Origin of the sequence: Nocardia farcinica (assembly GCF_001182745.1) — a bacterium.
GTDB classification, from domain to species: domain Bacteria; phylum Actinomycetota; class Actinomycetes; order Mycobacteriales; family Mycobacteriaceae; genus Nocardia; species Nocardia farcinica.
In genome coordinates, this window is record NZ_LN868939.1 from 2,510,274 (window position 1) to 2,566,596 (window position 56,323).

The following is a 56,323-nucleotide window of genomic DNA, read 5'->3' on the forward strand; positions in this document are numbered from 1 at the left end:
GTCGTGGCGCTGGATCTTCCTGATCAACGTGCCGATCGGCGCCCTGATCATCCTCGGCGCGATCTACTGCCTGGCCGACACCGGCCACCACCGGGTCGCTCTCGACGCGCGCGGCGCGGTGCTCGGCACGCTGGCCTGCGCGGCGATCGTCTTCGGCGCCACCGAGGGCCCGGAGCTGGGCTGGTCGCATCCGGCCGTGATCGGCGCGCTGATCGGCGGCGCGATCCTGCTCGTGGTCTTCGTGATCGCCGAACGCAACGTCGACGATCCGCTGCTGCCCTGGTCGCTGTTCGACAGCCGCGACAGGGTCACCACCTTCGTGCTGATCCTGCTCGCCGGCGGTGTGCTCGGCGCGATGACCTACTTCGTCGCCCAGTTCCTGCAGAACGTGCTCGGCTACGGTCCGCTGCAAGCGGGCGTGGCCTCCATCCCGTTCACCGTCGGCATCGGCATCGGCGGCGCGCTGGCCTCCAAACTGGCCATGACGGTCGCGCCGCGCTGGCTGCTGTTCGGCGCCGCGCTGGTGCTGGCCGTCGGCCTGCTGTTCGGTTCCACCCTCGACGGCGAGGTGTCCTACCTGCCGACGCTGCTGCCGCTGCTGATCGTGATCGGCTTCGGCGTCGGTGTCGCGATGGTCGTCACCCCGCTGTGCGTGCTCGTCGGCGTACCGCCCTCCGACATCGGCCCGCTCTCGGCGGTCGGCCAGATGTTCATGAACCTCGGCACCCCGATGGCGATCGGCATCCTCACCCCGGTCGCGGTCTCGCGCACGCTGTCGCTGGGCGGCACCACCGGCAAGGTCTCGGCGATGACCGACGCCCAGATCGTCGCGCTCGGCGAGGGCTACACACTGGTGCTTGCGGTGTGCGCGGGCGTGGCCGCCGTCATCGGCCTGATCGCGCTCACCCTGCGCTTCACCCCCGAACAGATCGCCAGGGCCCAGCACGCCCAGGAGGAAGCGCAGCGGAGCTGACCCGGCTCAGAGGGCCGCGGAGTGGGGGCGGTCGCTGACCACCCGCAGCGGGCGGTCGCTGCGCCCGGATGTGCTGTCGCAGCAGGACGCGGTCGGTCAGCTGTCGCGGTGGTCGCAGTACATGCGCGCGATTCCGGTCGAGGACCGCGACGCGTGGACGCAGGCGGCGTCGCAGACAGTGGGATTGTTCGCCGCGCCAGTGTGCGCACCGAGACCGCGCCGGGCCCGCTGGACCAGCTGTCGCGGCAGCTCGCGCGGGCCGGGCAGTTGCCCGCGCACCGGCGCCGCCCGCACGGAGTGCACGGGCCGGGAATGCGGGCGGCGGCGCGGATGCTCTGGTCGACCACCTCACCGGTCACCGCGAATCTGGCGTTGATGGAGGCGCTGGTCGAGTGTCTGCTCACGGTGCGCGACATGCTTGCCGCGGTCGACCGCGCGCACGCCGCGCGGGTGATGGCCGGGCACGCCCGCGCCGCGCTGACCGAGGTCCACATGCGGTATCAGGGCCTCGACCCGGCGAAGCGGTACGTGCGCGACTACGGGTCGCCGGTGTGAGCGGCCCAGCAGCGGGCGCGGGTGATCGTCGACCGTGTCGATGCGCCGGCCGCGCGGAGGTGGAGAACGAGATCGCCCACGCCCGGGACGGATGGAATGCCCGCCGGATTGCCCGCAGCGGGTTCGAGGGCCGCCGCATCGACGAGCACGGCCAGATCCTCGAGCTCCCACTCCACTAGGAAGTCGACTGCGCAGCGTGCCGCCGGACCGCTGACGCCGCCCTCGACCGGCACCGCCAACCGGCGCGGTGCCGGGGCGGGGGAAAATGCCGCGCATGACCCGCGATCGGTTGGCGTGGATGGAGGAAGATCCCGACTTCGCCCTGAGCACGGCCCGGCCGGGGAGCCGCCGGCGAAGAAGCAGCAGAAGAAGCCGTCACGGCCGGCTACGGATCCGTTCGGCGGGCACGTGACGCCGCAGATCCGCCCTCGCACGATCCCGGAAGGGAGCGCGGCCGCGGTCTGGAACACTGAACGCCGAGCTGCCGCGCCCTCCCTCAGCGGGAGGGCTTGCCTTCTGCCCCCCGGGCCGTCGGGCGGGACACGATCCGGCCACCACGTCGCCGATGAGCGGTTACAGCGCGGCTCCCCACGGAGGTTCTCAACCAGGCCCGCAAGCTGGCCGCCGAACGGGGAATGACCACGGGTGCTTTGGGGGCGGAGTTGTTTGATTTCGTCGACCGCGCTGTGGTTCTCGTAGTTCCGACAAAACACCTTCCGGAGGGGGACACACCTTCTGCATCTCCACCCCCTCAAGGCGCGTATTTCGTCCGCCGAAACTCGGTAGTGAGAATGACCCGTCCGGAGGCTCCCGAACTGGGCCCGCGCTGCACCGAGCCCATCGTGCAGCTTCCGTTGGGCCGCCGCCGCAAGTGGTGCTCGTACTACTGCCGGCGCTGCGTCGACGAAAAGGGTCAGAAGTATTGGCGGTTTGCTGCGCTTCGCTTGCCTCCGCACTCAGTGCGGAGGCCTGTCACTGACACCTCTGCCGTCCCCGGGCTCACGCCAGAACCCGGGGTTTGGGATATCTTGCTCACCCGTTGACGGACTGAATCCGGGCGTCATCGGCGTGGGAAGCGCCAGCGCGTGGCCAGATAGGCGATGGCGTTGAGAATGGCTTCATCGCGCCCGCTTCGTGGTTCTCCTGCGTCGAGCCGGTCGGTGACGCGGTTGATGACGCTGGTGGTCGAGTGAGGTGAGGACAGAATGCTCACTGTCAGCGCCGCGCTAAGGCGGGGTGAAGCTCAGCGTGCAAGGAACAGCCAGCCTTTCTGGCGGGTGACCGATGCAGCAGTGTGGAGATTGAGCCGACCAAGATGCTGAGTTCCTCGGTGATCTGTCGGAGGCGGCGCGGGCCCGGAGCTGCTGCGCTCGTGTCTGCTTGGCGTGTCGGCCACGATCTTCCGGATCGTTCGCTCGCTGACACCGAGTTGCTCGGCCATCTCGCGCCGCCGAGTCCGGCGCCTGTGCCCACGCGAAGCGCTACGCTCACACCCCGACCCCGGGGAGAGAGGGTGAGCACGCGATGACGTACTACCCGCCGCCGAGGTACCGGTGTCTGAACCTGCGCTGCCCGGAGACCTACCACCCGCTGCCGACCTGCCCGTACACGCCGCTGACCACCGTGGTACCGCCGCGAACACGGCCGCTGACCCCACGCGAACGCGACGTCGTCGACCACATCTACCGGCTCGGCCAGGCCGGCGAGCTACGCATCCTGCCCACGCACCGGAAGTGGTGGGTCACCGCGGCCGTGGCCTTCGTCCTGCTGCTCATCATCTTCTGACCTGCATCACCGGTTCGCGGCTGGGAGTCTGTGTGGTTCGCGCGCCGGTTCCCGCGCTGCGCGAGTGGATCTGATCGGGGTTGGTCTGTCGGTGGTCGGCGTCATCATGGGTGTGCGCCGGGAACAGGATGTGGCGCAGGGGATTCGGTCAGGGAGGGATCTGTCGATGCCGGAAACACCGAGACGACGCCGCCGCAGCGGTGAACTGTGGACCGACGAGTGCAATGCCGAGCTGGTGGAGTTGCTGCGTGCCGGGCTGCCGGTCGAGGCGATCGCGGAGCAGGCCGGTCGGAGCGTGAGCGCGCTCGCCACGCAGTGCCGCAAGATGCTCCCGCCGGACTTCGACACCAGACCCACCGCTGTCGAGGCCCTGCGCGGGGTGCTGGCCGACCCGGACTACGACTGGCGGTCGCCGCTGCGCGAGCTGGCTCGCCGTGCCCGCACCGTCTACTGGGACGCGGGAATGGTGGATCGACTGCGGCAGGGCTGGGAGCAGGCGACACCGCTGGATGATCTGTGCGAGGAGTTCGAGGCCTCCGAGATCGACGTCGCGCGCCAGCTGCTGCGGCTGGGAGCGGCCGAGAGCATGTTCGACGTCGCCGAGCGGCTCGGCTGCGACCCGCACGGCACCCTGGCCGGGCGGCTGCGGATCGCGGCGGACCGTTGCGCGGCCGCGGTCTGGATCCTGATCGTCGATGGCGCGCTCACCGGCGCCAAGACCCAGTTCGGTTCCGCCGGTCCGGGTCTGCGGCACGTCTCGGTCCACCACGACTACGACACCGCCGATCTGCGCCTGGCCGAAGTCCTGCTCGACCACGTCGTCGCCGGCGGCCGCATCCAGGACGTGACCACGACCATCGTTGAACGCACCATCGGCGACGGCGCCATCGGCTTCAACCGGTTCCTCACCGGCTCCGAATCCCTCCCCACACCCGCGGTAGCGGTTGTCGACCTCGACGACTCCACCCCCACCATGTAATCCGCGAACGCGGTCCCGCTCGGACGCCCCTGCGTCGAGCCACGATGCCAGGTGTGACGGCCCTTCGTGTGGCGCCTGGGCGGGTCCGGTGAAACACATCGGCCGCGGATGCGCTGCCTCTATCCTGGGCGGTGACGGCGGGCAGAGCTCGCCCTGATCTTCCCGGGGGACAGTATGGGAGCACCCGTTCCGCCGCCGAGCGCAGGCTCGCCGGGCCCGGCGGGCCTGCCGCCGGTCGACGCGGTCGAGGTGACCGCTTTGGCTGCGCTCTACCAGGCCGATCGGGCCGATCAGTCCCAGCACAACACCTCGGCGCTGACCCTCATCGCCGGTGCAGTCGCATACCTGGGCTTGGTCGTGACCGCGTGGAAAGACGTCAAAGCCGCTGCGATGTGGCCGGTCCTGTTGCCGGTGCCGCTGTGGATGGTCGCTGCCTTCCACGTGCTGATCATGGGCGCGGTCCTGACCCGCAACCAGTCCATCCGCATCCTGGAAGTTCGCCTGCATTCGGCCACGAAACTCCCGATGCTCGGCGTCGCCTCCCACGAACTCGGCGGCGCCCGTGCCCGGCAGGTGATGGACCTCGACCGGCAACCGATCCTGCTCAAGGTGCAGACCCTGGTGACCTACATGGGCATCGGCTGCGTGCTGTTCGGCTTCACCGCCTACGCGGTCTGGAACACCTGGCACCACCACGGCTGGGACGCGCAGGTCCGCATCGCCGCCGGCGCCTACAGCATCGCCGCAGCCCTGGTACTGGCCGCCTGGATCCGCATCCTGCTCTACCTGGAAGAACCCCTGCCCGCATGGGCGCAGCTGCCCTAACGGGCCGAAGGCCGTCCCGCCGAACCATTCGCCTTGTAAGCGAAAGGTCGACGGTTCGGCGACACCGGACTCACCTGCCAGGCCGAGTTCGGCGGCTGGCGTCACCGCGGGCTACCCCCGAATGTCTTTGGGCCCCTTGCCATCGCGGATGCGGGCGATGTACTCGCGGGTGAAGTCGCTGTATCGGGCGATCGCGGACGGGCCGACCTGCGCACCAGCACCGCCGCGTCCGCGGTCCGGCGCGAGCTCACCGGCGCGGTCGAGCAGGTCCTCACCGACCACCAGGCCGCGGTGCCCGCCCAGGCCGCCGCCGCGGCCCGCGACGCCGCACGCGAGCTCGGCCACACCGTCTACACCGTGGCCAGCGGCATGACCCAGGGCGTCAAGCTCGCCCGCGAGCAGTTCCTCGTCCAGCGCGCGGCGCTGGGCCGCAGTCTGGCCGGCACCGGCATCGACGCCGAGACCAAACAGCAGCTCCGCGGTGCGGTCAACGCCAGCGCGGCCCGCTCGGCCGAGCTGGGGCAGGTCGCCGACCAGCGCCGCCGCGGCTGGGAGTCGCGCACCGCCGCTGTGGTCGCTCAGCGCGATGACCGCCTGGCCCAGCGCCAGGCCGTCGCCGCCACCCGGGGCGGACGCAGCCCGCGCATCGGCCACCAGGCCGCCGCCCGCGAGGGCGCCGAGAAGACCGCCTCACCCGCGCAACCCCGACGGACCCCGGCCCAGCGGCCGGTGAGCTCGGCGGAGGTCGGGCGATGACCGAGCTGGTCGACCTGTATGTGATCGCGCGCCTCGACGACGGGGACGCCGCCGCCGACCTCTACTCCTGCGAGGTCTACTACGACGCCGAGACCGGCACCTTCCACGGGCGCACCGTCGCGTCCTGGTGGGAGTCGGTGCGCCTCGACGGCGAGGTCGTGGCCAGCCTGGACGCCCTCGACCGGGCGCTGAGCGTGGCCGGGTACGCGCGGGTGGGGGACTGGCGCAAGCGGGTCACCAGCTCCGGCGCGGTCCGCTACTTCGCCGACGCGACCACCGGCATCGAGGAGCTGTAGCCGCACCTTGACCGGTCGAAAGACTGGGCCCTCACCCGGAGCGGAATTCGGGTGAGGGCTCAGCTATGGTCTCAGGTGCTGTAGGCCACTGAGGGGCTGCTTGCACGGAAATTCGCGCTGCCCCTTCTGTATTGGCGAGCTGTCTGCTGGGGATCACAGCGGCCCTGTCTGCAGGCAGTTCTAGGATTGCTCGGTGGATCAGAACGCGGCGAAACGCGCCATCGTGGATGACGCCTACCGACGTAGCCGCGGGCCGGTAGCCTTCCTCGACGAGTCGTACCAGGTCCCGGATCCGGTAGTCGCGCCAGCAGAGACGTTCTACATCTTCACCGCCGTGGTTGTGGAGTTCGACCAGATGGACGAGCTGCGCGAAGGCCTGGTCGAGATCGCCGATAGCACCTGGTGGCACACCACCAAGGCACTGATGGACGACGACGGCCGCGCCAGGACCCGCGACATGCTCGAATTCCTCGGCGAAGGACCCGAGACCTGCATCATCGCGTTCCAGGTCCCTGTCGACGGTGGCGATCATGACGGAGAGATAGCACGCCGCGCGTGCTACCGGGGCCTGGCGATCGAGCTGGCCGCCGGCCGCGCCAACGCATGGGATCCGGTGGATCTGTTCGTGCTGGAGGAACGCAACCAGCAAAACTTCCGCTCCAAGGACAAGCTCAACCACAAGGAGCTGATCGCGGAGAAGCAGATCCCGCAGCCGACCCGGCTGCTGCAGACCTCACCAGCGGTGGAGCGGCTGCTGTGGCTTCCGGACCTGGTCTCTTCGGCCTATCGCCGCTCGCTCACCCATTCCGACGAGACGAAGACACTGTTCGAGGTGGTCAGGGATCACGTGCACTTCGTGAACCCCGTCGACTGAAGCGGCCTCAGATACGGAGCAGCCCCCGGCTGCCGTAGCTACACCGAGGGCCAGACCAGCTATCGCGACCTAGGTCGGGAACACCAGTTCCTTGCTCACGTACACCATAACACTGTTTCCGTGCGTTTTATTGCCGAGTTCTGCTGATCGCATCACAATCTATTTCCCCAGGTAGATGCCCTGGGCAGGTGTTCACGCAGCAAAGTCGAACAGTGTCAGCTCGACTGCGGCCGCAGCGCGATGCTCGGCGCGCTCGCGGATCGCACAGGTTGGGCCAATGCCGTCTGCAATCGACTTCGCGGACAGAAGCCAACCCCGGCAGCGGCGGCAGTGTGCCACGAGTCTGACCTCTGGACGATCCTCAGATCTGGGCATGCATACCCCTCACCTCCGAGCGCGATGCAGAGAAAGCGTGACATGGGGCACCGACAGATCCGTGCTAGAGCACCTACTTGCGCGAGGGTCCGACCGAGGGGAGATAGGTGCACCACTGTTCCAGGACCTCGTTGTCAAGCAGCTTCCTGGCGACCGGCATGTCCACGTCGTGAGGAACCGCGGTCACGACAGTCTCGCGATGATCCGGATCGTTCGCGGGTGCGTAGAACCAGTGCGCGACGTCGACGACCTTCACTGACAGCGGCAACTGCGGGACCTCGAAGTACAAACGCTCACCGATTCGAGGAGCTGTCAACCCGTTCACCGTGATGGTGACGACCTCGTCGGTCTCGTGAGAGATGACGATCGTGAGCGAGTAGCGGACAGGTCCGCTCGGCGTCGGATCGGTGCTGGCGGTATCAGTTGCGTCAGAGGTCATCTGGCTATCCTCGCGTGCCAGTGCGCACTTACACAGCGATTTTCACGAGCACTCGGCAGGCCACCCGGCCAATCGTGGTTGCCCGGCAAGTTCGTCACCGCCCGGCTCGGTCCGGGCAGTGACTCGCCAGGCGCGCCGACGGCCTTAGGTCTGACCGGTTTCGATCTGCGGCGCTTCGACTCGATCACAGGTGTCGACCCATCTGGCGAGCAGGCTCAGGGCTCCGAGCCGTTCGAGTGCGTCCTGCTCGGACATCTTCTCCGTCGAGTGGGCTGCGCTGTTCCGAATTGTCATCTGGGCGCCGGGCGCGAATTGCCTCAGCCCGTCGTTCATCGACTTAACATCGCGGTCATCAGGTTCACCCGGCCAGCGCAGACGGATCTCTCCTGGTTTGGCAGGTGCGTTGGAGAACGCCTGCTGCCACAGCGGGGTTTCTGCGATGTCCCGACGTTTGACGAGGGTCTTCACCTTGTCGACCAGCGCCTCTGCAGCCGCAGCTACTGCCTCGCGATAGTGCCCGTCATTCCACAGAGGTCGAGCCGCACCCCAAACCGTGGGGTGCATGCCGGCGGGACCGGCCGGGCGCGGCTGCTCTACCTTTGCTGCCTCGATCATCTCGTCGAGCGCACCGATGATCTGTCCGCAGGCGATCAGCACATTCTCCGGTTCCAGCACGGGTTTGGGCTGAGAGACAGAGGACCACGCGGCGATCGGGTCGATAGTGTGGGAACTGCCCTCGACGGCGAACACGACACCGGTGAGGCGTGCAGCCCGCCGAGCACGGCCTGCGGCCTCGGCGACTCGCTCCGCGACTTCGGTCACCCGCTCGGGAGCGACATCATTACGCCGCGTGACAGCGGGAACTAGCCCGCGACCGAATGCGGACTCGTTCGGAACATGTAACGCGAGGAACTCTCGAAACTCGCTCCGGAACTCGCGCACCGCGTCTTGGGTGGTGCGCAGGTAGTCAGGATCTTGTGCTGCGTCCATGGTGCCCACGATCATGCCTCTTCCGGTGAGCGAAACCATCATAGTTTTGGCTGGACGAAGCGGCTGTTGCAGAACGGATCCTCCTGGGCGACTAGGCCGAGAGCAGATCAGAACCCCGGCCCGCAGCCCAACTGGATTCGGGGCCGACATCCGCGTCGGTCCCGATATGGTTGGCGCGCAGCGACCTCTGCTGATGACTGGAGTGATCGGATGCTGTGTGCGCATCGCCAGGGCTGGATCCTGTGTGCGGTGAGTGGCGCCACCCAGCAGGAAGTCCCGACCTGCTGGGACTGCGCCAACGCGGTCCGCGACGCCCTGGCGAGCGTGACCGGTGAGCACGTCGTCCTCGAGTCCACGGCCGGCGACGACCACGAACCGCCGGGGCCGGGACCGAAACCGCTCGCACGGTCCCGCCCCGGCGGCACCCCGCCCCCGCCACGCGCCGCAGGGCGCCGAGGGGATCGCCGGTTCGACGGTGGCCTGCCCGCACCGGCCCCGCCGGAGGTCGGCCTGCCGTCCTGATGTGGCCGGCGATGTTCGGCTGCGCGAGCAGCTTCCGGGTCCCGTGCGGACGGCGGTGTACCGCCGTCCGCGAGCCTCGGTTCGATGTCAGCGGGCGTTCGCGCGCTTGCGCCAGGCCCGGAAGGCGACCGCGATCGCGGCGCCGAGGGCGGAGATGACCGCGGCGCTGGGGCTGGCGCACAGCACGATCGCCACGAACGTGGTCAGGATCAGCGCGAGGGCGACCAGGTCCGCGACCATCACCGCCACCGGTGCGCCACCAGCGGGGTCCGTCTCGTGCGCGGACCCGGCCGGGTCCCCGCTGGCGGCGGTGGCGACCTCGAGCAGGCGCAGCGGTGCGGTATCGGTGCGCGCGAGTGCCGGGTAGCCGGGTGCGTGGCATTTTTCGCATCCGGCCGCGGGCTGCAGCCGCGGCCCCGCCGCCTGGTCGGGGCGCGGATTTTTGCCGTCTCTGCGACGGTTCTTCGAACTAGGCATGCAACCACCATGCGCACTCTGACCTGCGAAAATGCTCGTCGGAGGCGCGCGGGAGGCACGCTGGAGGCGGGCGCGTGCCTCAATGGCTGCTCACGGGATCCGCGGCTCGGGCAACATGTTGAGCCGCAGCGGCAGCCGTGCGGCAGCGTCGCGAAAGGTGGGTATCTGGATGGAGCACTCCAACGGGCGGGAGACCCTGTCGCGGGAGCTGCGGACGCTGCGAGATCTGCTTGGTCGCCGGGTCACCGAAACCGATTTGGTCGACATGGCCAACGAGGTGTTGAACGCCGACCACCGCGAGGAGTTCCGTCGGATCCAGGCGGCCAGGACCGCCGGGGGCTTGCCGCCGGCCAGGCCCAAACCCTTGCCCGTGCCGATCAGGACCCGCCGTGCCATCAACAACTGGATCAACAAGGGCACGGTGCCGAAGTGGCCGCATCTGTGGGCCGTGGTCCGGGTGATACACCGGGAGCTGCTGCCGCCGCGCAACCCTGACGAAGGGTTCTGGAAGACCCTGCACGCCGACGCCATCGCCACACCCCGGCAGCCGCGCAACGACCCACCATCGCCACCGCCACCGCTGTCACCGGGTCGGCAGGACCAGACCGAGGACGAATCTCTGCCGCCGTTGCCTCAGCCGGTCGAGCCAGCACCGGAACCCATCGCGCCGACGACGCACGATGCTGCCGGTGCGAGCAAACGTGACCGGCGGGCTGCGGCGGCACGGCAACGGCGCCTGCTGCCCCCGCGTGTGGTCGACGCGCGGGCGCGGCTGCGTCAACTGCGGTTCGGGGATGTTGTCGACGGCATCGTCACCAGCGTTCAAGCCGAAGGCATCCACCTCGTCACCAGCGGCGGGATCCAGGGGTTCGTGCCGTGCTTCGAGATCAACGCCGCACGCGATGCCGACCTGCGCGGCCACCTGGTGCCGGGTGCGGGAATCACCGCGTCCTTTCTGAGGGAGACCGACGGCTACGTCGCCGAACTGTCGGTGCGCCGATACCGGTGTGAGCAGATCTGGGAGCAGATCGAGCGGCTCCACCAGATTCGCGGCATCGTCCAGGGTGAGGTGATCCATGTCGCCGCCAACGGTCTGCACCTGGCCGTACACGGGGATGTGCGGGGAGTCCTTCCCTGGGCACACGTGCTGCTCAACGACCGCGATGAAGTACCGGCCCTCGGTGAGACCGTTTCGGCCCGGGTCCGCGGCGCGAATCGGCAGCGCCACACGGTGCTGCTCACCCGGCGGCGCATCCTCGACTACGGCGGGGTCCGAAAGGCCGCCGACACCTACGACCCCGAAGTCGAGCGGGCCGCGCAACAACTCCAGGCCGAGCTCGGCGACACCGTCGAGCTCCCACACATGTTCGGGGACCTGTACGTCATCTCCCCCGACCAGGTCGCAGACTTACTGCCGCTGATCACCCCCGCCGAGGTGCGGCTCCTCTGCGCGGCCATGCCCCAGGAGTGGAGCGGAGATGTAGACCTCGAGGAAGTGGTCGTCCGGCTCGAACGCGCCAGACAGAGGCTCCTGCCACGATCCGCTGATCACAGGCCCTGATCACGCGGTGAATCAGATGGTCGGATGCGGACCGGTATGTCCGTCGATCCGTATCCGACGTCTGACTTTCTGCCATTACGGCGTGCCCGCTAAGGCACCCTGAGTATATCGCCTGCGTCCGTTGGAGGGCTGAGAGACCGACCTGCGCCGGGCGTGCCTCGCGGCCCGGCACGGCCGGGTTCGGCTGACCGAATGGCTCAGTGGACTTCACCCTGCGCGTGCCGCCCAGCAGGGGGTCGGGGAACATCGGCGACAAAAGTCACGGTAAGACGTTGCCGCAAATAGCCGCACACTATGTGCGGCATCGCGGCGGCCGAGCTGGAGAAGCGGCCGAGCAGCCAGTGGTCGACTCGCGAAACTATGTGCGGTAGGACTCGGGGTCCCGGTAGTAATGGCGCAAAAAACAACGAGGTTCGCGTAGCGCCTGGTCGGCGGTGATTTCTCGGTTCGGGCTGCTGGGGCCGGGGTGGTTGGTGCTTGGCTTGGCTGCCGATGAGGTTGGTCGGCGTTTTGGAGGCTGGGGTTCGTGGCGACGCGGGTATTCGCGGACGAGGAGTTGCAGCGCCTGCGGGAGTTCCCGGAGATCAGTCGTGAGGAGTTGTTCCGGTACTTCACGCTGACCCCGGCGGATCTGGCGTTCGTTGCTCCGCAGGGCAGGGGCCCTGCGGTCCGTCTGGGCCTGGCGGTGGCGTTGTGCACCTTGCCGTGGCTGGGGTTCGTGCCGGACAAGGTGTCGTCGGCGCCGCCGGTGGCGGTGGCCCGGTTGGCGGATCAGCTGAATGTCGATGCGGTGCAGCTTCGTTCGTATGGCAAGCGGGCGCAGACGCGGACCGAGCATGTGCGGCTGGTGGCCCAGTATCTGGGGTGGCGGCCTGCCGGGTCGATGGAGTTGAAGGAGCTGGATGAGTTCCTTCTGGCGCGGGCGATGGAGCACGATTCGCCGACGCTGTTGTTCCGGCTGGCGTGTGAGTACCTGATCTCGGCGCGGGTGATCCGGCCGGGCCCGGACACGGTGGTCCGCCGGGTCGCGCATGCTCGCACGCAGGCGCAGCGGGAGACCTATGACCGGTTGGCGCGCGAGTTCACGCCGCAGCGGTGTAAGGAACTGGATGCGTTGCTGGTCGCCGACCCGTCTATCGGGATGTCGCGGTTGCGGTGGTTGTCGACCGGCCCGGTGGAGGCGTCGGCGACCGCGGTGAAGGCCGAGGTCGAGAAGCTGGTGTTCCTGCGCAACCTGGGCGCGGATGAGCTGGATATGTCGGTGCTGCCGGCGGAGCGGCGGCGGTTCCTGGCGACTGTGGGCCGACGCTTGACGGGCCAAGCCTTGGAACGCCGGGATCCGCAACGCCGCTACCCGATCCTGCTCACGGTGTTGGCTCAGTCGGCCACCGATGTGCTCGACGAGGTGGTGCAGCTGTTCGATCAGGCGATCTCGGCCAGGTTGAGCAAAGCCGAACGCCGGATGCGCGACGAGCTCGCCGAGCGCGGTAAGGCCGGAGAGGATCGGCAGGGGTTGCTCGACGACTTGCTGGCCATCATCACCGACACGCAGATCCCTGACGAGGAGATCGGCGGCCTGATCCGGGGCGATCGGATCGGATGGGAGCGGTTGCGGGCCGCGGTCGCGCAGGCCAAACCTCGGCTGCCGCGCGATCACGGGCACCTGGCCGCTCTGGACAGCTCGTACTCCTATCTGCGGCAGTTCACCCCGCAGGTGCTGTCGACAGTCCGGTTCGCCGGCGGCACCGCGGCGATCGAGCTGCTGATCGGGGTGCACATGCTGCGGGAGCTGAATGCGACCGGTACCCGCAAGGTGCCCGACGACGCGCCGACGGGGTTCGTGCCGACGAAGTGGCGCGGCTACCTCGACGAGGCCCGCAAAGCCGGCAACACCACCGCCTATCGGCACTACTGGGAGCTGTGCGTGCTGCTGGGGCTGCGGGACGGGTTGCGCAGCGGCGACGTGTTCGTGCCGGGGTCGCGCCGCTACGCCGACCCGGCCGCTTACCTGCTGACCCCGCAGGCGTGGGAGCCGCAGCGTGACGAGTTCTGCCGCCTGGTCGGCAAGTCCGCTGATCCGGCCCGCGCCCTGGCGACCGCCACCGACGAGCTGCACGACGCTATGAGCGAGTTGGAGAAGGTGCTCGCCGACGGCGACGGCCCGGTCCGTCTCGATGAGGCCGGTGACCTGGTGGTCTCGCCGCTGTCGGCAGAAGACGTTCCGGCCGAAGCGGTGGCGTTGAAGCAGGAGTTGACGGAGATGCTGCCGTTCGCGCCGATCGTGTCGCTGTTGATCGAGCTGGACAAACGCACCGGCTACCTGGACTGCTTCACCCACGCCGGCGGTAAGCAGTCCCGCACCCCGGAGTTGAAGCGCAACCTCATCGCGGTGCTGCTGGCCTACTCCACCAACCTGGGTCTCACCCGTATGGCGGAGGCCTCCGGCATCTCCTACGACATCCTGGCCTGGACTTCGGAGTGGTATGTGCGGGAGGAGACGCTGCGGGCGGCGAACCTGACGATCATCGACTACCACCAACGCCTGCCGCTGACCCCGATCTTCGGGGCCCCGGCACCCTGTCCTCCAGTGATGGGCAGCGGTTCCCGACCCGTGGCAAATCGGTCACCGCCAGAGCGTTGAGCCGCTATTTCGCGAACGAAGGACTGAGCACGTATACCCATGTCACCGATCAGCACGCCACCTACGGCACGAAGGTCATCGTCGCGACGAGACGTGAAGCTCACTACGTGCTGGACGAAATCCTCGGCAATGCAACGGATCTGCCGATCACCGAGCATGCGACCGACACGCACGGCGTCACCCTGGTGAACTTCGGGCTGTTCGACCTGCTCGGGTTGCAGCTCTCGCCCCGCATCCGGGACCTGGGCCGGATCACCCTGTACCGGGCGGCGCCGCGAGCCCAGGTCGAGTCCGCGTTCCCGCACGCGGGCCCGCTTTTGACCCGGCGGTGCAATCTCGATCTGATCGCCGAGCACTACGACGACCTGCTCCGGCTGGCCGGGTCGCTGAAGTTCGGGCACGCCACCGCGTCGCTGCTGGTCGGCAAGCTGTCGGCGTCGGGCCGGCAGAACGCCCTCGCGGCGGCGCTCAAGGAGTACGGGGCGCTGCGGCGCACGATCTACGCCGCCCGGTATCTGTCCGACCCGGGCTATCGACGCAAGATCTCCCGCCAGCTCAACAAGGGCGAATCCCTGCACGCGCTCCGCCGCGACCTGCTCTACGCGCATGAAGGAACCGTGCGCGCGAGGCACCTGGAGGGACAGACCGAACAGGCATGGTGCCTCACGTTGGCGACCAACGCCGTCATCGCCTGGACCACAGAGTATTACGGTCTGGCGACCGAACAGATGCGGCGGGCCGGGCGGCGCATCGACGACGAGGTGCTGACGCACATCTCCCCGGCCCACAGCGAGAACATCAACTTCTTCGGCGCCATCGAGGTCGACATCGACGCCGAACTCGCCCAGCTCGGCCCCACCGGGTACCGGCCGCTGCGCGTGCGCGACACCCTGTTCTGACCCGGGGGAAACCGAGAGACACCCAGCCGAGAGGATCCGGCGGCTGCGCGGCCTTGACCCTGTACTCGGGTACAGGGTTGAGAATGTGTGCATGCGGACCGGTGAGCTGGCAGCCAGGGCGGGGATCAACGCGCAGACCCTGCGCTATTACGAGCGCCGTGGTCTGCTCGCGCGACCGGCGCGGTCCCCGGCAGGCTACCGCAGCTACCCCGACGAGGCGGTCGCGGTGGTCAGGTTCGTCAAACGATCCCAGGAGCTGGGGTTCACCCTCGACGAGGTCGCCGAACTGCTGCGGCTGGCCGACGGCGGCCCCGACGACTGCGACACCGCCCGCGCACTGGCCGAGTCGAGGGTTGCCGAGCTGGAACGGCGTATCGCGGACCTGCAGCGCATGCGCGGCTCGCTGGCAGAGTTGATCGCGACGTGCGAGCTGCCCCGCAACCGCCGGTCCTGTCCGATCCTGACCTCGCTGCACGAAGGAGACCACCCGTGAAACTGGAAATCCTCCAGGTCCCCGACTGCCCCAACGTGGCGGTACTCGAACAGCGCATCCGGCAGGCGACCGCCGGCCAGCCGGTGCAGCTCGAGATCACCCGCCGTGTGATTGACGATCCCGGCCGGGCCGCCACCGCGGGTATGACCGGATCACCCACCCTGCTGGTCGACGGCTGCGACCCGTTCGCAACGCCGGGCCAGGTCCCGAGCCTGTCGTGCCGCCTCTACCCCTCCGACACCGGGCGGCTCGACGGCGCACCCTCGGTCGCCGCGTTGCGCGCCGCGTTGCGGCTCGTCCCGGACGGCACCGCGGCACTCGGGGACGACACCGCATCCTCATGCTGCACCCCACCCGCCGCCGAATCTCCGGCAACAGTGCTCCGCGCCTGGCGCGCCGCCGCGCAACCGGCAGACCCCACCGAAAAGGCTGTGCACCAGGCGATCCTGCGTGCCTTCGCCACCGATGGGCAGGCGCCGACCGGTGACGATCTGACCGAGATGGCCGCCGGGCCCGACGTGCCGGTCGAGCAGCTACTGCGCCGCCTGCACGACGCCGACATCGTCCGCCTCGACGCGACCGGGAGCATCGCGGCGGCGTATCCATTCTCGGCCACACCGACGCCGCATCGAGTCCGGATCGCTGGTGGAGCCACGGTTTCGGCCATGTGCGCGGTCGACGCGCTCGGTATGGCCGCGATGCTCGACACGCCGGTGACGATCACCTCCGCCGACCCGGTGACCGCCGACCCGATCACGGTCACCGTTGACGGCGGGCACGTCACCGCCGACCCGGCCACCACGGTCGTCTTCGTCGGCGCACAGGCCGGCCCAGGCCCGTCCGCCGACACCTGCTGCCACTACCTCAACTTCTTCACCGACCGCGCCAGCGCCCAGGGCTGGGCAGACACCCACCCCGGCATCGGCGGCGTTATCGTCGAACTCCCCGACGCCCACCACCTCGGCACCACCATTTTCGGGCACCTGCTGCACAGCTGACCGCACCCGGGCGTGCCACGGATAACACCCTGTTATCTGTGGCACCATGAAACCCGGCCTGCGACGACTCCGCTCCGGCGGTGCGCGAAGCGGCCCTGTTATCTGTGGCAAGCAGGCCAGGGAGGTCACAATGTTGTCGTCCGGGATCACCGTCCGCGCCGCCGGCGACGGCTTCCTCGACTCGATCCGCTCCCCGAACACCCGCCGCTCCTACGCCATCGCCGTCGATAAGACCACCGCCAGGCTCGGCGAGGCCCGGCCGCTGGCCAATGTCGCCGACGACGAGATCGGCGAAACCCTGGAAACTTTGTGGGGCGAGGCGGCGGTCAACACCTGGAACGCCCGCCGCGCCGCGGTCGCGTCTTGGCTGGCGTGGTGCCGCGAGCACGGACACCTCGCCCCGGCGGTCCCCGCGTGGGTGAAACGCTCCACCCCGCCGGACTCGGCCACCCCGGTGCGCTCGCGCACCGCGATCGACCGGCTCATCACCCGCCGCGACATCGACCTGCGGGATAAGACGCTGTGGCGGATGCTCTACGAAACATGCGCCCGCACCGAGGAACTGCTCCAGGTCAACATCGAAGACCTCGACCTGGCCGGGCGGTGCTGCCCGGTGAAGTCCAAGGGCGCCAAGCCCCGCACCCGCCGCCGCGGCGCCGCCCATCACGAGTACGCGCACGAGCTCGTGTACTGGGACGCGGGTACCGCCCGGCTCCTGCCACGCCTCACCAAGGGCCGCACCCGCGGACCGCTGTTCGTCACCCACCGCCGACCCGGACCCCGCAAAGCCGTCGCCGACCGCGACATCTGCCCCCACACCGGCCTGGCCAGGTTGTCCTACGGCCAGGCCCGCGCCCTGCTCGATGCCGCCACCGCCACCAACGGACCCGGCACCGGCTGGGACCTGCACGAACTCCGGCATTCTGGCCTGACGCATCTCGGCGAGGCCGGAGCCAGCCTGCTCGAGCTAATGGCCAAGTCCCGCCACCGCAAACCCGACAACCTGCGCCGCTACTTCAAACCCTCACCGGCGGCCATGCGCGGCATCACCAGCCTCCTCGGTCCCGACCGCGGCCACCGATAGCGGCCACCAACAACGACTCGTCCGTCTACCCGGACCAGGCGCTACGCGAACCTCGTTGTTTTTTGCGCCATTACTGCCGGGACCCCTACTACCGTGAGCACGGGCGTGCCTTCCCGCCAGCGCGCCAACGCTGGTCTTGATCAGAATCCTGTGACTTCGTCGATCATCTTCCGGGAAGGCGCGCCCTCCCGGGATCCACAGGTTCTGATCATTGCTCGACGAGGGCTTCGCCGGTTCCAAGCCGACAGCGACCCGTCAGCGCGCCGCCGTTCCGGTCGTTGATGCTCGGGTGGTGAGCGCGACGGCGACGAGCAGCAGCGCCAGCATGACAGTGGCCAGGAGTAGCTGCGGGTGTAGGCCGAGGAGCAGGGGGTTGTCCGGTCGGGGTTTGTGCAAGGAGGTGCCGGGAAACAGTGGTGCAGCCAGCAGGCCCAGCCATGGCGTGGCCAGGATCGAGCAGGCCGTGATCACGGGTGTTCGTGCCCCGCTTCCGCGCTGCCACAGCAGGACCATCGCGATCACACTGAGCCCGACCGTGACGAGGATGTATTGGGCGGCATGGAGTTTCGCGTGTGGGGGCCATGCGTCGTCGCGCAGCTCGGACAGTGCTGCGGTGAGCGCTGTGGCTACGGCGACGTAGGTGACGAGAATGCGTGCAGTGCTGTGGTGACGGTTGCGCTGAGTGGTCATCTCACGAGTTCCTACAGCCCTGTAGTGGATCGGACTCCCGCCCGGAGGCCGGCAGCCGTGTGTGGCCGCGGCCTCCGGGCGGGGCGGGCCTCAGGCGCGCGCGGGCAGGAGTTCGGCGACGAGGGCTTCCACGCGAGCCTTGATTTCGTCGCGGATCGGCCGGACGGATTCGACTCCCTTGCCTGCGGGGTCTTCGAGCACCCAGTCGCGGTAGCTGACGCCGGGGAAGGTCGGGCAGGTGTCCCCGCAGCCCATGGTGATCACGACGTCGGAGGTTTCCACGGCGTCGTAGGTGAGGATCTTCGGGGTCTGGTCGGAGATGTCGATGCCGAGTTCGGCCATTGCCGCGACCGCGGCCGGGTTGATCTGATCGGCGGGTGCGCTGCCGGCGGAGCGGACCTCGATGGCGTCGCCGGCGAGGTGGGACAGGAATCCGGCGGCCATCTGGGAGCGTCCGGCGTTGTGGACGCAGACGAACAGGACGCTGGGCTTGGTGGTCATGTGCGGGTGGGCCTTTCAGTGGGCGGGGAGGTCGAGTTCGGCGAGCAGGTATCGGACGCGGGTTTCGATCTCGTCGCGAATGGGGCGGATCGCGGCGAGGTCGAGGTCGGCGGGGTCGTCGATGTCCCATTCCTCATACCGGCGCCCCGGGTAGAGCGGGCAGGCATCACCGCAGCCCATCGTGATGACGACGTCGGCGGCCTGGATGATCTCCTCGGTCCAGGGCTTGGGGAACTCGGTGGTGATGTCGATGCCGACCTCGGCCATCGCGGCGATCGCGGCGGGATTGATTTCGTCGCCGGGTTCGCTGCCGCCGGACCACGCGACCGCGCGGTCCCCGGCAAGGTGGGTGAAGAACCCGAGGGCCATTTGGGAGCGTCCGGCGTTGTGGGTGCACAGGAACAGCACCGTGGGGGTGCCGGTGTGGGCTTTGCCTTCGACGCGGGCCAGGGCGTGCAGGCGTTGGCGGGCGAAGCGTTCGGCCAGCAGCGGCAGGTAGTTGACCACGGTCGCGCGTCCGGCGAACTGGTCGTAGGAGGAGTGCAGGAACCGCTCGATGGTCTCGACGCCGAAGGTTCCGTTGAACTCACGTTGCAAGTGGGTGGCCGCGGTTTTCAGCGCGAGTTGCTGGTCGATGGTCAGGTCGTGGCGGGTGTGGGAGGGGCTGTCGGTCATGGGTGTGTCCGTTGCTCGATGGGGGTGGTGAGTTCGGTGAGCAGGTTGTTGACGCGGGTGGTGATGTCGTCGCGGACCAGGCGCATGCGTTCGATGCCGTCGATGCCGCGTTCGGAGGGTTCGTCGGTGTCCCAGTTGAGGATCCGCACCCCGTCGACCGGGCCGATGTGGGCTTCGCGGCCGAGGGTGACGACCAGGTCGACCGAGGCCAGCAGGGCCGGGTCGATCGGTTTCGGGGTCTCGCCGCTGATGTCGATACCGACTTCGAGCAGCGATTCGGCCGACAGGGCGTTGATCGCGGTGCCGGGTTTCGTTCCGGCGGAATGGACCTGCACGAGGTCACCGGCGGCGGCGCGCATCAGCCCGGCCGCCATCTGGGATTTGCCGCTGTTCTTCACGCATACGAACAGCACCGACGGGGTCGTGCTCATCGCGGCGCCATCTCCCCGGTGCCCGACGCCGCCGCCGGGGAGATGGTGGCGGGGAAGCGTTTGCGCAGCGCGAGCGAGACGTAGACCAGTCCGACCAGGACGGGGACCTCGATGAGCGGGCCGACGACCCCGGCGAGGGCCTGGCCGGAGGTGGCGCCGTAGGTGGCGATGGCGACGGCGATGGCGAGTTCGAAGTTGTTGCCCGCGGCGGTGAACGCCAGGGTGGTGGTGCGCTCGTAGCCCAGACCCAGGACCGCGCCGAGGGCGTAGCCGCCGCCCCACATGATGGCGAAGTAGGCCAGCAGCGGGATCGCGATCCGCACGACATCGAGAGGATGGGAGGTGATCTGGTCGCCTTGCAGGGCGAACAGGATCACGATGGTGAACAGCAGCCCGTACAGGGCCCAGGGCCCGATCTTGGGCAGGAAGCTGGATTCGTACCAGGTACGGCCCTTGGCGCGTTCACCGAAGCGGCGGGTGAGGTACCCGGCCAGCAGCGGGATGCCGAGGAAGATCAGCACCGATTTCGCGATCTGCCACGGCGAGGTGTCGATCGTGGTTTGTTCCAGGCCGAGCCAGCCGGGCAGGACCGAGAGGTAGAACCAGCCGAGTCCGGCGAACATGATCACCTGGAAAACCGAGTTCAGCGCGACCAGCACGGCGGCGGCTTCGCGGTCGCCGCAGGCGAGGTCGTTCCAGATGATGACCATGGCGATGCAGCGGGCAAGGCCGACGATGATCAGCCCGGTGCGGTACTCGGGCAGGTCCGGCAGCAGCAGCCAGGCCAGGGCGAACATCAGAGCCGGGCCGAGGATCCAGTTCAACAGCAGGGAGCTGAGCAGGAGTTTGCGGTCGCCGGTGACGGTGTCGAGGCGGTCGTAGCGGACCTTGGCCAGCACCGGGTACATCATGATCAGCAGCCCGATCGCGATCGGCAGGCTGATGCCGTCGATCTCCACCGCCGACAGGGCATCGCCCAGGCCGGGGATCATGCGTCCGAGCAGCAGGCCGGCGGCCATGGCCACGCCGATCCAGACGGGCAGGAACCGGTCGAGGGTGGACAGTTTGGCGACCACGGCGGGTTGGTCGGTGGTGTTCACGCTCATGCGGGGGCTCCGATCGCGGTGCCGCTCTCCACGAACAGGACTTCCGAAAGCCGTTGCAGCGCTTCGGGGACGACGCGGTAGTACACCCAAGAGGCGCGGCGTTCGCTGTCGAGCAGCCCGGCTTCGCGCAGCACCTTGAGGTGATGGGAGATGGTCGGCTGGGTCAACTCGATGCCCGCGGACAGGTCGCACACGCAGGCTTCCTGGCTCTCGCGCGAGGCGATGGCGCTGAGCAGTCGCAGCCGAACCGGGTCCGAGAGTGCTTTGAACACGCTGGCCAGCTCGACGGCGTGGGGTTCGGACAGCGGCTCGCGCACCAGGGGCGCGGCCGAGCACGCCTGCACAGGCGTCACCACCAACTTCGACTTCGGCATACGCCAATATTGACCGATATCGATACCGGGAGGCAAACGAACAGCCGGTGAACACCGGCCCGTCCGCCAGGGCTGCGGTTACCGGACCGGGGAGCGGCGTTCGAGCAGGATGGTGTCGTGCCAGACGCCGTCGCGCTGGGCGGTGCCGTTGCTGGCGGAGGACCTGCTGACGTCGGGCCACCCACCACTTGCGGCTTCGGACCCGAGGTTGCGCGGTACTGTGCCGTATACCGTCCTGACCGCCTATGCCGCTCTGGCTGTGGGCGCGGGCCTGGGCAGGATGGTCGGGCTGGGTTTGTTGGCGTGGGGAAGGTGTGAGTGGGTTATGGGTTCTGTTCACGAGGTCATCGAGGCGTTCCGGCAGGCGCCGTCGAACTCGGAGCGGGGCACCAAGTTCGAGCAGTTGATGGTCCGCTACTTCGAGTTGGACCCGATGCTGGCCCAGCAGTACGACAAGGTGTGGCGGTGGACCGACTGGCCCGACCGGGCAGGAAAACCGGATACCGGGATCGATCTGGTCGCCCGGGAGCGTGATACCGGGGCGTTGACGGCGATCCAGTGCAAGTTTTACGAACCCACTCATGTGCTGGCCAAGGGCGATATCGACTCGTTCTTCACCGCTTCGGGGAAGAAGCCGTTCACCAACCGGGTGATCATCTCCACCACCGACCGGTGGGGCCGCAACGCCGAGGACGCCCTGCAGGATCAGACGATCCCGGTGCAGCGGATCGGGCTGGCCGAGATCGCGGAGTCCCCGATCGACTGGGACATCGCCTGGCCGGCTGGTGAGCTGCAGGTCAGCCTGTCGGAGGCCAAGCGCCACGAGCCCCGCCTGCATCAGGCCCAGGCCATCGACGCCGTCTTCAACGGTTTCGCCGCCGGCCACGACCGGGGCAAGCTGATCATGGCGTGCGGGACCGGCAAGACGTTCACGGCGTTGAAGATCGCCGAACGCACCGCCGTCGAGAACGGCGGCAACGCGCGGATTCTGTTCGCGGTGCCGTCGATCTCGCTGCTGTCGCAAACGTTGCGGGAGTGGACGGCCCAGACCCAGCTGGATCTGCGGGCGTTCGCTGTGTGCTCGGACAATAAGGTCTCCCGCTCGGCCGAGGACGTCTCGGTCCACGACGTCGCGATCCCGGTGACCACGAGCTCGGCGGTCCTGGCTGCGGAGATGGAGCGCCGCCGCCATGCGGCGGGGTTGACGGTGGTGTTCACCACCTACCAGTCCCTGCCCGCCGTGGCCGGCGCGCAGGCTGAGCATGGGGTGGAGCCGTTCGATCTGGTGATCTGCGACGAGGCGCACCGCACCACCGGTGTCACCCTGGTCGGCGATGACGAGTCGAACTTCGTGCGCGTGCACGACGGCGACTATCTGAAGGCGCAGCGGCGGCTGTATATGACGGCCACGCCGCGGATCTTCGACGAGACCGTCAAGGACAAGGCCGCCGAACATTCCGCGGAGCTGTCGTCGATGGACGACGAAACCCGCTACGGGCCCGAGTTCCACCGCCTGTCGTTCGGGGAAGCGGTCGAGCGGGGTTTGCTCACCGATTACAAGGTGATCGTGCTGACCGTCGACGAAGACCTCGTCGCCGCGCCCTTGCAGCAGCAGCTGGCCGGGCAGTTCAGCGAGCTGCGCCTCGATGACGCCTCCAAGATCGTCGGCTGCTGGAACGGGCTGGCCAAACGCGCCGGGAAAACCCCCGACGGGGTGGGGTTCCCGCCGGGGCAGCCGCCGATGAAGCGGGCCGTGGTGTTCGCCAAGGACATCGCCGCCTCCAAACAGGTCGCCGAAGTCTTCCCCGCGGTGGTGGATGCCTACCGGGAGCTGCTCGCCGACCGCGAGGACGACGGCCATGAGGTCGCATCAACCAACCTGGACCTGTCCTGCTCGGTTCACCATGTCGACGGCACGTTCAATGCGCTGCAGCGCAACGCCGAACTCGCCTGGTTGAAGGCGCCGGTGCCGGAGGGTGAGTGCCGGATCCTGACCAACGCTCGCTGCCTGTCCGAGGGCGTGGATGTGCCGGCGCTGGATGCGGTGATGTTCCTCAACCCCCGCAACTCCGTCGTCGACGTCGTGCAGTCCGTCGGGCGGGTGATGCGTAAGGCCGACGGCAAGGACTACGGCTACATCATCCTGCCCGTCGCCGTGCCCGCCGGTGTCTCACCCGCGAAGGCCTTGTCGGACAACACCCGCTTCAAGGTGGTCTGGCAGGTCCTCAACGCCCTGCGCGCCCACGACGACCGGTTCAACGCGATGGTCAACTCCATCGCCCTCAACACCAGCAGCGACGTCCAGAAAACCGGCAAAGGCAGCGACATGCTGATGGGCGGGCACATCGGGCCCGTCACCGACGACCACGAAACTCTCTCCGACAGCACCACCAACCACGGCGACAACGCAGCGGAGGGGAGTCCGGCGCCGGACGAGGGTGCCCAGATGGCGCAGCAGATGGCGTTGTTCTCCCTGTCGGAATGGCAGGAAGCGATCGTGGCGCGCATCGTCGACAAGGTCGGCACCCGCGCCTACTGGGAAGACTGGGCCGCCGACGTCGCCGACATCGCCAACACCCTCATCACCCGCATCCGCGCCCTGCTCGCCGGCGCCTCCCCCGAGGTCGCCGCGGAGTTCGAGAAGTTCGTCCAAGGCCTGCGCGACAACCTCAACGACTCCATCAGCCGTGAGGACGCGATCAGCATGCTGGCCCAGCATCTGATCACCAAACCCGTCTTCGACGCCTTGTTCGCCGAGCACGACTTCGCCTCCCACAACCCGGTCTCCCGGGTGATGCAGGCCATGGTCGGCACCCTCGACGGCTCCGGCCTGGAAGCCGAAACCATCAAGCTCGAAGGGTTCTACGCCTCGGTGCGGGTCCGCGCCGCCGAGGTCACCACCGCCGACGGCAAGCAGAAGGTCATCGCCGAGCTCTACGAGAAGTTCTTCCGGCTGGGCTTCCGCAAACAATCCGAAGCCCTCGGCATCGTCTACACCCCCGTCGAGGTCGTCGACTTCATCCTCCACGCCGCCGACCAAGCCTCCCGCGACGCGTTCGGGCGCGGCCTCACCGATCAAGACGTCCACATCCTCGACCCCTTCACCGGCACCGGCACCTTCCTGACCCGGCTACTGCAATCCGGACTCATCACCCCGAAGGATCTGGCCCGCAAATACGCTGGTGAGCTGCACGCCAACGAGATCATGCTCCTGGCCTACTACATCGCCGCGGTCAACATCGAAACCACCTACCACGCCCTCACCGGCAAAGAAGCAGCCGCCGAGTACAGCCCGTTCGAAGGCATCGTCCTCGCCGACACCTTCCAGATCACCGAGAACGGCGACAGCCTGGATTCGATGATCTTCCCCCAGAACAACGAACGCATCACCCGCCAGAACGCCACCCCGATCAACGTCGTCATCGGCAACCCGCCCTACTCGGTCGGGCAGAACTCCGCCAACGACCTCAACGCCAACATCTCCTACCCCACCCTCGACGCCCGGATCGCCGACACCTACGCCAAACACTCCACAGCGACAAACAAGAACAGCCTCTACGACTCCTACCTGCGCGCCTTCCGATGGGCCACCGACCGCATCGGCAACAAAGGCATCGTCGCCTTCGTCTCCAACGGCGGCTGGATCGACGGCAACACCGCGGCGGGACTTCGCCTGTCGCTGGCCGACGAATACTCCCGCATCTACGTCTACAACCTGCGCGGCAACCAACGCACCGCGGGCGAACTGTCCCGTAAAGAGGGCGGCAAGATCTTCGGCTCCGGCAGCCGCAACACCGTTGCCATCTTCATCGGCATCAAGAACCCCGACCACACCGGGCCCTGCGAGATCTACTACCGCGACATCGGCGACTACCTCACCCGCGAAGACAAACTTCGCATCATCGCCGAGGGCACCCTCACCAGCATCGACTGGCAGACCATCACCCCCAACACCCACGGCGACTGGGCCAACCAACGCAACGACGAGTACCAGGCCTGGCCAGCCATCGGGGAGAAAAACGCCTCCCGGGAACAGGTCACCGTCTTCTCCAACTTCTCCCGCGGGCTTGAGACGACCAGGGATGCGTGGGTGTACAACTACTCGCGTACCAATCTGGCCGCGAACGTGCAGCGGCTCATCGGCAACTACAACGACCAGCACATCCCGTTCGCTGACTACTGCCGTACCGCAGGGGTCACCCGGCCGAACGAAGCCGCCGTCACGGACTACCTGACCGCCAACCCAACTGCAGCGCAGGCTGACTACATCAAGTGGTCGCGCAGTCTCCGCACCCACCTTGCCCGTCGCACGCAGGTCACATACCGGACCGAAGGCCATACCGTCAGCCTCTACCGGCCTTTCGCTAAACAGCACACCTACTTCGACAAGCACCTCAACCATGAGCGGTCGCAGCTCCCGTCGATGTTCCCGACCCCGCATCACAAAAATCTTGGCTTTTACCAGGTGGGGAATGGCTCCGCTGTGCCGTTCTCGGTGCTCATGCTCAACATGCTTCCTGATCTCCATGTCACAGGAGCGGGAAGCGGTGGTCAGTTCTTCCCCCGTTGGACCTACGAGAAGGTCGTCACCCCCGAGGGGGAGCTCGACTTCGGTGCCGCGACGAGCAGCGATATCGATGACTACGGCTTCCGCAGAATCGACAACATCACCGACGGGATCCTCAAGCTGTATCGCGATGCGCTCGACGACAAGGTCAGCAAGGATGACATCTTCTACTACGTCTACGGCCAGCTCCACGATCCGACCTACCGGCAGACCTACGCCGCAGACCTGAAGAAGATGCTGCCGCACATCCCCACCCCGACCTCACGGGAGCGGTTCGAGCAACTCGCCGATGCCGGCCGCCAGCTGGCGGACCTGCACACCGGCTACGAGACCGTGGAGCCGTACAACCTCGACATACAGGTCAGAGCCGCTGATCCGGAAGATCGGCAGACGTGGCGGGTGTCGAAGATGAAGTGGGGCAAGAAGAAACATCCCGAGACCGGCAAGAACGTCGAGGACCGCACCACCATCGTGTACAACCCCAAGGTCACCATCACCGGCATCCCGGATGACGCCGACCGCTACGTGCTCGGATCCCGGTCGGCGTTGGCGTGGATCATCGAGCGCTACCAGGTCAAGACCGACCCGGCGTCGGGAATTGTCAACGATCCCAACGACTGGTGTGACGAACACGACGATCCAACTTACATCGTCGACCTGATCAAACGGGTGACGACGGTCGCGGTCGAGACGATGAGGATCGTGGATTCGCTTGGGTGAGCGACACCGGAAACTACCGCCGCGGCGCCGGATCTCAGCCCGACAAGCCCCCGCCGTCAGTGTCCCGGCGGCGGGGCCCGCTCAGGACCGGAGGTATTCGCCAGTCAGACGCTGCAGTTCCTCTTCCGATACGGAGCTATCGTTGTCGAGCGCCTCGGTCACCAAGTCCAGGTCAGCGGTCAGTCTTTTGATTTCAGCTGGGGAGTGGATTCGGTTCGTCGAGCTGCCCGGAGCCACGGCGTAGGCCAGATCCTCCCGTGGGTCGCCACGACGTAGCACGCCGTCGATCGCTGTCTGGAGCTCGGCCAGGAGCTGTCGCCGTTCAGAGTTCATCCGGCGATGCTCCCATGGCCAGGCCGCGCCCGCACTTATCGGCGGCTGGCATCGCGCCGGCGCCGGGCAGCGCGGATTTCGGTGTCGGCGACTTGGTCGGCGAGCAGGGCGTAGATCTGGGTGGTTTCGGTGGAGGCGTGGCCGAGGCGTTTGCGGACGACTTCGATGGAGACGCCGGCGTTGATGAGTTCGGTGGCGTGGGAGTGCCGGAGCTGGTGGATGTCGATGTCCACCCCGGCCGCGGCGCAGTAGCGGCTCCACCGGTGATGCGCCGCGGAGTAGGAGAGCGGGCCGCCGCGGCCGTTGATGCTGGCGCGGAACATGGGTCCGGCGGTGTAGCCGGTGCGGTCGAGGTAGAGCCGGAGCATGGCGACGTAGCCGCGGTCGTCGAGCAGGACGGTGCGTACGGTGCCGCCCTTGCCGTGTAGCCGGACGTGTTCGTCGTCCAGCCGGAGGTCGAAGTCCTCGACATACAGCTCGCAGACCTCGCTGGCGCGGGCGCCGCAGACGTAGGCGGTTTCGAACAGCACCCGGTCCCGCAGCACGTCGAGGGCGACATCTTTGCGGGGCCGGCGAGCGCAGATCGCGGCGAAGACCTTGGCGATGTCGGCCGCCGGGGCCGGGCGGGGCAGGGTCTTGGGGACGGTGATGGTGTCGACCTTGTCCATCGGATTCGCGGCCAGCAGGTCGTGGCGAACGGCCCACCGGCAGAACGCGGCGACCGCGGCCCGCTTGCGCTTGCGGGTTGCCGGCGCGAGATCCGCGATCCCCGACAGGAACCCGCGCACCGCCGCCACCGTCACGCCGTCGAGGCCGCCGTCGACGTGTTCGGCGAAGCCGGTGAGGTCGCCGCGGTAGGCGCGCAGGGTGTTGGTGGGCCGGTTGGCGTTGGCGAGGTCGGTGAGGAACTGCTCGATGTGCACCGCCAAGGGCAGTGTCGTCTCGTCGTCGATGTCGGCCGTCTTCGCGCCCATTCCGCTCCCCTTCGCCGAGGTTGCCCGATAACCAGGAATCGAACGTCTCGCGGCGGGCGGTGTTGTGCCAGCTCGCCGGAACCGTTCAGGTCCTATCTTGCCCGATAACCGTAGTTATCAGGCAAAGTTGGAGACACGGTTGCGTCGACGAGCTGCTAGCCTCCAGCTACCGCCAGCTCGGGCGCGGTTGCCGCCATCGTCGGGCAGCCTCACCGCCACGGCCACCACTCTGGGCCAGAGCGCAACCACTAACCTGCCGATTAGCAGTTCCCTACGGGCGAGCTGAGGCGGCCGCCCGCCCGGTGGCCTCGACCGCGGGCAGCTCGCACGCTGCGGCGACCGAGGCCAGCAGCCCGGTTGCGCCCCTGGTCTCTACCGTGCGCTCCGCGCGCCCGAGCAGGCTCTGATTCACGGTCCGGCAGATCCACCGTGCGTCGGGCGCGGCCCCAACCGCTGGACCGCACAAGGAGAACAACGTGTTCACATTCGACAAACTGGTGCTGGAATCGGTGAAGGAGTCGCTGCACAAGGTCCTCGCCGACAGCGGGATCCTCGAGGAGGTCGCCAGGGAGATCCAGCCGGAGATCGACCGGAGGACTGCCCAGTTCCGGAAGGGCATACAGTGCCGTGAGATCGAGCTGAGGTTCTTGCGGGGCCACCACGGCGAGTAGTGGGCTGTACAGGTGGTGCGTGTCTGCCTAACTCGGAGCATGCACCACCGGGTAGCTCGGTCCTCGAAGGCAGGCCCGGCGCTAGAGCAGGCCGATTCGCTCGGCGCCGAACGCGACGGCGAAGAGTATCGCGAGAGCGGCCCCCATCCAGAACAGCCCGTGGACGGCCAGGGCGAAGATAGCCGACACGATTACGGTGGTGAGGAACATCGCGATCCCACACCCCGCCGGAAGCCTCTCCGCTTCAGCCGCCCGACCCACCGGTTGAACCGGTGGCGGCTCGGCCGCACGCTCGGAGCCTTCGCCGTCTCGGCCGACATCGGTGGACCCAGTAGCAGTGGATGCTCCCGAGGCCGAAGGCTCAGGCACATCATGGAGTAGCTGCGTCGATACTGCTGGCTGCTGAGGAAGCGGCTGGGAGGTGAAGGCATTGTCTGGACCCGGGGCAAGTGGGCGGCGGATCACCATGTGCTTCACCTGCAAAGGACCCGACGCGACCAGGGTGGTGGCGCCAACGAGTTTCCAATCAGCACGCGGGTCACCAAATCCGCCGTGGTACTTGCCGAAACATGAGCAGACGCACTCGCTGACATCGGTCTCGGTGGCTTCTTGGCAGCGCCGGTCGCACTTCTCGGTCTCGGAGAACTCCATGAACAGGTCGACCTCACCGAACCGTTGAGCCATCGCCTCGGCGAGCACCCACAGGTGACGACGGGCGATTTCCCACCGCCGAGCCTGCTTGTTCCACTCTGGCCGCACCCGCCGACCGAGTTCCCCCAGGATCCACTCCCGGTTCGAGCCGCCCTCGTACGGCATCCAAACCCACAACCTCGCTTGGCCGACTTTGCGCTTGATCCACGGCCTGCGCTGTGCCACTTCGCCCCCTACCCCTTTTGCGAACCGACCGACGGAACACCGAGTGTCGCAGTGGATACCGACAACCTGCCCGATTACGGCGGACGAGGAGCCACAGCGGTCGAGTCGGAAATCGACGCCGGGGTGGCGGCATCTCGAACAGATTTTCGAGGTTTCGGCGTGGCGGTGCGTTCCCGCACACATGCAGGGCCGACAATCCTCGAATGGAGTGTTTCGTGAAGAACTGTCACAGCCCGGCGGCGGGAACCAAGGACCTCGATCCGCAAAGGATCGGTGGCTGGTCGAGCTACCCCTATGAAGTTGCCCTCTGCGAGCCTCACTCAGCCGCGATCGACGCAGGCGTCGACTGGGTCTGCCGTGACCAGGAGGACGGCAGCTCGGGGTGGCTCGTGTTGGTGGGCGACCAGATCAAGAGCCTGGAAAAGTACACGGTGAAGTCGGTGGGCGCCATCACCAGCGGTTCGGTGAACTGGCGCTCCAACGGAGTCCTGCCCTCGGGCATGCACATCCCTATCGAGGTGCAGCAGGTCGGAAACCGCGAGCCGTCCACGATCGGGCTCTACATCGATCCGGATCAAGCGAGGAGGCTCATTGACATCCTGAAGTTGCACATCAGGACTCAGGAGAGGTAGCGACGTCGTGTGATCGAGGTTCAGGGACGGCTGCCGAGCACTGCCGGGATCCGCGTGGTGTCTTCGACCCAGGCCGCAGCGGCTGGGTCGATCCAGGCGAGGACTTGCAGCAAGTCGTTGAGCCGTGCGGTGTGATCGACGCCGTGGATTGGTTCGTGGTGCGCGACTCTGTTGCGCAACTCGTGTAGCTCGACGATTGGATCGTAGACAGCGGTCCGGCTCCGCGGGCGCAGGTGCGGGAAGGCGTGCCGGTAGGCCTGGGCCCACAGAGTGCTCTGGTAGGTGCCAGCGAGGGTGTACCGCCAGAATCCGAAGTTGAGTTCTGCGATGACTTTTCCGTGGACCTCGGGGATGGTCTTGTTCAGGGTTGCACGGCTGCGTGCCTTGCGGATGGACTGTGCCAGCCTGGTGCCTGTGCCCCAAGGCATCTTCGGGTCGGCGTACCAATCACCGTTGCCCTTACGGATGCGCTGGTGGTAGCTGATCAGCTGGGCGTCGAGGGCATTGCGCAGCACGATCTCGAACGAGCCGAGCGTTTCGTGCCAGGCTCCAGAGGCGAGTTGGTTCCACTCATATAGCTGCTCGCCCGCCGCATCCGAGCCGGCGACCTGCACGTAGCGGTCGAACCGGCCAGCAGACAAGAATCGCCGCAGATCCGCAGCTGACCATCGGGCGGGAATTGTCGTCACGGTCGCTGAGGTTATACTGGGCGCAGAAAACCCCGGAACGATCCCTACCGGCCGCCTCGGCGGTCAGGCACATCACCGGGGTTCCTTTCATTCCGGCACGTGTTGGGGGCACCCCAACGCTCCCTGCCCAGGAGAAACCCGTGCTGTTGCTCGGGCGGATAGTCGTCAGCCATCCGTTGACACCAGTCAGCCCCCCAGGTTCGCGCTGGGGGGCTGACTCGCGCCTGCGGGTTTAGGGCAGGTCGGGGATCGCGATGGTGGCGTGGGCGAAGTAGCGGATGGCGCCGGCGGCGGTGACGCGTTTGCGCCAGGCGCTGGTGCGCCGGTAGCCGGAGGTGGTGAGTGCCTGGTCGAGCGAGTCCAGGCAGACCGGGGCGGCGGGGTCGACGGTCAGCGTCTCCCACATCGCCTCTACGCCGGGTCCGGTTTCGGTCCCGGTGTCGGCGTCGTAGTAGGTCTGGCAGCTGAACAGGTCAGCGACCGCGGTCGTGGTGTCGACGCGGGCGATGACCAGCAGCTCGACGAGGTCGGTGTCGGTCACCGCTCCACCCCCGGGGTGTAGTGCCGCCTGGCCGCTGTCCGGGCGCCGGTTGGGGCGGGGGAGGTGGTCTGAGCCGAGCGGTCCACGCGGGTGGCGCACGTCTTCGTGGAACGAGGTCGTGCGGTCCGGGCGGCGTGCTGCTGGGCGCGGGCGTCGTCGCGGCGGGCGAGGATCTCGGTGGTGCGGGTCTTCCACCGCTGCTCACGTTCGACGGCGCCGCGCCCGAGTTTCCCAGCCTGGCGAGCACGGGTATCGACCAGTTCGCGGATGTCGGCCTTGGTCTCGTCGTAGACCCCGGCGGCGGTCAGGGCGCGCCCGAGTTCGGTGCGGTCCTTGACGAACTGGGTTCGGTGGGCGTCGTCGACGCTGCCGGAGGCGACCGAGTAGAGGTTGTCGCCCACCGTGGACAGCACGCCCTCGAGGGTCTGGGTGTGGGCGTTGCTGGGCTGGGTTTTGCCGTCGGCGATGACCTGCATCGCCTCGCGGCAGAACGTCTCGGCCAGCCCGGCGCCCTGCTGGTGGCTGCGGTCGGTGTCGAGCTGGGCTTTGCTGCGCTCGTCGACCCACATCAGTTCGGGTAGTTCGTAGTCCTCGTCGACCCCGGCTTCGACATCGGCGAGGACTGCCCGGATCTGGTGCCGCTCGGCCGGGGCCAGGCCCTTGGCGGCCTCGGCGGCGGCCAGCAGCTGGTCGTGGCTCACCGACATCCGCTCGATGCGATCCTCGATGTCGTCGTTGATGCCGACCAGGGCAGCGTCGAAGGGGGCCAGGTCGGTCTCGGCGAGGTAGTCGGCCTCTCGGCCGGCCTCGATGGCGTCGCGGGCGTAGTTTTCGAGCTGCTCGCGCAGCTGGTCCCGGTCGGCGTAGCCGGGCCACAGCCGCGCATCGACCTCGTCTCCGGCGCGGATGGCGCGGCCGGCCTCGCGCACGGCCTGCTGATCCTCCACGGTCATGACCGAGATCTCGGCGCCAATCTCGGCCGCTGCTCGGCGAAGGCTTGGAGCAGCTGCGGCACCCGCCCGGGCACTTCCTGGCCGGGGTCGACCATCACGGGGGTGTCGAGCAGGTCGACCTGGCGCACGTCACGCCACAGGTAGTCGACCGTGAACCTCACTTGGTCGCGTTCGGGCTGGGCGAGGTCGAGCGCGGACAGGTGGCCGTGCAGCTCCTCGAGGCGCGCGGCCAGGGCGTCGCTGTCGTGCGAGGTTCCTGGTCCAGGCCGCTGCGTTCGTAGTCGGGCAGGGTGGCCCGCCCGGCGGCGGGGTCGTTCCGGGCGGTCATCACGCGGGTGACGACGTCGCGGGCGCGGTGGGCGGTGCCCGGGGCGCCTGGTTGGGCGCGAGCAGCTCCCGCTGACCCGGCTCAGAGGCGGCCGACCACCTTGCGCGGGGTGACCCGCACGACGATCCGGTCGCCGTCCTGGGCCGAGGCCGGGTTGAACTCGGCGTAGCGCTGCCCGGTGTACTTCAGCGAGAGCTGGTCGGGCAGCGTCCGATCCGGGTCGGGGGTGAGGGTGGCGGTGCCGCGGATCTCGGCGTAGACGTAGGGCTTCTCGGGTGGGTTGATCAACACGGTCACCCGGGGGTCGGCGGCGAGGTTCTTGCCCTGCTGCCGGTCCACGGTCGTGGAGAACAGCAGGTCGTCGCCGTCGCGGGCCAGCCAGACCACGGTCAGGTGGGGCTGGCCGCCGGGCCCGTTCGTGGCCACGGTGGCGAACACCTTCGCCTCGTCGATGTAGGTCTTCAGCTCGTCGGAGAGCGTCGTGATAGCGGTCACGTGAAGGTGGAACCGCGCGGGCGCGCCCGCGCATTCCCGGCACGCCTCAGGTCAGCACGAGAAGTTCGGTCGGCGAGGCGATTTCCACCCGCAACCCGGACTTGGCCGCGACCCTGGCCAGGCCGCGCACGTCGGTGGGCTCGGCGCGGGTGAGCACCAGCGCGCGCGCCAGCAGGCCCTTGTGGTGCTTGTTGAAGTGGCTGACCACGGTGCGGGAACCGTCCGGGTGCTCGGTGAGCACGGTGGCGGTGATCGCGCCCGGTACCCGGCCCAGCTGTTGATAGACGCCCGAGCGCAGGTCGACCACGAGCTCGCCGGCGGCCTCCGCGGTCAACGCGTCCGGCAGCACGTCGCGCCACATCGCCGAAAGCGTCGGCAGGCCGGGCAGTTTCGAGCCGCCGGAGAGCCGGTAGGCGGGGATGAGGTCACCGGCCCGCACCACGCCGAACAACGCGGAACCGATCGCCAGTCGGGCACGGGCCTTGTCCCGTTGGGTGCGGGTGAACGATCGCGCGTCCAGCGCGTCGTAGAGGACGCCGGTGTAGCGCTCGAGCGCGGGCCGGGTGGGGGAGGTGCGCAGTGCGGCGTTGCGGGCGATCTCGGCCTCGGCGCCCTTGCCGAGCCCGAGCGCGGCGCGGCTGCCCTCGGGGTCGGCGGCCAGCGCGATCAGGTGGTCGACCAGCGCGGCCCGCACCGGCGTGAGCTGGGGCATCGCCAGCGCGTCGAGGTCGAGCGGACCGGCGGGACCACCGTCGGACTTGGTTTCGGAAGGAGGCAGCAGCACCAGCACGAGCGGATACGGTAATGCCTTTGAGCGGGGATTCGAGCGGGGACTACGCTGTGGAGCCGTGATCACCCGCCTCTCCCACCTGTTCCTGCGTACCCTGCGCGACGACCCCGCCGACGCCGAGGTGCCCAGTCACAAACTGCTGGTCCGCGCCGGGTACGTGCGCCGTGTCGCCCCGGGTGTGTATTCGTGGCTGCCGCTGGGGCTACGGGTGCTGCGCAAGGTCGAGGATGTCGTGCGGGCGGAGATGAACGCCATCGGCGGCCAGGAGATCTCGCTGCCCGCGCTGCTGCCGCGCGACCCCTACGAGACCACCAACCGCTGGACCGAATACGGCGACAGCCTGTTCCGGCTGCACGATCGCAAGGGCGCGGACTACCTGCTCGGCCCCACCCACGAGGAGCTGTTCGCGCTCACCGTGAAGGGTGAGTACAACTCCTACAAGGATCTGCCGGTCACGCTGTACCAGATCCAGACCAAGTACCGCGACGAGGAGCGGCCGCGCGCGGGGATCCTGCGCGGGCGCGAGTTCGTCATGAAGGACTCCTACTCCTTCGATCTGGACGAGGACGGGCTGAAGGCGAGCTACAACGCGCATCGCGAGGCCTACCAGCGCATCTTCGACCGGCTCGGCGTCAAGTACGTGATCGTGGCGGCCACCTCCGGCGCGATGGGCGGCAGCGCCTCCGAGGAGTTCCTGGCCGACAGTCCGGTCGGCGAGGACACCTACGTCATCTGCCGCGAGTCCGGCTACGCGGCGAATGTGGAGGCGGTGGTCACGCCCGCGCCCGAACCGCAGCCGATCGAGGGCAGGCCCGCCGCGGTCGTGCACGACACCCCCGACACCCCCACCATCGCGTCGCTGGTCGAGTGGGCCAACGCCGCGGGCATCGCCGAGCAGTTCGGGCGTCCGGTCACCGCCGCCGACACGCTCAAGAACGTGATGGTCAAGCTGCGCCACCCGGACGGCAAGACCGAGATCGTCGGCGTCGGCGTGCCCGGCGACCGCGAGGTGGACGACAAGCGGCTCGGCGCTTCCGTCGAGCCCGCCGAGGTGGAACTGCTCACCGACGCCGACTTCGCCGCCAATCCCTTCCTGGTGAAGGGCTACATCGGCCCGAAGGCGTTGCAGGAGAACGGCATCCGCTACCTCGTCGATCCGCGGGTCGGCACCGGCACCGCCTGGATCACCGGCGCGGACAGCCCGGGCAAGCACGTGGTCGGCTTGATCGCGGGCCGCGACTTCACCCCCGACGGCACCATCGAGGCCGCCGAGGTCCGCGACGGCGACCCGTCGCCGGACGGGCGCGGCACCCTGGAGGCGGCGCGCGGCATCGAGATCGGCCACATCTTCCAGCTCGGCTACAAGTACACCGACGCGTTCGAGGTCGACGTGCTCGGTGAGAACGGCAAGCCGGTGCGGCTCATCATGGGCTCCTACGGCATCGGCGTCTCCCGCATGGTCGCGGTGATCGCCGAGCAGCAGCACGACGAGAAGGGCCTGCGCTGGCCCGCCGCGGTCGCACCGTTCGACGTGCACGTGGTCGTCGCGAACAAGGACGAGGCCGCCCGCTCCGGCGCCGAGCAGGTGGTGGCCGGACTGGACGCGCAGGGGCTGGACGTGCTGTTCGACGACCGCACCGCCTCGCCCGGGGTGAAGTTCAAGGACGCCGAACTGCTCGGCATGCCGTGGGTGGTGGTGATCGGCCGTGGCTGGGCCGACGGCACGGTGGAGTTGCGCAACCGTTTCACCGGCGAGGCCGAGAACGTGCCCGCCGCGGAGGCGGTGGCGACGGTGGTCGCGCGGATCCGCGGCTGAATCCCGGCGATGCCCCGGCCCTGTCCCGGGCCGGGGCATCGCCGTGTCAGCGGCCGGGCGAACCGACCGTGAGAGAGTTCGGCTCCACCTACGCCACCGTAAGGTGTAACCGCTGGTCAGCCGCTGTTACCCGCTGGTAGCTTGACCCCTATGACGAGCACCGATCCGCTGTTGTTCAACCCGGCCACCTACGATCCCGAGCACTTCGACGCCGAGACGCGCCGCCTGCTGCGGGCGACGATCGAGTGGTTCGAGAACAAGGGCAAGCGGCGGCTGCTGGCCGACGACCACGCCGCGGTGTGGACCGCCGACTTCGTCGAGTTCGTCGCCAAGGAAAAGCTGTTCGCGACCTTCCTCACCCCGGCCGCCTACGCCGCGGGCGATCCCGACCGGCGCTGGGACGCCGCCCGCAACGCGGCGCTGTCGGAGATCCTCGGCTTCTACGGCCTCGCCTACTGGTATGCCGAGCAGGTCACCATCCTCGGCCTCGGCCCGATCTGGCAGAGCGACAACGAGGCCGCCAAACAGCGCGCCGCGGCCGACCTCGCCGACGGTCAGGTCATGGCCTTCGCCCTGTCCGAGCAGGCACACGGCGCCGACATCTACCACACCGACCTCGTGCTCACGCCCACCGAACCGGGAAGCGCCGACCACGAGGCCGGCATCCTGTTCCGCGCCGACGGCACCAAGTACTACATCGGCAACGGCAACGTGGCGAGCATGGTCTCGGTATTCTCCCGGCGCGGCGACGTCGAGGGCGCCGACGGATACGTGTGGTTCGTGGCCGACAGCAGGCACGAGAACTACCAGCTGATCGACAACGTGGTGCACCAGCAGATGTATGTGAGCACCTTCCGGCTCGTGGACTATCCGGTGCGGGCCGAGGACATCCTGCACACCGGTCCGGAGGCGTTCTCGGCGGCGCTCAACACCGTCAACGTCGGCAAGTTCAATCTCTGCCACGGCGGCATCGGCATGGTGGAGCACTCCTTCTACGAGGCGATCACGCACGCGCACAACCGGATCCTCTACGGCCGGCGCGTCACCGAGTTCCCGCATGTGCGCGGCAATTTCGTCGACGCCTACAGCCGGATCGTGGCGATGAAGCTGTTCAGCGACCGCGCGGTGGACTACTTCCGCAGCGCGAGCTTGGACGACCGCCGCTACCTGCTGTTCAACCCGATGACCAAGTCCAAGGTGACCTCCGAGGCCGAGGTGGTCGTCACCCTGCTGCTGGACGTGCTCGCCGCCAAGGGCTTCGAGAAGAACACCTACTTCGACCAGGTGCAGCGGTTGATCCGCACGCTCCCGCGGCTCGAGGGCACGGTGCACGTCAACGTCGGCCAGATCCTGAAGTTCCTGCCCAACTACCTGTTCCACCCGGCCGAGTACCCGGAGATCGGCACCAGGCAGGACGCGGGCGACGACGCGTTCTTCTGGCGGCAGGGGCCCGCCCGCGGCGCGGGCAAGGTGCGGTTCGCCGACTGGGTACCGGTGTATCGCGCGCACGCCGACGTCCCCAACGTCGGGCGCTTCCTGGAGCAGGCCCTCGCGCTGCGCGAGCTGCTCGCCACCGCGGGCCCGGACGAGAACCAGCAGGGCGACCTGGATTTCATGCTCACCATCGGCCATCTGTTCTCGCTGGTGGTCTACGGTCAGCTGATCCTGGAACAGGCGGCGATCACCGGGCTCGACCGCGATGTGCTCGACCAGATCTTCGACTTCCAGATCCGTGATTTCAACGCGCACGCCACCACCCTGTACGGCAAACCCTCCGCGACCGAGACGCAGCGCGCGCAGGCGGTGGCCGCGCTGCGCACCCCGGCGACCGACCGGGAGCGCTTCGACCGGGTGTGGGCACAGGTCGTCGGCTACGACGGCGCCTACGAGATGCGGCCCTGACTCAGACGGTGCCCGGTAGCGCCGGGCTCGGGGTGCCGAGGATGGCCTGCCAGGCGGCCAGGCGCAGCGCCGCCTCGGTGAGTGCCTCCACCCCGAGCCTGCGGGTCGCCTCGCTGTCGCCCTGTTCGACCACGGCGCGCCAGGCCACGGTGGCATCGGTCTCCACGGTCTCGGCGAGCCGAGCGGCGGCGACCGGATCCTGCACCGGGAACGGGACACCGTAGGCGGCGTCCGGGCTTGGCACGTCCGCGCCCGCGGCGCGCAGCGCGTCCGCGGTGGCGTCGCGGCGGGCGCGGTGCGCGGCGGTGTGCTCGGCGATCAGGCCCGCGCGTTCGGGAGAGGCGTAGGCGGCGATGACGCCGTAGGCGTAGACGGCGGCGTACTCGGCGCGCAGGGCGTCGAGCAACGCCTGACGTTCGGCGTCGGTCATGCGCTGATCTCCCGGGCATGGACGGCGCACGCGGCGCTGATGGAGGCGAGCAGGCCGGCGCGGTAGCCGGCCTGGACGACGGCGGCGTCGGCGGCGGCCTTCGCCGAACGGGTCAGCTGCTCGCGCAGCTGGTCCAGGCTGGGCGGTGCGGCGGGCGGTGCCGTGCCGGGGACGGGCGTGCCGGTAGCGGCGAGTGCGCTCGGCTCCCTGGTCTTGTGCACCGGAGTGGTCCCGTCGCCGTAGACCCCGATCACCCGCGCCACCTCGGCCCGCAGCGCGTCGGCGTGCTCGGTGCGCTGCGCGGCGATCGTCGTCAGGGTGGTCTGCCGCTGTGGCGCGAGCGCGATCGCGGCGGTCGCCGCGGCGGCGTCGGCGCGGGCCAGCGCCTCCTGGGCGGCGAGCGGATCGGGGTCGTGGACCGGCTCCTCCGCACAGCCCGCGCTCGCGCCCAGCGCCAGCACACCGAGCGTGCCCGCACCGGCGACCCGCAGCGCGGTACGGCGACCCACCGCGGGACCACCGAAGTGACCGGAACCTGTTGCCCCGCTGGACCGGTGGACGCCGCGGGGGCGGGTGTCGGCGGGCTCGCGACGGCTGCGTCCGGGATGATCCACCGGGGCGTCGGCCCGGGGCGGGAGGACGCCGGCATGCGGCGGGGCGGGGAGGCGGATGGGCACGGCATCATCGTGCCAGATTCGCCGGCGGCCGCTCGCCGCCGGAGCGCGCCGCGCCACCATTCGCCGCCACGCCGGGCGAACTTGCTCCAGGGCGCTGGTCCTTTACACTCTCGGGGCGCGTTACGCTAGACCTTCGGTACAGAATCTTCGACCGCGCCACAACTGAACCAGGAGCCGCCCCACATGCCCATGCCGACCGAGGAAAGGGTGAGCCAGCTCGTTGCTGGTCTCGTCGAACGCCGGGGATTCGACCTCGAGGGCGTCGAGATCACCAGGGCAGGCAGCCGCGCGGACGCGCAGACCCGGGTCACGGTCGTCGTGGACAGCGACGGGGCAGCCGACCTGGACGCGGTCGCCGAGCTGAGTTCGGAGATGTCGGTGGTCCTGGACGACACGGACATCTTCGGCGATTCGCCGTATCTGCTCGAGGTCACCACCCCCGGGGTCGACCGGCCGCTCACCGCGCCGCGGCACTGGCGCCGGGCCCAGGGGCGAAAGGTGCGGATCACCCTGCGGCCGGGGGCGGAGCCTCCCGACCCCGGCGGCTCGGCCGGCTTCGAGGCCCGTGTCGGGGTACTCGACGGCGAGCAGATCGCCCTGGTGCTCGGCGGCAAGCGGAATCCGCACCGGGTGCGCGTGCCGCTCGCCGACATCGAGCGGGCGGTCGTGCAGGTGGAGTTCTCCCCGCCGGGGGCCAGGGAACTGGAACTCGCGGGCGGGGTGGCGCCGGGCAGGCCGGATCCCGGTGCCGACCGGGCCATCGCCGCCGACGGGGCGATCAGCGAGGAAACATCGACAGCAGCAGCGTCCGACCCGACCGAAGGGATCGAGGAATGAACATCGAAATCGAAGCCCTGCGCGCGATCGTCGCCGACAAGGGGATCTCGATCGAGACGGTGATCTCCGCGATCGAGTCGGCCCTGCTCACCGCCTACCGGCACACCGAGGGCCACCAGCCCAACGCGCGCGTCGACATCAACCAGCGCACCGGCGCGGTCCGGGTGATGGCGCGCGAGCTCGACGCCGACGGCAACGTCATCTCCGAGTGGGACGACACCCCCGAAGGCTTCGGGCGCATCGCCGCGACCACCGCCCGGCAGGTCGTGTTGCAGCGCCTGCGCGACGCGGAGAACGAGAAGTCCTTCGGCGAGTTCTCCACCCACGAGGGCGACATCGTCGGCGGTGTGGTGCAGCGCGACGCGCGCGCCAACGCCCGCGGCACCGTCGTGGTCCGTATCGGCAGCGAACTGCACGGCACCGAGGGCCTGATCCCGCCCGCCGAGCAGGTGCCGGGCGAGACATACGAGCACGGTGACCGGATCAAGTGCTACGTCGTCGGCGTCTCGCGCGGTCCGCGCGGCCCGCAGATCACGCTCTCGCGCACACACCCCAACCTGGTCCGCCGCCTCTTCGCACTCGAGGTGCCCGAGATCGCCGACGGCTCGGTGGAGATCGTGGCGGTCGCCCGCGAGGCCGGGCATCGCTCCAAGATCGCGGTGCGCTCCACGGTGCCCGGCGTCAACGCCAAGGGCGCCTGCATCGGCCCGATGGGCCAGCGCGTGCGCAACGTGATGAGCGAGCTGGCCGGGGAGAAGATCGACATCATCGACTACGCCGACGACCCGGCGACCTTCGTCGGCAACGCGCTCTCGCCCTCGAAGGTGGTCTCGGTCACCATCGTCGATCCCGACGCCCGCGCGGCGCGGGTGGTGGTCCCGGACTTCCAGCTCTCGCTGGCCATCGGCAAGGAGGGGCAGAACGCGCGGCTCGCGGCCCGGCTCACCGGCTGGCGCATCGACATCCGCAGCGACGCCGCCCCGGACGTGGGCGACGGCATGCGGACGGAGGCGCATCGCAGTTGAGCGGAGCCCGCGGCACGAGCCGGGAATCAGCGGCCCCCGACGACGCGTTGAGCATGTCGATGGGGGACGGGTTCGGTGATCACGGTGGTGCGGCTGTAGAGTGGTGTCAGGTTCGACACGAGCCTTCGGCGCCGTTGCCCGAACGCACCACCGAGCACCACCGGACGACTCCGCGCCGGTCGGAGCCGGTGCGTACGTGCATCGGATGCCGGAAGCGCGAGTCGGCCGTCGATCTGTTACGGATCGTGGCACGTGATCGGGACGCCGGCGACGGATCCCGTATCGTCGTGGTCGTTCCCGATCCACGGCGCAGACTTCCCGGGAGGGGTGCCTGGTTGCACCCCCTTTCGGCTTGTCTGAGCCAAGCGGTTCGACGCCGAGCATTCGGCAGAGCACTACGAGTGTCCGGACATCTGGATATCTCAGCCCTGGAGCAATACCTCGAGAACAGGCACGAGCACTCATGAGCACACCGTGAAGTACCAACGATGAACGTCCATCGGAGATAACCCGAGGTCGTGCGGGCCGCCGTCCCCTCCCACAACGGTGGCGCTGCTCGACCTCTCAGTGAGGAGAGCAGTGGCAGGCAAGGCCCGCGTGCACGAGTTGGCGAAAGAACTCGGTGTCACGAGCAAGGAACTACTCGCAACGCTCAAGGAGCAAGGCGAGTTCGTGAAGTCGGCGTCCTCGACGGTGGAAGCACCCGTCGCACGCCGGCTGCGCGAGTCGTTCGCGTCGAAGTCCGCACCCGCGAACGGCGCCAAGGCCGGCGCCAAGCCGGGTCCCGCGGCGTCGGCGCGTCCGGGCGCGAAGCCCACCCCCGGCGGTCCGCGCCCCGGTCCCCGTACCCCGGCCCCGCGGCGTCGGCGCCCCAGGCGCCCGCCGAGCAGACCGCGCGTCCCACCGACGCCCGGCCCGGCCCGGCCGTGAAGCCCGGTCCCGCGCCCACCCCGGCGCGTCCGGCCGCCCCGAGGCCCCCGCGGCCAAGGCGGCGCCCGAGGCGCCCGCCCAGCGGCCGACCCCGGGTGGCCCGCGTCCCGGCCAGCAGCAGCAGCGCCCCGGCGCTCCGGCGCAGGGCGGTCCGCGACCCGGCCCCAAGCCGGGTCCGAAGACCCCGCGCGTCGGCAACAACCCCTACTCGTCCCAGCCCGCGCCCGAGCGGGAGCGTCCCGCGGCCCGTCCCGGGCCCGGCGGCCCGCGTCCCGGCCCCGCGCAGGGTGGTCCGCGTCCCGGCCCCGGCCAGGGTGCGCCGCGTCCCGGCGCCACGCCGGGCCCGCGCCCCGCGGCCGCGCAGGGCGGTCCGCGTCCGGGTGGTCCGCGGCCGAGCCCCGGCTCGATGCCGCCGCGCCCGAACCCGGGTGCGATGCCGCAGCGCACGCCGCGTCCCGGCCCCAGCGCTGGCGGCCGTCCCGGTCGTCCCGGCGGTGCCCCCGGTGCCGGTCGTCCCGGTGGCGGTGGCGGCGGCTACCGCGGCGGTGGCGGCGCGCCCGGCGCCGGTGCGGGTGCACCGGCGGGCGGTGGCTTCCGCGGTCGTCCCGGTGGTGGCGGCGGTCGCCCGGGTGGTCCGGGCGGTCGCGGCGGTGCCGCGGGCGCGTTCGGCCGTCCCGGTGGCGCCCCGCGTCGTGGCCGCAAGTCCAAGCGCCAGAAGCGCCAGGAATACGACTCGATGCAGGCGCCGTCGGTCGGCGGCGTGCGGCTGCCGCGCGGCAACGGTGAGATCATCCGCCTCGCCCGCGGTGCGTCGCTGTCGGACTTCGCGGAGAAGATCGACGCCAACCCGGCGGCCCTGGTGCAGGCGCTGTTCAACCTCGGCGAGATGGTGACCGCGACCCAGTCGGTCAACGACGAGACCCTCGAGCTGCTCGGCAGCGAGATGAACTACGTCGTGCAGGTCGTCAGCCCCGAGGACGAGGACCGCGAGCTGCTCGAGAGCTTCGACCTCACCTACGGCGAGGACGAGGGCGACGAGGACGACCTGCAGGTCCGTCCGCCGGTGGTCACCGTCATGGGTCACGTCGACCACGGCAAGACCCGACTGCTGGACACCATCCGCAAGGCCAACGTCCGCGAGGGCGAGGCGGGTGGCATCACCCAGCACATCGGCGCCTACCAGGTGATGACGCACCTCGGCGACGAGGACCGCCTGATCACCTTCATCGACACCCCGGGTCACGAGGCGTTCACCGCCATGCGTGCCCGCGGTGCGAAGGCCACCGACATCGCGATCCTGGTGGTCGCCGCCGACGACGGCGTCATGCCGCAGACGGTGGAGGCCATCAACCACGCGCAGGCGGCCGACGTGCCGATCGTCGTGGCGGTCAACAAGATCGACAAGGAAGGCGCGAACCCGGAGAAGATCCGCCAGCAGCTCACCGAATACGGGCTGGTGGCCGAGGAATACGGTGGCGACACCATGTTCGTCGACATCTCCGCCAAGCAGGGCACCAACATCGACGCGCTGCTGGAAGCGGTGCTGCTCACCGCGGACGCGGCGCTGGACCTGCGCGCCAACCCGAACATGGACGCCCAGGGCGTCGCGATCGAGGCGCACCTCGACCGCGGCCGCGGCCCGGTGGCGACCGTGCTCATCCAGCGCGGCACCCTGCGGGTCGGCGACTCGATCGTCGCGGGCGACGCCTACGGTCGCGTGCGCCGGATGGTCGACGAGCACGGCGAGGACGTCGAGGCGGCGCTGCCGTCGCGGCCGGTCCAGGTCGTCGGCTTCACCTCGGTGCCGGGCGCCGGTGACAACCTGCTGGTCGTCGACGAGGACCGCATCGCCCGCCAGATCGCCGACCGGCGCAACGCGCGCAAGCGCAACGCTCTGGCCGCGCGCAGCCGCAAGCGGATCAGCCTGGAAGATCTGGATGCCGCGCTGAAGGAGACGTCGGAGCTGAACCTGATCCTCAAGGGCGACAACGCCGGTACCGTCGAGGCGCTGGAAGAGGCCCTGATGGGGATCGAGGTCGGCGACGAGGTGCGCCTGCGGGTCATCGACCGCGGTGTCGGTGGTGTCACCGAGACCAACGTCAACCTGGCCTCGGCCTCGAACGCGATCATCATCGGGTTCAACGTGCGCGCCGAGGGCAAGGCGACCGAGCTGGCCAACCGCGAAGGCGTGGACATCCGGTACTACTCGGTGATCTACCAGGCCATCGACGAGATCGAGAAGGCCCTCAAGGGCATGCTCAAGCCGATCTACGAAGAGGTCGAGCTGGGTCGCGCCGAGATCCGGGCCATCTTCCGTTCGTCGAAGGTCGGCAACATCGCCGGTTGCATGGTGCTGTCGGGGTCGGTCAAGCGCAACGCCAAGGCGCGCCTGCTGCGCGACAACGTGGTGGTCGCCGAGACGACGACCATCTCCTCGCTGCGGCGGGAGAAGGACGACGTCACCGAGGTCCGCGAGGGCTTCGAGTGCGGTATGACGCTGACCTACAACGACATCAAGGAAGGCGACATCATCGAGGCCTACGAGCTGCGCGAGAAGCCGCGCGACTGACGCCTCGACGACCACCGCGCGGCCGCGCCTGCCCTGGAAGGTGGGCGCGGCCGCGCGGTCCGGTCGCCGTGAACGGGAAGGTGTGTGGGTGTACCTGGGTGCACTGGAGTTCGACATCCTGCTCGGCGACGTGCACTCGTTGAAGGAGAAGCGGTCGGTCATCCGGCCGGTGCTCGCCGAGTTGCAGCGCTTCGGGGTGAGTGTGGCCGAGGCCGGGGAACACGACCGGTACCGGCGCACGCTGCTGGGCGTGGGCATGGTCAGCCCGGACATGAGCCATCTGACGGCCGTGCTCGACAAATGCGAGCGGCACGTCGCGGCGCGCCCGGAGCTAGAGTTGCTGGCAGTACGCCGCCGCGTCTTCGGACCCGAGGACTAGACGGTTTTTCATCGATAGTGAGGAGGGACAGCCGTGGTGGATCAAGCCAGGGCACGCCGACTCGCGAAGCGGATTTCGGAGATCGTGGCCACCGCCATCGAGTACGAAGTGAAGGATCCGCGGCTGCGTTTCGTGACGATCACCGACGCGAAGGTCACCGGTGATCTGCGCGAGGCGACCGTGTACTACACGGTCATGGGCGAGACCATCGACGCCGAACCCGATTACGACGCCGCGGCGGCCGGCTTGGCCAAGGCCAAGGGGGTGCTGCGGTCGAAGGTGGGCGCGGGCACCGGGGTGAAGTTCACCCCGTCGCTGGCGTTCGTGTTGGACAAGGTGCCCGACGCCGCGCGGGAGATGGAGGAGCTGTTGGCCAGGGCGCGCGCCGCGGACGCCGAGGTGGCGCGCGTGGCCGCGGAGGCCAGGCACGCGGGCGAGCCGGACCCGTACAAGACCGATCGCGACGACGCCGAGTGACGCGCCGCCGATGACGACCAGCGGTCCCGGCGTCGGAGCGGATTCCGCTGCGGCGCAAGCCTCTTCGGACGGTTCGCCGGACATGGTCGGCGCGGCGCTGCGTGCCGCCGTCACCGCGCTGGCGGCGGCGGGCTCGGTCACCGTGGTCAGTCACGTGCAGCCCGACGCCGACACCGTCGGCAGCGCGCTGGCACTGGCGACGGTGCTGCGCAGGCGCGGCGTGGCCGTGCGGGCGGCGTTCGCCGAGCCCGCCGAACTCCCCGCCAGCATGGCGACCCTGCCCGGCGCCGACCTGCTGGTGCCGCCCGCCGAGGTGCCGGACACCGCCGATGTGCTCGTCGCGGTGGACTGCGCCAGCGCGAGCCGGATGGGTGCGCTCGCCGACCGGCTCGCGGGCGCGGCGACCACCGTGGTGATCGATCACCACCGGTCCAACACCCGCTTCGGTGCGATCAACGTCGTCGACCCCGGCGCCGAGTCGACCGCGGGACTCGTCGCGCGGTTGCTCGACGTGTGGGGTGAGCCGATCGACGCCCCCGTCGCGCACTGTCTCTACGCCGGGCTGGTCACCGACACCGGCTCGTTCCGCTGGGTCCGCCCCGGCACCCACGAGCTGGCCGAACGGCTGCTCGCGACCGGGATCGACGGCCCCGAGATCGCTCGCGCACTGCTCGACACCCACCCCTTCGCCTGGCTGCCGATGCTGGCCAGGGTGCTGTCCACCGCGCGCCTGGAACCGGGCGTGCGCGGCGGGGTCGGGCTCGCGTACGCGTTCGTGCACCGGGCCGATCTCACCGACGTGCGTTCGGAGGAGGTGGAGAGCGTCATCGACATCGTCCGCACCACCGCCGAGGCGGGCATCGCCGCGGTCTTCAAGGAGTCGCGCGCACAGTCGGGCCGGTGGACGGTGTCGCTGCGCTCCCGGGATTCGGGGCCGGGCGCCGACGACGGCGTCGACGTCGCCGCGGTGGCCACCGCGCTCGGCGGTGGCGGGCACCGGTACGCCGCCGGGTACACCGCCGAGGGCAGCCCCGAGGAGATCGTCGGGGCGCTGGTGCGGGCGCTCGGGTGAGCGCGGACCCGGCCGCCGCGGGACCCCGGCGCATCCTGGGTCTGGCCCTGCCCACGCTGGGCGTGCTCGTCGCCGAGCCGCTGTATCTGCTGTTCGATCTGGCCGTGGTGGGCAGGCTGGGCGCGCTGGCGCTGGCCGGGCTCGCGGTCGGCGGGCTGATCCTGGCGCAGGTGAGCACGCAGCTGACCTTCCTCTCCTACGGCACCACCGCCCGCTCGGCGCGGCGGCACGGCGCCGGTGACCGGCCCGGCGCGGTGGCCGAGGGCGTCCAGGCCACCTGGCTGGCCGTCGCGGTCGGCGGACTGATCCTGGTGGTGATGCAGGCCGCGGCCGGGCCGGTCACCGCCGCCATTTCCGGTGGTGGCGACATCGCCGCCGAGGCGCTGCCGTGGCTGCGGATCGCCTTGTTCGGCGTGCCGTTGATCCTCATCGCGATGGCGGGCAACGGCTGGCTGCGCGGGGTGCAGGACACCCGGCGGCCGCTGGTGTTCGTGGTGTGCGGGCTCGGGCTGTCCGCGGTGCTGTGCCCGGTACTGGTCCACGGGCTGCTCGGCGCACCGCGTCTGGAACTGGCGGGTTCGGCGGTGGCCAATGTCGCGGGGCAGACGGTGACGGCGGCCCTGTTCGTCACGGCGGTGGTGCGGGAACGGGTGCCGCTCACCCCGCACTGGTCGGTGATGCGCGCGCAACTCGTGCTCGGGCGGGACCTGATCCTGCGCAGCCTGTCCTTCCAGGCGTGCTTCGTCTCCGCGGCGGCGGTGGCGGCCCGCTTCGGCGCGGCCTCGGTGGCCGCCCACCAACTGGTGCTGCAACTGTGGAGCTTCCTCGCGCTGACCCTCGACGCGCTGGCCATCGCGGCCCAGACCCTGGTCGGCGCGGCGCTGGGCGGCGGTGACGCCACGGGCGCGCGCCGGCTGGCCGGGCGCATCACGCGGTGGTCGGAGCTGTTCGCGCTGGCGCTGGCGGCGGTGTTCGCCGCGGGCTACACGGTGATCCCGGCCCTGTTCACCACCGATGCGGCGGTGCTGGAGCGCACCCAGGTGGCGTGGTGGTTCTTCGTCGCGCTGATCCCGGTCGCGGGTGTCGTGTTCGCCCTCGACGGGGTGCTGCTCGGCGCGGGCGACGCCGCCTTCCTACGCACGGCCACGCTCGCGGCGGCGCTGCTGGGCTTCCTGCCCGCGATCTGGTTGTCGCTGGCCTTCGACTGGGGGATCGCCGGGATCTGGTCCGGGCTGGCCGCGTTCATGGTGTTGCGGCTGGCGGCGGTGAGCCGGCGGACGATGTCGGGGAAGTGGGCGACGGTCGGCAGCGAGGTGCCCCACGGCGCCGCCGTGGCCGCCGAGTAGCCGGAAACCAGGCGGCAGCCCCGTGATCACTCGGTAGGATCGCGGCTGTGCAGTGACCGATCCCGCGTGACACACCTACGGCGCCGCGAGCCCCGTCGGCGCCGAATCGTGCTGTCCGCGATCGCCTTCCACCGCACCGTCGACGATCGGATACTCCATGACCGACGAACAATTCCGTGATCACGTCGCCGAGCGCCTGGCCGCGCTGCCCGGTGTGCTGGCGGTGACCCTGGGCGGTTCCCGCGCCCAGGGCACCGCTCGCCCGGACAGCGACTGGGACTTCGGCATCTACTACCGCGGCGACTTCCGCCCCGAGCACCTGCGGGCGATCGGCTGGCCCGGCGAGGTCTCCGAGCTCGGCGCCTGGGGCGGTGGCGTCTTCAACGGGGGCGCCTGGCTCACCGTCGAGGGCCGCCACGTGGACGTGCACTACCGCGACCTCGACGTGGTCGAGCGCGAACTCGAGCGGGCCCGGGCCGGGCACTTCCACTGGGAGCCGCTGATGTTCCATCTCGCGGGCATTCCGAGCTACCTGCTGCCGGCCGAACTCGCCGTCAACCAGGTCCTGTCCGGCGAGCTGCCGCGCCCGGACTACCCGCCCGCGCTGCGCGAATCCGCGCCGCCGATCTGGCGGGACCGGGCTGCGCTCACCCTGCGGTACGCGCGCGGCGCCTACCTCCCGCGCGCCCAGGTCACCGAATTCGCGGCCGCGCTCGCCACCGCCGCGATGTACACCGCGCACGCGATCCTGGCCGAACGCGGGGAGTGGGTGACCAACGAGAAGCGGCTGCTGGCGCGGGCCGGCCTGCGCGACATCGACGCCGTCGTCGCGGAACTGCGACCGCAACCCGGGGTGCTCGGCCACGCGCTGGCCCGGGCCGAAACCCTGCTCGGTATCGGCTCCTGAGCCGTGCTCGCGCACCCCGCGGTGGGCCGCCGCCGCGGGGTGCGCACCGCCGCCTGCCGCCGGGCGCTCGGACCCGCCGACCCGCGCGGGACACGCCGTCTACCTGTACAGACACCATTTCTGGTGTATCGATTCGCGGTGGTGACGCCGATAACGTCAGCAGAGGCCCGCAGCCCGGCCCGGGTGCGGCGCGACGTGTCGAAGGGGAGTGGGAGATGACGGACAAAGGGTACGACGAACGGCCGTTGACCTTGGCGCCGATCCTCGGCGCCGGATTCGCGCTGTGGCTGGCTCGCAGCGTGCGCGACCGGGTGCGGCCCCGCACCGGCGGCACCCCCGGCCGGGTGGTACCCGACCACGAGAACCTGGAACTGGCCGAGGTTTTCGATAGCAAGACGCCGGTGGTGATCCGCGACGTCGCCACCGCGTGGCCGGTGTTCGAGGACTACCAGCCGCAGCGGCTGCGCGAGAAGTACCGCACCGAGAAGGTCTACGCGCTCACCAGCACCACCAACGTCTTCACCCAGGAGACCTCGCCGGTGGAACTGCTCGAGTACGGCGACGTGATGGACGCGGTATTCGACACGCCGCGCCCGGACAAGAAGTACCACTCGCGCGCGGCGGCCAATCCGAAGCCGCTGGCCGAGCAGCTGCCCGCGACCGTCGGCGGGCGCACCCAGAGCACGGCCGCCAGCAGCGTGTGGATGGGCCAGTCCGGCAACCTGACTCCGCTGCACAACGACCCCTGGCACGGTCTGCTGATCCAGTTGCACGGGCGCAAGCGGGTGCGGCTGTTCCCGCCGAACGAGTACCACAACGTCTACGGCATCGTCCCGCGCAGGGTGAACGATCCCTACACCCGGCTGCCCGACCAGTTCGACCCCGACACCGCCGATTACCCGCGGCTGCGCCGGGCCACCAGCTACGACGTGGTGCTCGACGCCGGCGACGTGCTCTACATCCCGATGTTCTGGTGGCACCAGGTCGAATCGCTGGACGCCTCGATCTCGTATGTGGCGCGGTACAACCCGAAGTACTTCGAGTTCATGCGGGCGGCCTTCTTCCCGATGGCGATGCGCGGGCTGCTGCGGATCGTGGCGGGGGTGACCGGCCGGTTCCGGCGCGCGGCCTGAGATCCGCGCACGGCGGTTGTCGATAACGATAATCATCCTTGGCAAGATGGGATGATGCTCGAGCAGTCGACCGTGCGCCGCGCGCGGTTCCGGGTCTCCTCCACGCACGTTCTCGCCCTGCTCGTCGTCGCCGGGATCCTCTGGCAGGCGCCGCTGGCCGCGGCGGTGGACGCGCACGCGCGCCTGCGCACCGGGTTGACGATGTTCGTCGGGGTCTTCGTGCAGGCCGTGCCGTTCCTGGTTCTCGGCGTGCTCGTGAGCGGGCTGATCGCCGCGTTCGTGTCACCGCTGGCGTTGCGGAAGATCCTGCCGCGCAACGAGACCGCGGCCATCGGCGTGGGCGGGCTGGCCGGAATCGCGCTGCCCGGTTGTGAATGCGGCGTGGTGCCGGTGGCGCGCAGGCTGATCGACCAAGGGGCGCCGGGATCGGTGGCGCTGGCCTTCCTGCTGTCCGCGCCCGCGATCAATCCGGTCGTGCTGGTATCGACCGCGGTCGCCTTTCCCGGTGAGCCGGGGATGGTCGCCGCCCGGTTCGCGGGATCGCTGGCGACCGCGCTGATGATGGGTCTGCTGTGGTCGCGCTTCGGCAGCGCGCACTGGCTGCTGCCCACCGGACGCGGCGCGAGCTGCGCGGTGGGGCGGACGCGCGCGGAGGTGTTCGCCGAGGCCGCCCGGCACGATTTCCTGCAGGCCGCCGCGTTCCTCGTGCTCGGCGCGGCCACCGCCGCCGTCCTGCACGTGCTGGTGCCGCCGCACTGGTACGAGCAGCTGGCCGGGCAGATCCTGCTCGCGATCCTGGTGCTGGCGGTGCTCGCGGTGGTGCTGGCGTTGTGTTCGGAGGCCGACGCGTTCGTGGCGGCGAGCATGTCGTCGCTGCCGCTGCTGCCCAGGCTGGTGTTCCTCGTGGTCGGACCGGCGGTGGACGTCAAGCTGTTCGCCATGCAGGCGGGCACCTTCGGCCGCCGGTTCGCACTGTGGTTCTCCCCGCTGACGTTCGTGGTCGCCCTCGTCTGCGCCACCCTGGCGGGCCTGGCGTTCCTCGGCGGTGTGCGATGAGACGGGAGACGCAGAACCTGCTGCTGGTGCTCGTCGGAATCGCGGTGTTGCGCATCGTCTTCGACGACACCTACCTGCGCTACGTCAAGGCCGGCCTGTTTCCGTTCCTGCTGATCTCCGGCCTCGCGGTGCTGGCGCTGGCCACCGCGGCGATCGTGCGGGACGTGTACCGGGGCGGACCCGGCCACGGGCACGATGACGCCCATGCGCACGGCAGCGGGAAGGTGCACTGGGTGCTGCTGGTGCCCGCGGCGGCGTTGCTGCTGGTCACCCCGCCCGCGCTGGGCGCCGACGCCGCGGTGACGAGCGCGCCGCTGCGTCCGCGGTCGCTGTCGGCGGAGACCGAATCGCGGGTCAGGCCGTTTCCGCCGCTGCCCGACGAGCCTGCGCCGTTCGTGACGATCACCGACCTGGTCAACCGGGCGAACTTCGACGCGCTCGGCTCGCTCGACGCCCGGGAGGTCACCGTCAGCGGGTTCGTGCTGCACGGCCGCGACGGCGGCCTGGATCTGGCCCGCGTGGTGATCAGCTGCTGTGTGGCCGACGCGCGCTACGTGCGCGTCCATCTCGCGGGCGTGGCCGAGCCGCTCGCCGAGGACACCTGGCTCGAGGTGCGGGGCGTGGTCGAAACCGGCAGTGCCCGAAGCGATCCCGAACTCGCGCCGACGCTCGTCGTGCACGGGCACCGGCGGATCGAGCGGCCGGAGAACTCCTACGAACAGGTGCGCTGAGGTCGTGGGCGGGCCGGGCACGGCCGGGCCCGCGCGGGCGGGCCGTCGGTTACGGGCGCGGTCGTGCCGGCCCCTCGAGGGTCACGTCGTCGGCCGGTGGCGGCGCACGACGACGGCGGCCGGACGCACAGAGCGGTCCTCGACGAGCAGGCCGGGGGAGAGCAGCGCCTCGACGGTGCGGTCGGCCGCCGGGTCGGCGACGTCGACGACGTCGGCGGCCTCCATCGTGCGCGCGTCGAAGGGCGTGTCCGGTCCGGGTGTGACCAGGGTGGCGCCGCGACCGGTGAGCAGGCGTTCGAGGCGGCCGGCGAGTGCGGTGAAGGCGGTGCGGTCGCGGTCGGATTCGGCGGTGCGGGCGCAGGTCACGGTGTCGCCGTGCAGGGCGAAGAGTTCGGTCAGCAGCGGCAGGTCCGCGCGATCGCGGCGTGCCCGCGCCCTGGCCTCGTCGGCCATGCGCTCCAGCGTGGCGGCCTGTCGGGCGACCACCCGGGACAGATCCTCCACCCGCTCGGCCAGCGCCGCGAGCGCCGCGGCGCCCGGTTCGGCGGCGCCGGTGGCCTCCTGCGGTGTCGCGGGGGCGGATTCGCCCTGGTCGGGACTGCTGTCGCGGGGGCGGTCGGCCCGCTGCGCCGGTTCCGTCATGGGGGCACCATAGCCCGGCCGGGCGAATCGGTCCGAGCGGCAGCCGGATTCACCGGCCGATGCGCGCGAGGGTGTCGCGGGGTGCTGCTAGCATCACCACGCATGGGGGTCTTCGGCATCGACCTGGGCACGACCAACTCGGCAATCGCACGGATCGACGCCGACGGTCGACCCGACGTACTCACGGGCCTGCACGGCGAACCGACGGTGCCGTCGGTCGTCCTCTTCGCCTCGCCCTTCGACCATCTCGTCGGGGAAGGCGCGCGTCGTCAGGCCCGGCTCGACCCCGAGCACGTGTGCGCGCTGGTGAAACGCCGCATGGGCGACGCGGACTGGCGGTTCGCCGCGCACGGCCAGCTGTGGTCGGCGCCGGCGGTCTCCGCGCTGATTCTCGAGAGCCTCGCCGCCGACGCCGAGTTCGCCTGCGGCGAGCCGGTGCGGCGCGCGGTGATCACGGTGCCCGCCTACTTCGGCGACGAGGAACGCAAGGCCACCATCCAGGCGGGCACCTACGCGGGCTTCGACGTCGCCGGGGTGCTGTCGGAGCCCATCGCGGCGGCATTCTCCTACGGGTTCGGCAGACTCGACGGCAGTGTCGACGTCGGTAAGGCAGGCACCAGGGAGACCGTGCTGGTCTACGACCTGGGCGGTGGCACCTTCGACGCCACCGTCATCGAGCTGGCCGACCGGCGCATCTCGGTCCTCGCGGTCGAGGGCGACCACCAGCTCGGCGGCGCCGACTGGGACGAGCGCATCGCCCTGCACCTGTCCCAGCGCTTCTGCGCGGCCAACCCGGACGCCGAGGACCCGCTCGACGATTCGGCCGGATCCCAGATGCTGGTGCTGGCCGCCGAGCGGGCGAAACGCGAACTCAGCGAGGCCGAGAGCACCGAGGTCGTGGTGGCACACGACGGCGCCCGCGCGGTGGTCACCCTCACCCGCGCCGAGGTGGAGGCGATGACCGCCTCGCTGATGCGCCGCACTCTCGACCTGACCCGCGACTGCCTGGCCGAGGCCGCCAAACGCGGTGTCGCGCGGGTCGACCGGCTGCTGCTGGTCGGCGGGTCGTCGCGGATGCCGATGGTGGCGCGCGAGCTGCGCCGGGAGTTCGGGCTCGACGGCGAACTGCGCGACCCGGATCTGTCGGTGGCCCGTGGCGCGGCGCTCTACGGCGAGAAGCTGGAGATGGAGCGGCTCGTCGTCGCCGACCTGGTCACCCGCGGACGGCTGCGCGACGGCGGCTCGGTGTCGGAAGCCGCTCCGGGCGATCTGGAACAGTCGGTGGCCCGCGTGGCGGCCTCGTTCGGGCAGCCGGTGAGCGTGGTGCGGCGGATGCTCGAGATCCAGGTCGACACCGTGGTCTCGCGCGGTTTCGGCGTGTTGGCGCTCGATTCGCACTACGGCCTGGCCGCCGCCTGGTTGGTCCATCGCAACCAGACCCTGCCGGTGCGGGTGCGCCGCTCGTTCGGCACCGTGCGCGCCGACCAGGACCAGATCGAGCTGACCATCGTCGAACAGCAGGGCCAGGCCGAATCGGTGCGGCCGGAGGACACGAAGGTGCTCGTGGAGGGCCGTATCCGCGGGATCCCGCCCGGCTACCCGGCGGGCAGCGAGGTGCGGGTGACCTTCGAGATGGGCTTCGACGGGGTGCTGCACGTGACCGCCTACCACGTGGAGGCCGACATGCCGCTGACGCTGTCGGCGCAGACCGGTGCCACGCTCTCGCAGGCCGATGTCGCTCGCGAACTCGAGCAGGTGCAGCGTTCCCGGCGGCGCGACAGCTAGCGCCATGCAGCCCTTCGACCCCAACGACTACCGCAAGCGCGTGCTGGCCGCGGTGGAGCGCCGCGGCGGCATGGAGCAGTCCGACCCGTTCGAGCTCTACGACATCCCGCTCGAGGAGGCCGAGCGGCTCACCGACGCGGAGGTGGCGGCCCGGGTCGCCGAGGTGTGGGGGTTCTGGCAGCGCCAGCGTGACCATCCCAAATACCGGGTGCTGGTCGGCGTGCTCGTCGACAATCACGAGCGGCTGTCCTACCTGCTGCTGGACGAGTCCGCCCGGCGTGCCGAGGCGCTGCGCATCCGGCGCGAGCGCCAGGAGCGCGACGCCGAACGGTTCGCCATGCTCGACGCCGCCGTCGAGCGGCTGGTGCAGCGCTACGGCGGCGTGCCCGCGGGCAAGGTGGCCGGTCTCGAGGAGATCGGCGCCATGAGCGGATTGAGCGCGGCCGAGGTCGCCGAACGGCTGCGCGGGCATCCGGTGGTGGCCGACGAACCGCGCGCCGAGCCCGCGGCCGCCGCGACGGTCCTCACCGAGCAACGCCGCGCGGAGATCCGCCGATTGCTCGACGAGTGGGCGCGGCTGGTCGACGGCCCGCCCGCCCCGACCCTGCTGGCGTTGCTCGGCCTGGACCCCACCCGCGCCACGGAGACCGCGGAGATCCGCTTGCGCGCGGAGGCATTGCGGGTCCGTGCCCGCGAGCTGCCGCCCGGACGGATGCGCGTGGTGCTCGACGAGCTGCTGGTCCACGTCCGGGATCTGGTGGAGCCGGGCGGCCCGGTCACCGATGCGTACGTGGCCGCGGTGGTGGCCGAGGTGGCCGAGCGGCTGCGGCCCAAGGTGCGGGCCGCGGTGCTGGTGGAGGACCGGCTGGCCGGGGAGGACTACGACTTCCTGCTGGAGGAGGCGGTCGAGCACGGGCTCGACCGGGCCGGCGCCGCCGCCCTGCTCGCCGATCTGGCCCGCGAACTCGGCGCCCAGGTGGAGGCGACGCCCGTGCACACCGGTGCCGCCCCGCCGCGGCCGGGATGGGCCGACACCGCACCGCCGCCGCGGCAGGCCGTCAACGCCTGGATGGAACCGTTGAAGGCGGCCCGTGCGGCATTGCGCGAAGGACGCCCACAGGAGGCGGCCAGGCACATCGCCGACGCCCGCATGCTCGACGTCCACCGGGACGGCACCACCCAGATCCGCTCGGTCGCCGACGACGTCGAACGCGTGCTCGCCGAAGCCGCCGCGCAGTGGCGTTCGGCCGCCACCGCCCGCGCGGGCGCCCGCTACGGCGAGGTGCTGGCGCTGGTCGAGCAGTTGCGCCGCACCGCCCGCGACGTGCCGCCGCCCACCGGCTACGACGTCGGACTCGACGCCCTGGGCCGGGAGGCCGCCGACGCCGTCGCCGAGGCGGACCGGCTCGTCGCCGCCGCCTCCGCCGCGGCCCCGCTCGAACGGGCCCGCCTGCTGAGCCAGGCGCTCACCCGTTGCGCCGACCACGGCCCCGCCGCGGCGGAACTGGCCCGCACCCCCGTGCCCGCCCCGCACGACGTCCGCACCAGCCGCCTGCCGAACGGCTCGGTGCTGATCCGCTGGTCGCCCCCCACCACCGAACCGGCGGACTACCGCGTCACCCGGCGGCAACCGGACGGCTCGTGGCGCGTGGTCGGCCGCACCCGCACCACCGAACTCGAAGACGGCGCCGCCCCCGCCGACACCATGCCGGTCTACGCCGTCGCCACCGCCCTCGCCGGCCGCTACTCCGAGCCCGCCCGCTCGGACGCGGAGGCACAGCCGCGCACCACCGCGCCGGATCACGCTGCCGCCGCGCCGACCACACCGTCCCGCGCCGCCGGCACGCCGCACCCGCCCGACCCTGCGCTCCCCGACGACCCCGTGCCCGGCGGCATCCCCGTCGTCACCAATCCGCGCGAATACGGCGGCCGACTGGTGTTCGACTGGCCCGCCGGTGTCACCGAGGTGATGGTGGTCGTCCGTGGCGACCGGGCGCCGCTCACCCACGACGAGCCGGGCGTCCGCGCGTGGAAGGTCACGAACATGCGCTACGAACTCGACGGCGGCGTCGCGATTCCCGCGGATCTCCCGCGTCCCTGCCACGTCGCGATCGCCTCCTGCCGCCGCGAGGCCGACGGCCGCCTGCGCGTCGCGCCCGGTTTCGCCCCCGCCGCGCGGCTGCGGTGGAGCCACCCGTCCTGAACTCCCGCGACCGGCGGGCGGGCATGGCGCGTGCGCCGGTGCGGCGCGTCATGTGACAAGGTGGGTCGAGTGATACCCAAGTTGATGGCGGTGAGCGACATCCACGTCGGGCACCAGGGCAATCGGCCCGTGGTCGAGCAGATCCGGCCCGATTCGCCGGAGGACTGGCTGATCGTGGCCGGCGACGTGGGGGAGAAGACCGACGACATCCGCTGGGCGCTGCGCCTGCTGCGCGAACGCTTCGCCAAGGTGATCTGGGTGCCGGGCAACCACGAACTGTGGACCACGGCCAAGGACCCGGTGCAGATGCACGGCGTCGCCCGCTACGACTACCTGGTGTCGCTGTGCCGCGACCTGGACGTGGTGACCCCGGAGGACCCGTTTCCGGTGTGGCGCGGCCCGGGCAGCGAGGAGCACGGCGGCGCGGTGACCCTGGTCCCGATGTTCCTGCTCTACGACTATTCGTTCCTGCCCGAGGGCGCCACCGGCAAGGCCGACGGCCTCGCCATCGCCCGTTCCCGCAACGTCGTCGCCACCG

The 56,323-nt window shown here is 69.7% G+C and carries 56 protein-coding genes and 2 pseudogenes (2 of these 58 only partly in view); 34 read left to right on the top strand and 24 right to left on the bottom strand.

The genetic code is table 11. The features are described from left to right. Window positions 1-973 carry the 3' portion of an MFS transporter gene (locus tag AMO33_RS28350; RefSeq protein WP_011210610.1) on the top strand. 512 nt of this gene lie to the left of the window's left edge, so the window shows 973 of its 1,485 coding nt (coding positions 513-1,485); the start codon falls outside the window, past its left edge; its stop codon occupies window positions 971-973. 201 nt (window positions 974-1,174) lie between these two features. Beyond that, window positions 1,175-1,528: a hypothetical protein gene (locus AMO33_RS28355; protein ID WP_060594869.1), complete on the top strand. Its 354-nt coding sequence runs from the start codon at window positions 1,175-1,177 to the stop codon at window positions 1,526-1,528. 1,060 nt (window positions 1,529-2,588) lie between these two features. On the opposite strand, the gene AMO33_RS31810 is transcribed toward AMO33_RS28355, so the two are convergent. Then, complete coding sequence (locus AMO33_RS31810; protein ID WP_159005608.1) at window positions 2,589-2,741, bottom strand: hypothetical protein; 153 nt, start codon at window positions 2,739-2,741, stop codon at window positions 2,589-2,591. 311 nt (window positions 2,742-3,052) lie between these two features. On the opposite strand from AMO33_RS31810, the gene AMO33_RS28360 reads away from it, so the two are divergent. From AMO33_RS28360 to AMO33_RS28370, 3 genes are all read left to right on the top strand, one after another. Further along, a complete protein-coding gene (locus tag AMO33_RS28360; protein ID WP_060594870.1) occupies window positions 3,053-3,313 on the top strand; it encodes a hypothetical protein in 261 nt (86 codons plus the stop codon). 166 nt (window positions 3,314-3,479) lie between these two features. After that, entirely contained in the window at window positions 3,480-4,292 is an 813-nt protein-coding gene (locus tag AMO33_RS28365) for a hypothetical protein (RefSeq protein ID WP_082668866.1), read from the top strand. Window positions 4,293-4,466: 174 nt separating this feature from the next. Next, window positions 4,467-5,117: a hypothetical protein gene (locus AMO33_RS28370; protein WP_060595327.1), complete on the top strand. Its 651-nt coding sequence runs from the start codon at window positions 4,467-4,469 to the stop codon at window positions 5,115-5,117. A gap of 111 nt (window positions 5,118-5,228) precedes the next feature. Here AMO33_RS28370 and AMO33_RS31815 read toward each other — a convergent pair whose 3' ends face one another. Beyond that, complete coding sequence (locus AMO33_RS31815) at window positions 5,229-5,462, bottom strand: hypothetical protein (RefSeq protein WP_139337626.1); 234 nt, start codon at window positions 5,460-5,462, stop codon at window positions 5,229-5,231. 12 nt (window positions 5,463-5,474) lie between these two features. Between AMO33_RS31815 and AMO33_RS28375 the strand changes: the two genes are divergently transcribed. The 3 genes from AMO33_RS28375 (at window position 5,475) to AMO33_RS28385 (ending at window position 7,043) form a co-directional block, all read left to right on the top strand. Further along, entirely contained in the window at window positions 5,475-5,873 is a 399-nt protein-coding gene (locus AMO33_RS28375; RefSeq protein ID WP_139337627.1) for a hypothetical protein, read from the top strand. Then, a complete protein-coding gene (locus AMO33_RS28380; protein ID WP_060594874.1) occupies window positions 5,870-6,169 on the top strand; it encodes a hypothetical protein in 300 nt (99 codons plus the stop codon). Before AMO33_RS28375 ends, AMO33_RS28380 begins: the two co-directional genes overlap by 4 nt. Before the next feature lie 193 nt (window positions 6,170-6,362). Beyond that, window positions 6,363-7,043, top strand: a complete 681-nt coding sequence (locus tag AMO33_RS28385; RefSeq protein ID WP_060594875.1) for a hypothetical protein — start codon at window positions 6,363-6,365, stop codon at window positions 7,041-7,043. 192 nt (window positions 7,044-7,235) lie between these two features. Here AMO33_RS28385 and AMO33_RS32380 read toward each other — a convergent pair whose 3' ends face one another. The 3 genes from AMO33_RS32380 to AMO33_RS28395 form a co-directional block, all read right to left on the bottom strand. After that, a complete protein-coding gene (locus AMO33_RS32380) occupies window positions 7,236-7,418 on the bottom strand; it encodes a DUF6011 domain-containing protein (protein ID WP_076574248.1) in 183 nt (60 codons plus the stop codon). A 73-nt stretch (window positions 7,419-7,491) separates the two neighbouring features. Continuing rightward, window positions 7,492-7,857 carry a hypothetical protein gene (locus AMO33_RS31820; protein ID WP_139337628.1) on the bottom strand — a complete coding sequence of 122 codons (366 nt, stop codon included), beginning with the start codon at window positions 7,855-7,857 and terminating at the stop codon, window positions 7,492-7,494. Window positions 7,858-8,001: 144 nt separating this feature from the next. Next, on the bottom strand, window positions 8,002-8,862 hold the full coding sequence (locus tag AMO33_RS28395) for a TIGR02391 family protein (RefSeq protein ID WP_060594877.1): 861 nt from the start codon (window positions 8,860-8,862) through the stop codon (window positions 8,002-8,004). A gap of 234 nt (window positions 8,863-9,096) precedes the next feature. On the opposite strand from AMO33_RS28395, the gene AMO33_RS31825 reads away from it, so the two are divergent. Beyond that, window positions 9,097-9,369 carry a hypothetical protein gene (locus tag AMO33_RS31825; protein ID WP_139337630.1) on the top strand — a complete coding sequence of 91 codons (273 nt, stop codon included), beginning with the start codon at window positions 9,097-9,099 and terminating at the stop codon, window positions 9,367-9,369. Between the two features lie 87 nt (window positions 9,370-9,456). On the opposite strand, the gene AMO33_RS28405 is transcribed toward AMO33_RS31825, so the two are convergent. Beyond that, entirely contained in the window at window positions 9,457-9,846 is a 390-nt protein-coding gene (locus AMO33_RS28405; protein WP_060594879.1) for a hypothetical protein, read from the bottom strand. An 82-nt stretch (window positions 9,847-9,928) separates the two neighbouring features. Here AMO33_RS28405 and AMO33_RS28410 point away from each other — a divergent pair, with 82 nt between their 5' ends. From AMO33_RS28410 to AMO33_RS28430, 5 genes and pseudogenes are all read left to right on the top strand, one after another. Next, on the top strand, window positions 9,929-11,407 hold the full coding sequence (locus AMO33_RS28410) for a hypothetical protein (protein ID WP_159033825.1): 1,479 nt from the start codon (window positions 9,929-9,931) through the stop codon (window positions 11,405-11,407). 526 nt (window positions 11,408-11,933) lie between these two features. Beyond that, a pseudogene (locus tag AMO33_RS28415) lies at window positions 11,934-14,947 on the top strand (Tn3 family transposase). A 91-nt stretch (window positions 14,948-15,038) separates the two neighbouring features. Further along, complete coding sequence (locus AMO33_RS28420) at window positions 15,039-15,440, top strand: MerR family transcriptional regulator (RefSeq protein ID WP_006438312.1); 402 nt, start codon at window positions 15,039-15,041, stop codon at window positions 15,438-15,440. Further along, on the top strand, window positions 15,437-16,438 hold the full coding sequence (locus AMO33_RS28425) for an alkylmercury lyase family protein (RefSeq protein ID WP_006438313.1): 1,002 nt from the start codon (window positions 15,437-15,439) through the stop codon (window positions 16,436-16,438). The genes AMO33_RS28420 and AMO33_RS28425 overlap by 4 nt, the downstream gene beginning before the upstream one ends. A gap of 130 nt (window positions 16,439-16,568) precedes the next feature. Further along, window positions 16,569-17,522 carry a tyrosine-type recombinase/integrase gene (locus AMO33_RS28430; RefSeq protein WP_060594881.1) on the top strand — a complete coding sequence of 318 codons (954 nt, stop codon included), beginning with the start codon at window positions 16,569-16,571 and terminating at the stop codon, window positions 17,520-17,522. A gap of 255 nt (window positions 17,523-17,777) precedes the next feature. Here AMO33_RS28430 and AMO33_RS28435 read toward each other — a convergent pair whose 3' ends face one another. The 6 genes from AMO33_RS28435 to AMO33_RS28460 all read right to left on the bottom strand — a co-directional run bounded on the left by AMO33_RS28435 (window position 17,778) and on the right by AMO33_RS28460 (window position 21,299). Beyond that, on the bottom strand, window positions 17,778-18,212 hold the full coding sequence (locus tag AMO33_RS28435) for a DUF6640 family protein (RefSeq protein ID WP_060594882.1): 435 nt from the start codon (window positions 18,210-18,212) through the stop codon (window positions 17,778-17,780). A gap of 90 nt (window positions 18,213-18,302) precedes the next feature. Further along, window positions 18,303-18,713 carry an arsenate reductase ArsC gene (locus tag AMO33_RS28440; RefSeq protein WP_011212395.1) on the bottom strand — a complete coding sequence of 137 codons (411 nt, stop codon included), beginning with the start codon at window positions 18,711-18,713 and terminating at the stop codon, window positions 18,303-18,305. Window positions 18,714-18,728: 15 nt separating this feature from the next. Next, on the bottom strand, window positions 18,729-19,388 hold the full coding sequence (locus tag AMO33_RS28445) for an arsenate reductase ArsC (RefSeq protein WP_060594883.1): 660 nt from the start codon (window positions 19,386-19,388) through the stop codon (window positions 18,729-18,731). Beyond that, window positions 19,385-19,819 (bottom strand): arsenate-mycothiol transferase ArsC, encoded by a 435-nt coding sequence (locus AMO33_RS28450; RefSeq protein ID WP_060594884.1) that lies wholly within the window; start codon window positions 19,817-19,819, stop codon window positions 19,385-19,387. The genes AMO33_RS28445 and AMO33_RS28450 overlap by 4 nt, the downstream gene beginning before the upstream one ends. Further along, window positions 19,816-20,925, bottom strand: coding sequence for an ACR3 family arsenite efflux transporter (gene arsB, locus AMO33_RS28455; protein WP_060594885.1), 1,110 nt, complete (start codon window positions 20,923-20,925; stop codon window positions 19,816-19,818). The genes AMO33_RS28450 and arsB overlap by 4 nt, the downstream gene beginning before the upstream one ends. Continuing rightward, a complete protein-coding gene (locus AMO33_RS28460) occupies window positions 20,922-21,299 on the bottom strand; it encodes an ArsR/SmtB family transcription factor (protein ID WP_060594886.1) in 378 nt (125 codons plus the stop codon). The genes arsB and AMO33_RS28460 overlap by 4 nt, the downstream gene beginning before the upstream one ends. 325 nt (window positions 21,300-21,624) lie before the next feature. Between AMO33_RS28460 and AMO33_RS28465 the strand changes: the two genes are divergently transcribed. Continuing rightward, complete coding sequence (locus AMO33_RS28465; RefSeq protein WP_060594887.1) at window positions 21,625-26,586, top strand: DEAD/DEAH box helicase; 4,962 nt, start codon at window positions 21,625-21,627, stop codon at window positions 26,584-26,586. A gap of 81 nt (window positions 26,587-26,667) precedes the next feature. Here the strand turns inward: AMO33_RS28465 and AMO33_RS31830 are convergent, their stop codons facing one another. Both AMO33_RS31830 and AMO33_RS28470 read right to left on the bottom strand, forming a co-directional pair. Then, window positions 26,668-26,919, bottom strand: a complete 252-nt coding sequence (locus tag AMO33_RS31830; protein ID WP_062954251.1) for a hypothetical protein — start codon at window positions 26,917-26,919, stop codon at window positions 26,668-26,670. 35 nt (window positions 26,920-26,954) lie between these two features. Beyond that, window positions 26,955-27,893 carry a tyrosine-type recombinase/integrase gene (locus AMO33_RS28470; RefSeq protein ID WP_060594888.1) on the bottom strand — a complete coding sequence of 313 codons (939 nt, stop codon included), beginning with the start codon at window positions 27,891-27,893 and terminating at the stop codon, window positions 26,955-26,957. A gap of 476 nt (window positions 27,894-28,369) precedes the next feature. Here AMO33_RS28470 and AMO33_RS31835 point away from each other — a divergent pair, with 476 nt between their 5' ends. Beyond that, window positions 28,370-28,564, top strand: a complete 195-nt coding sequence (locus AMO33_RS31835) for a hypothetical protein (RefSeq protein WP_041561586.1) — start codon at window positions 28,370-28,372, stop codon at window positions 28,562-28,564. 81 nt (window positions 28,565-28,645) lie between these two features. Here the strand turns inward: AMO33_RS31835 and AMO33_RS30755 are convergent, their stop codons facing one another. Continuing rightward, window positions 28,646-29,380: a hypothetical protein gene (locus AMO33_RS30755; RefSeq protein WP_240327341.1), complete on the bottom strand. Its 735-nt coding sequence runs from the start codon at window positions 29,378-29,380 to the stop codon at window positions 28,646-28,648. Between the two features lie 263 nt (window positions 29,381-29,643). Here AMO33_RS30755 and AMO33_RS28480 point away from each other — a divergent pair, with 263 nt between their 5' ends. Continuing rightward, window positions 29,644-30,072 carry a hypothetical protein gene (locus AMO33_RS28480; protein ID WP_011212385.1) on the top strand — a complete coding sequence of 143 codons (429 nt, stop codon included), beginning with the start codon at window positions 29,644-29,646 and terminating at the stop codon, window positions 30,070-30,072. A 20-nt stretch (window positions 30,073-30,092) separates the two neighbouring features. On the opposite strand, the gene AMO33_RS28485 is transcribed toward AMO33_RS28480, so the two are convergent. The 6 genes from AMO33_RS28485 to yaaA form a co-directional block, all read right to left on the bottom strand. After that, window positions 30,093-30,761 carry a hypothetical protein gene (locus AMO33_RS28485; RefSeq protein WP_205317778.1) on the bottom strand — a complete coding sequence of 223 codons (669 nt, stop codon included), beginning with the start codon at window positions 30,759-30,761 and terminating at the stop codon, window positions 30,093-30,095. Window positions 30,762-30,993: 232 nt separating this feature from the next. Then, a complete protein-coding gene (locus tag AMO33_RS28490) occupies window positions 30,994-31,302 on the bottom strand; it encodes a hypothetical protein (RefSeq protein WP_060594889.1) in 309 nt (102 codons plus the stop codon). Next, window positions 31,299-32,255 (bottom strand): hypothetical protein, encoded by a 957-nt coding sequence (locus AMO33_RS28495; protein WP_060594890.1) that lies wholly within the window; start codon window positions 32,253-32,255, stop codon window positions 31,299-31,301. The genes AMO33_RS28490 and AMO33_RS28495 overlap by 4 nt, the downstream gene beginning before the upstream one ends. Continuing rightward, window positions 32,252-32,416, bottom strand: coding sequence for a hypothetical protein (locus AMO33_RS31840; protein ID WP_159005637.1), 165 nt, complete (start codon window positions 32,414-32,416; stop codon window positions 32,252-32,254). Before AMO33_RS31840 ends, AMO33_RS28495 begins: the two co-directional genes overlap by 4 nt. Before the next feature lie 248 nt (window positions 32,417-32,664). Further along, window positions 32,665-33,078, bottom strand: a complete 414-nt coding sequence (locus AMO33_RS28500) for a PPOX class F420-dependent oxidoreductase (protein ID WP_060594891.1) — start codon at window positions 33,076-33,078, stop codon at window positions 32,665-32,667. A gap of 46 nt (window positions 33,079-33,124) precedes the next feature. Continuing rightward, entirely contained in the window at window positions 33,125-33,868 is a 744-nt protein-coding gene (yaaA, locus tag AMO33_RS28505) for a peroxide stress protein YaaA (RefSeq protein ID WP_060594892.1), read from the bottom strand. A gap of 58 nt (window positions 33,869-33,926) precedes the next feature. Here yaaA and AMO33_RS28510 point away from each other — a divergent pair, with 58 nt between their 5' ends. Then, complete coding sequence (locus AMO33_RS28510) at window positions 33,927-35,684, top strand: proline--tRNA ligase (protein ID WP_060594893.1); 1,758 nt, start codon at window positions 33,927-33,929, stop codon at window positions 35,682-35,684. Between the two features lie 150 nt (window positions 35,685-35,834). Continuing rightward, window positions 35,835-37,586 carry an acyl-CoA dehydrogenase family protein gene (locus AMO33_RS28515; RefSeq protein ID WP_060594894.1) on the top strand — a complete coding sequence of 584 codons (1,752 nt, stop codon included), beginning with the start codon at window positions 35,835-35,837 and terminating at the stop codon, window positions 37,584-37,586. Between the two features lies 1 nt (window position 37,587). On the opposite strand, the gene AMO33_RS28520 is transcribed toward AMO33_RS28515, so the two are convergent. After that, window positions 37,588-38,016 carry a ferritin-like domain-containing protein gene (locus tag AMO33_RS28520; protein ID WP_011210605.1) on the bottom strand — a complete coding sequence of 143 codons (429 nt, stop codon included), beginning with the start codon at window positions 38,014-38,016 and terminating at the stop codon, window positions 37,588-37,590. Further along, complete coding sequence (locus AMO33_RS28525; RefSeq protein ID WP_060594895.1) at window positions 38,013-38,525, bottom strand: hypothetical protein; 513 nt, start codon at window positions 38,523-38,525, stop codon at window positions 38,013-38,015. The genes AMO33_RS28520 and AMO33_RS28525 overlap by 4 nt, the downstream gene beginning before the upstream one ends. A 351-nt stretch (window positions 38,526-38,876) precedes the next feature. On the opposite strand from AMO33_RS28525, the gene rimP reads away from it, so the two are divergent. From rimP to AMO33_RS28580, 12 genes and pseudogenes are all read left to right on the top strand, one after another. After that, window positions 38,877-39,530: a ribosome maturation factor RimP gene (gene rimP / locus AMO33_RS28530; protein WP_060594896.1), complete on the top strand. Its 654-nt coding sequence runs from the start codon at window positions 38,877-38,879 to the stop codon at window positions 39,528-39,530. After that, the gene (gene nusA / locus AMO33_RS28535) at window positions 39,527-40,555 is read left to right on the top strand and encodes a transcription termination factor NusA (RefSeq protein WP_011210602.1); all 1,029 of its coding nucleotides are present in this window, start codon (window positions 39,527-39,529) and stop codon (window positions 40,553-40,555) included. The genes rimP and nusA overlap by 4 nt, the downstream gene beginning before the upstream one ends. A 59-nt stretch (window positions 40,556-40,614) precedes the next feature. Continuing rightward, entirely contained in the window at window positions 40,615-41,022 is a 408-nt protein-coding gene (locus tag AMO33_RS30760; RefSeq protein ID WP_081433323.1) for a YlxR family protein, read from the top strand. 112 nt (window positions 41,023-41,134) lie between these two features. Further along, a pseudogene (gene infB / locus AMO33_RS30765) lies at window positions 41,135-44,054 on the top strand (translation initiation factor IF-2). An 88-nt stretch (window positions 44,055-44,142) separates the two neighbouring features. After that, a complete protein-coding gene (locus AMO33_RS28545) occupies window positions 44,143-44,433 on the top strand; it encodes a DUF503 domain-containing protein (protein ID WP_041561228.1) in 291 nt (96 codons plus the stop codon). 33 nt (window positions 44,434-44,466) lie between these two features. Then, window positions 44,467-44,910, top strand: a complete 444-nt coding sequence (gene rbfA, locus AMO33_RS28550) for a 30S ribosome-binding factor RbfA (RefSeq protein ID WP_011210598.1) — start codon at window positions 44,467-44,469, stop codon at window positions 44,908-44,910. Between the two features lie 10 nt (window positions 44,911-44,920). Beyond that, window positions 44,921-45,982, top strand: a complete 1,062-nt coding sequence (locus tag AMO33_RS28555; RefSeq protein WP_082668832.1) for a DHH family phosphoesterase — start codon at window positions 44,921-44,923, stop codon at window positions 45,980-45,982. Next, entirely contained in the window at window positions 45,979-47,328 is a 1,350-nt protein-coding gene (locus AMO33_RS28560; protein WP_011210596.1) for an MATE family efflux transporter, read from the top strand. Before AMO33_RS28555 ends, AMO33_RS28560 begins: the two co-directional genes overlap by 4 nt. Window positions 47,329-47,485: 157 nt before the next feature. Next, on the top strand, window positions 47,486-48,235 hold the full coding sequence (locus AMO33_RS28565) for a nucleotidyltransferase domain-containing protein (RefSeq protein WP_060594899.1): 750 nt from the start codon (window positions 47,486-47,488) through the stop codon (window positions 48,233-48,235). 215 nt (window positions 48,236-48,450) lie between these two features. Next, window positions 48,451-49,368, top strand: coding sequence for a cupin-like domain-containing protein (locus tag AMO33_RS28570; RefSeq protein WP_060594900.1), 918 nt, complete (start codon window positions 48,451-48,453; stop codon window positions 49,366-49,368). Window positions 49,369-49,419: 51 nt separating this feature from the next. Continuing rightward, on the top strand, window positions 49,420-50,424 hold the full coding sequence (locus tag AMO33_RS28575) for a permease (protein ID WP_060594901.1): 1,005 nt from the start codon (window positions 49,420-49,422) through the stop codon (window positions 50,422-50,424). Continuing rightward, window positions 50,421-51,155 (top strand): TIGR03943 family putative permease subunit, encoded by a 735-nt coding sequence (locus AMO33_RS28580; protein WP_060594902.1) that lies wholly within the window; start codon window positions 50,421-50,423, stop codon window positions 51,153-51,155. The genes AMO33_RS28575 and AMO33_RS28580 overlap by 4 nt, the downstream gene beginning before the upstream one ends. A gap of 81 nt (window positions 51,156-51,236) precedes the next feature. Here the strand turns inward: AMO33_RS28580 and AMO33_RS28585 are convergent, their stop codons facing one another. Then, window positions 51,237-51,797: a nucleotide exchange factor GrpE gene (locus AMO33_RS28585; RefSeq protein ID WP_107103145.1), complete on the bottom strand. Its 561-nt coding sequence runs from the start codon at window positions 51,795-51,797 to the stop codon at window positions 51,237-51,239. 102 nt (window positions 51,798-51,899) lie between these two features. On the opposite strand from AMO33_RS28585, the gene AMO33_RS28590 reads away from it, so the two are divergent. The 3 genes from AMO33_RS28590 to AMO33_RS28600 all read left to right on the top strand — a co-directional run. Beyond that, window positions 51,900-53,582: an Hsp70 family protein gene (locus tag AMO33_RS28590; RefSeq protein ID WP_060594903.1), complete on the top strand. Its 1,683-nt coding sequence runs from the start codon at window positions 51,900-51,902 to the stop codon at window positions 53,580-53,582. A gap of 4 nt (window positions 53,583-53,586) precedes the next feature. Further along, complete coding sequence (locus AMO33_RS28595) at window positions 53,587-55,785, top strand: fibronectin type III domain-containing protein (RefSeq protein WP_060594904.1); 2,199 nt, start codon at window positions 53,587-53,589, stop codon at window positions 55,783-55,785. Window positions 55,786-55,854: 69 nt separating this feature from the next. After that, window positions 55,855-56,323, top strand: the 5' end (the start) of a protein-coding gene (locus AMO33_RS28600) for a metallophosphoesterase family protein (RefSeq protein WP_086841147.1). Its footprint extends 488 nt past the window's final position; 469 of the gene's 957 nt are visible here — the first part of the coding sequence; it begins with the start codon at window positions 55,855-55,857; the stop codon falls past the right edge of the window.

Coding starts and splice junctions, on each gene's coding strand:
- AMO33_RS28555 (WP_082668832.1), top strand. CDS start 44,921: ATGACGACCAGCGGTCCCGGCGTCGGAGCGGATTCCGCTGCGGCGCAA.
- AMO33_RS28395 (WP_060594877.1), bottom strand. CDS start 8,862: ATGATCGTGGGCACCATGGACGCAGCACAAGATCCTGACTACCTGCGC.
- AMO33_RS28435 (WP_060594882.1), bottom strand. CDS start 18,212: ATGACCACTCAGCGCAACCGTCACCACAGCACTGCACGCATTCTCGTC.
- AMO33_RS28365 (WP_082668866.1), top strand. CDS start 3,480: ATGCCGGAAACACCGAGACGACGCCGCCGCAGCGGTGAACTGTGGACC.
- AMO33_RS28515 (WP_060594894.1), top strand. CDS start 35,835: ATGACGAGCACCGATCCGCTGTTGTTCAACCCGGCCACCTACGATCCC.
- arsB (WP_060594885.1), bottom strand. CDS start 20,925: ATGAGCGTGAACACCACCGACCAACCCGCCGTGGTCGCCAAACTGTCC.
- nusA (WP_011210602.1), top strand. CDS start 39,527: ATGAACATCGAAATCGAAGCCCTGCGCGCGATCGTCGCCGACAAGGGG.
- AMO33_RS32380 (WP_076574248.1), bottom strand. CDS start 7,418: ATGCCCAGATCTGAGGATCGTCCAGAGGTCAGACTCGTGGCACACTGC.
- AMO33_RS28595 (WP_060594904.1), top strand. CDS start 53,587: ATGCAGCCCTTCGACCCCAACGACTACCGCAAGCGCGTGCTGGCCGCG.
- AMO33_RS28480 (WP_011212385.1), top strand. CDS start 29,644: ATGGAGTGTTTCGTGAAGAACTGTCACAGCCCGGCGGCGGGAACCAAG.
- AMO33_RS28585 (WP_107103145.1), bottom strand. CDS start 51,797: ATGACGGAACCGGCGCAGCGGGCCGACCGCCCCCGCGACAGCAGTCCC.
- AMO33_RS28380 (WP_060594874.1), top strand. CDS start 5,870: ATGACCGAGCTGGTCGACCTGTATGTGATCGCGCGCCTCGACGACGGG.
- AMO33_RS28575 (WP_060594901.1), top strand. CDS start 49,420: ATGATGCTCGAGCAGTCGACCGTGCGCCGCGCGCGGTTCCGGGTCTCC.
- AMO33_RS28405 (WP_060594879.1), bottom strand. CDS start 9,846: ATGCCTAGTTCGAAGAACCGTCGCAGAGACGGCAAAAATCCGCGCCCC.
- AMO33_RS28360 (WP_060594870.1), top strand. CDS start 3,053: ATGACGTACTACCCGCCGCCGAGGTACCGGTGTCTGAACCTGCGCTGC.
- AMO33_RS28465 (WP_060594887.1), top strand. CDS start 21,625: ATGGGTTCTGTTCACGAGGTCATCGAGGCGTTCCGGCAGGCGCCGTCG.
- AMO33_RS28580 (WP_060594902.1), top strand. CDS start 50,421: ATGAGACGGGAGACGCAGAACCTGCTGCTGGTGCTCGTCGGAATCGCG.
- AMO33_RS28440 (WP_011212395.1), bottom strand. CDS start 18,713: ATGACCACCAAGCCCAGCGTCCTGTTCGTCTGCGTCCACAACGCCGGA.
- AMO33_RS31830 (WP_062954251.1), bottom strand. CDS start 26,919: ATGAACTCTGAACGGCGACAGCTCCTGGCCGAGCTCCAGACAGCGATC.
- AMO33_RS28470 (WP_060594888.1), bottom strand. CDS start 27,893: ATGGGCGCGAAGACGGCCGACATCGACGACGAGACGACACTGCCCTTG.
- AMO33_RS31820 (WP_139337628.1), bottom strand. CDS start 7,857: ATGACCTCTGACGCAACTGATACCGCCAGCACCGATCCGACGCCGAGC.
- AMO33_RS28370 (WP_060595327.1), top strand. CDS start 4,467: ATGGGAGCACCCGTTCCGCCGCCGAGCGCAGGCTCGCCGGGCCCGGCG.
- AMO33_RS28495 (WP_060594890.1), bottom strand. CDS start 32,255: ATGACCGTGGAGGATCAGCAGGCCGTGCGCGAGGCCGGCCGCGCCATC.
- AMO33_RS28410 (WP_159033825.1), top strand. CDS start 9,929: ATGGCTGCTCACGGGATCCGCGGCTCGGGCAACATGTTGAGCCGCAGC.
- AMO33_RS28460 (WP_060594886.1), bottom strand. CDS start 21,299: ATGCCGAAGTCGAAGTTGGTGGTGACGCCTGTGCAGGCGTGCTCGGCC.
- AMO33_RS30760 (WP_081433323.1), top strand. CDS start 40,615: ATGGGGGACGGGTTCGGTGATCACGGTGGTGCGGCTGTAGAGTGGTGT.
- AMO33_RS28445 (WP_060594883.1), bottom strand. CDS start 19,388: ATGACCGACAGCCCCTCCCACACCCGCCACGACCTGACCATCGACCAG.
- AMO33_RS28520 (WP_011210605.1), bottom strand. CDS start 38,016: ATGACCGACGCCGAACGTCAGGCGTTGCTCGACGCCCTGCGCGCCGAG.
- AMO33_RS28565 (WP_060594899.1), top strand. CDS start 47,486: ATGACCGACGAACAATTCCGTGATCACGTCGCCGAGCGCCTGGCCGCG.
- AMO33_RS30755 (WP_240327341.1), bottom strand. CDS start 29,380: ATGCCGTACGAGGGCGGCTCGAACCGGGAGTGGATCCTGGGGGAACTC.
- AMO33_RS28570 (WP_060594900.1), top strand. CDS start 48,451: ATGACGGACAAAGGGTACGACGAACGGCCGTTGACCTTGGCGCCGATC.
- AMO33_RS28420 (WP_006438312.1), top strand. CDS start 15,039: ATGCGGACCGGTGAGCTGGCAGCCAGGGCGGGGATCAACGCGCAGACC.
- AMO33_RS28590 (WP_060594903.1), top strand. CDS start 51,900: ATGGGGGTCTTCGGCATCGACCTGGGCACGACCAACTCGGCAATCGCA.
- AMO33_RS28430 (WP_060594881.1), top strand. CDS start 16,569: ATGTTGTCGTCCGGGATCACCGTCCGCGCCGCCGGCGACGGCTTCCTC.
- AMO33_RS28450 (WP_060594884.1), bottom strand. CDS start 19,819: ATGAGCACGACCCCGTCGGTGCTGTTCGTATGCGTGAAGAACAGCGGC.
- rimP (WP_060594896.1), top strand. CDS start 38,877: ATGCCCATGCCGACCGAGGAAAGGGTGAGCCAGCTCGTTGCTGGTCTC.